Source organism: Pseudomonas sp. NFX5 (assembly GCF_049132125.1).
GTDB classification, from domain to species: Bacteria; Pseudomonadota; Gammaproteobacteria; order Pseudomonadales; family Pseudomonadaceae; genus Aquipseudomonas; species Aquipseudomonas marginalis.
In genome coordinates this window covers 279,457-337,127 of the sequence record NZ_JAFMZG010000032.1, presented here as the reverse complement: position 1 = coordinate 337,127, position 57,671 = coordinate 279,457, and the positions used below count along the sequence as shown (strand labels likewise).

At 56.9% G+C, this 57,671-nt stretch carries 49 protein-coding genes, 2 tRNA genes and 5 pseudogenes (2 of these 56 only partly in view); 26 read left to right on the top strand and 30 right to left on the bottom strand.

Annotated features, from left to right (window positions below; genetic code table 11):
- The 4 genes in view from J1N02_RS24205 to J1N02_RS24190 are tightly spaced (each overlapping or abutting the next) and all read left to right on the top strand, a layout consistent with a single transcriptional unit that may run on beyond the window.
- Positions 1–122, top strand: partial view of a metal ABC transporter substrate-binding protein gene (locus tag J1N02_RS24205; RefSeq protein ID WP_027607123.1) — the final stretch only. Its footprint begins 799 nt before the window's first position; 122 of the gene's 921 nt are visible here — the last part of the coding sequence; its start codon lies beyond the left edge, outside the window; the stop codon is at positions 120–122.
- Positions 119–865: a metal ABC transporter ATP-binding protein gene (locus J1N02_RS24200; protein WP_027607122.1), complete on the top strand. Its 747-nt coding sequence runs from the start codon at positions 119–121 to the stop codon at positions 863–865. The genes J1N02_RS24205 and J1N02_RS24200 overlap by 4 nt, the downstream gene beginning before the upstream one ends.
- On the top strand, positions 862–1,761 hold the full coding sequence (locus J1N02_RS24195) for a metal ABC transporter permease (RefSeq protein ID WP_027607121.1): 900 nt from the start codon (positions 862–864) through the stop codon (positions 1,759–1,761). Before J1N02_RS24200 ends, J1N02_RS24195 begins: the two co-directional genes overlap by 4 nt.
- A complete protein-coding gene (locus J1N02_RS24190) occupies positions 1,761–2,681 on the top strand; it encodes a metal ABC transporter solute-binding protein, Zn/Mn family (RefSeq protein WP_421147899.1) in 921 nt (306 codons plus the stop codon). The genes J1N02_RS24195 and J1N02_RS24190 overlap by 1 nt, the downstream gene beginning before the upstream one ends.
- Positions 2,682–2,700: 19 nt before the next feature.
- Here the strand turns inward: J1N02_RS24190 and J1N02_RS24185 are convergent, their stop codons facing one another.
- Positions 2,701–3,414, bottom strand: a complete 714-nt coding sequence (locus J1N02_RS24185; protein ID WP_027607119.1) for a UTRA domain-containing protein — start codon at positions 3,412–3,414, stop codon at positions 2,701–2,703.
- Between the two features lie 347 nt (positions 3,415–3,761).
- On the opposite strand from J1N02_RS24185, the gene J1N02_RS24180 reads away from it, so the two are divergent.
- The 6 genes from J1N02_RS24180 to J1N02_RS24155 all read left to right on the top strand — a co-directional run bounded on the left by J1N02_RS24180 (position 3,762) and on the right by J1N02_RS24155 (position 9,133).
- Complete coding sequence (locus J1N02_RS24180) at positions 3,762–4,838, top strand: ABC transporter substrate-binding protein (RefSeq protein ID WP_131699191.1); 1,077 nt, start codon at positions 3,762–3,764, stop codon at positions 4,836–4,838.
- Positions 4,839–5,027: 189 nt separating this feature from the next.
- Positions 5,028–5,834: an alkaline phosphatase family protein gene (locus J1N02_RS24175; RefSeq protein WP_065939887.1), complete on the top strand. Its 807-nt coding sequence runs from the start codon at positions 5,028–5,030 to the stop codon at positions 5,832–5,834.
- On the top strand, positions 5,831–6,676 hold the full coding sequence (locus J1N02_RS24170; protein WP_146478035.1) for an ABC transporter permease: 846 nt from the start codon (positions 5,831–5,833) through the stop codon (positions 6,674–6,676). The genes J1N02_RS24175 and J1N02_RS24170 overlap by 4 nt, the downstream gene beginning before the upstream one ends.
- Entirely contained in the window at positions 6,663–7,463 is an 801-nt protein-coding gene (locus tag J1N02_RS24165; RefSeq protein ID WP_027607115.1) for an ABC transporter permease, read from the top strand. Before J1N02_RS24170 ends, J1N02_RS24165 begins: the two co-directional genes overlap by 14 nt.
- Positions 7,460–8,449 carry an ABC transporter ATP-binding protein gene (locus J1N02_RS24160; protein ID WP_092490276.1) on the top strand — a complete coding sequence of 330 codons (990 nt, stop codon included), beginning with the start codon at positions 7,460–7,462 and terminating at the stop codon, positions 8,447–8,449. Before J1N02_RS24165 ends, J1N02_RS24160 begins: the two co-directional genes overlap by 4 nt.
- 30 nt (positions 8,450–8,479) lie before the next feature.
- Positions 8,480–9,133 carry an HAD family hydrolase gene (locus J1N02_RS24155; RefSeq protein ID WP_027607113.1) on the top strand — a complete coding sequence of 218 codons (654 nt, stop codon included), beginning with the start codon at positions 8,480–8,482 and terminating at the stop codon, positions 9,131–9,133.
- A 96-nt stretch (positions 9,134–9,229) separates the two neighbouring features.
- Here the strand turns inward: J1N02_RS24155 and J1N02_RS24150 are convergent, their stop codons facing one another.
- Positions 9,230–10,192 (bottom strand): zinc-binding dehydrogenase, encoded by a 963-nt coding sequence (locus tag J1N02_RS24150; protein ID WP_027607112.1) that lies wholly within the window; start codon positions 10,190–10,192, stop codon positions 9,230–9,232.
- A 138-nt stretch (positions 10,193–10,330) separates the two neighbouring features.
- On the opposite strand from J1N02_RS24150, the gene J1N02_RS24145 reads away from it, so the two are divergent.
- Together J1N02_RS24145 and J1N02_RS24140 are read left to right on the top strand one after the other, a co-directional pair.
- Positions 10,331–12,412 (top strand): carboxy terminal-processing peptidase, encoded by a 2,082-nt coding sequence (locus tag J1N02_RS24145; protein WP_174562728.1) that lies wholly within the window; start codon positions 10,331–10,333, stop codon positions 12,410–12,412.
- Positions 12,413–12,530: 118 nt separating this feature from the next.
- Positions 12,531–14,300, top strand: a complete 1,770-nt coding sequence (locus tag J1N02_RS24140; RefSeq protein WP_043293707.1) for a bifunctional diguanylate cyclase/phosphodiesterase — start codon at positions 12,531–12,533, stop codon at positions 14,298–14,300.
- On the opposite strand, the gene J1N02_RS24135 is transcribed toward J1N02_RS24140, so the two are convergent.
- The 4 genes from J1N02_RS24135 to J1N02_RS24120 all read right to left on the bottom strand — a co-directional run bounded on the left by J1N02_RS24135 (position 14,297) and on the right by J1N02_RS24120 (position 16,598).
- Positions 14,297–14,668, bottom strand: a complete 372-nt coding sequence (locus J1N02_RS24135; RefSeq protein ID WP_005786715.1) for a hypothetical protein — start codon at positions 14,666–14,668, stop codon at positions 14,297–14,299. The two genes, J1N02_RS24140 and J1N02_RS24135, sit on opposite strands and share 4 nt — an antisense overlap.
- Entirely contained in the window at positions 14,665–15,003 is a 339-nt protein-coding gene (locus J1N02_RS24130) for a helix-turn-helix domain-containing protein (protein WP_027607109.1), read from the bottom strand. Before J1N02_RS24130 ends, J1N02_RS24135 begins: the two co-directional genes overlap by 4 nt.
- A gap of 93 nt (positions 15,004–15,096) precedes the next feature.
- Positions 15,097–15,555: a YkvA family protein gene (locus tag J1N02_RS24125; RefSeq protein WP_027607108.1), complete on the bottom strand. Its 459-nt coding sequence runs from the start codon at positions 15,553–15,555 to the stop codon at positions 15,097–15,099.
- Positions 15,556–15,866: 311 nt separating this feature from the next.
- The gene (locus J1N02_RS24120; protein ID WP_012723274.1) at positions 15,867–16,598 is read right to left on the bottom strand and encodes an FKBP-type peptidyl-prolyl cis-trans isomerase; all 732 of its coding nucleotides are present in this window, start codon (positions 16,596–16,598) and stop codon (positions 15,867–15,869) included.
- 258 nt (positions 16,599–16,856) lie between these two features.
- Between J1N02_RS24120 and J1N02_RS24115 the strand changes: the two genes are divergently transcribed.
- Entirely contained in the window at positions 16,857–18,665 is a 1,809-nt protein-coding gene (locus J1N02_RS24115; RefSeq protein ID WP_098480069.1) for a di-heme-cytochrome C peroxidase, read from the top strand.
- Entirely contained in the window at positions 18,662–19,828 is a 1,167-nt protein-coding gene (locus J1N02_RS24110) for a catalase family protein (RefSeq protein ID WP_108574870.1), read from the top strand. Before J1N02_RS24115 ends, J1N02_RS24110 begins: the two co-directional genes overlap by 4 nt.
- Positions 19,829–20,166: 338 nt before the next feature.
- Here J1N02_RS24110 and J1N02_RS24105 read toward each other — a convergent pair.
- Together J1N02_RS24105 and J1N02_RS24100 are read right to left on the bottom strand one after the other, a co-directional pair.
- A tRNA-Asp gene (locus tag J1N02_RS24105) sits at positions 20,167–20,243 on the bottom strand.
- 19 nt (positions 20,244–20,262) lie between these two features.
- A tRNA-Val gene (locus tag J1N02_RS24100) sits at positions 20,263–20,338 on the bottom strand.
- 430 nt (positions 20,339–20,768) lie between these two features.
- Here J1N02_RS24100 and J1N02_RS24095 point away from each other — a divergent pair.
- A pseudogene (locus J1N02_RS24095) lies at positions 20,769–21,432 on the top strand (site-specific integrase); the annotation flags it as partial.
- 590 nt (positions 21,433–22,022) lie between these two features.
- On the opposite strand, the gene J1N02_RS24090 reads toward J1N02_RS24095, so the two are convergent.
- The 11 genes and pseudogenes from J1N02_RS24090 to J1N02_RS24040 form a co-directional block, all read right to left on the bottom strand.
- A complete protein-coding gene (locus J1N02_RS24090; protein WP_421147909.1) occupies positions 22,023–22,736 on the bottom strand; it encodes a methyl-accepting chemotaxis protein in 714 nt (237 codons plus the stop codon).
- Between the two features lie 144 nt (positions 22,737–22,880).
- Positions 22,881–23,213: pseudogene (locus J1N02_RS24085) on the bottom strand (HAMP domain-containing protein); the annotation flags it as partial.
- Between the two features lie 1,030 nt (positions 23,214–24,243).
- The gene (glsB, locus tag J1N02_RS24080; RefSeq protein WP_421147898.1) at positions 24,244–25,152 is read right to left on the bottom strand and encodes a glutaminase B; all 909 of its coding nucleotides are present in this window, start codon (positions 25,150–25,152) and stop codon (positions 24,244–24,246) included.
- 279 nt (positions 25,153–25,431) lie between these two features.
- Positions 25,432–25,794, bottom strand: coding sequence for a RidA family protein (locus tag J1N02_RS24075; protein ID WP_421147897.1), 363 nt, complete (start codon positions 25,792–25,794; stop codon positions 25,432–25,434).
- A 75-nt stretch (positions 25,795–25,869) separates the two neighbouring features.
- Positions 25,870–27,276, bottom strand: coding sequence for an FAD-dependent oxidoreductase (locus J1N02_RS24070; protein ID WP_421147896.1), 1,407 nt, complete (start codon positions 27,274–27,276; stop codon positions 25,870–25,872).
- Positions 27,273–27,584, bottom strand: coding sequence for a (2Fe-2S)-binding protein (locus J1N02_RS24065; protein WP_007979996.1), 312 nt, complete (start codon positions 27,582–27,584; stop codon positions 27,273–27,275). Before J1N02_RS24065 ends, J1N02_RS24070 begins: the two co-directional genes overlap by 4 nt.
- Positions 27,577–28,683, bottom strand: a complete 1,107-nt coding sequence (locus tag J1N02_RS24060) for an NAD(P)/FAD-dependent oxidoreductase (RefSeq protein WP_421147895.1) — start codon at positions 28,681–28,683, stop codon at positions 27,577–27,579. Before J1N02_RS24060 ends, J1N02_RS24065 begins: the two co-directional genes overlap by 8 nt.
- On the bottom strand, positions 28,680–29,477 hold the full coding sequence (locus J1N02_RS24055) for an ABC transporter permease (RefSeq protein ID WP_421147894.1): 798 nt from the start codon (positions 29,475–29,477) through the stop codon (positions 28,680–28,682). The genes J1N02_RS24060 and J1N02_RS24055 overlap by 4 nt, the downstream gene beginning before the upstream one ends.
- Positions 29,474–30,334 (bottom strand): ABC transporter permease, encoded by an 861-nt coding sequence (locus J1N02_RS24050; RefSeq protein WP_218441726.1) that lies wholly within the window; start codon positions 30,332–30,334, stop codon positions 29,474–29,476. Before J1N02_RS24050 ends, J1N02_RS24055 begins: the two co-directional genes overlap by 4 nt.
- The gene (locus J1N02_RS24045; protein ID WP_421147893.1) at positions 30,331–31,377 is read right to left on the bottom strand and encodes an ABC transporter ATP-binding protein; all 1,047 of its coding nucleotides are present in this window, start codon (positions 31,375–31,377) and stop codon (positions 30,331–30,333) included. Before J1N02_RS24045 ends, J1N02_RS24050 begins: the two co-directional genes overlap by 4 nt.
- Positions 31,378–31,424: 47 nt before the next feature.
- Positions 31,425–32,456, bottom strand: a complete 1,032-nt coding sequence (locus J1N02_RS24040) for an ABC transporter substrate-binding protein (protein WP_421147892.1) — start codon at positions 32,454–32,456, stop codon at positions 31,425–31,427.
- A gap of 261 nt (positions 32,457–32,717) precedes the next feature.
- On the opposite strand from J1N02_RS24040, the gene J1N02_RS24035 reads away from it, so the two are divergent.
- Positions 32,718–33,614 carry a LysR substrate-binding domain-containing protein gene (locus J1N02_RS24035; RefSeq protein ID WP_421147891.1) on the top strand — a complete coding sequence of 299 codons (897 nt, stop codon included), beginning with the start codon at positions 32,718–32,720 and terminating at the stop codon, positions 33,612–33,614.
- A 283-nt stretch (positions 33,615–33,897) separates the two neighbouring features.
- On the opposite strand, the gene J1N02_RS24030 is transcribed toward J1N02_RS24035, so the two are convergent.
- The 3 genes from J1N02_RS24030 to J1N02_RS24020 form a co-directional block, all read right to left on the bottom strand.
- On the bottom strand, positions 33,898–34,941 hold the full coding sequence (locus J1N02_RS24030; RefSeq protein ID WP_421147890.1) for an ABC transporter substrate-binding protein: 1,044 nt from the start codon (positions 34,939–34,941) through the stop codon (positions 33,898–33,900).
- 180 nt (positions 34,942–35,121) lie between these two features.
- The gene (locus J1N02_RS24025; protein WP_421147889.1) at positions 35,122–36,831 is read right to left on the bottom strand and encodes a hydantoinase B/oxoprolinase family protein; all 1,710 of its coding nucleotides are present in this window, start codon (positions 36,829–36,831) and stop codon (positions 35,122–35,124) included.
- On the bottom strand, positions 36,828–38,885 hold the full coding sequence (locus J1N02_RS24020; protein WP_421147888.1) for a hydantoinase/oxoprolinase family protein: 2,058 nt from the start codon (positions 38,883–38,885) through the stop codon (positions 36,828–36,830). The genes J1N02_RS24025 and J1N02_RS24020 overlap by 4 nt, the downstream gene beginning before the upstream one ends.
- A gap of 237 nt (positions 38,886–39,122) precedes the next feature.
- On the opposite strand from J1N02_RS24020, the gene J1N02_RS24015 reads away from it, so the two are divergent.
- On the top strand, positions 39,123–40,022 hold the full coding sequence (locus tag J1N02_RS24015) for a LysR family transcriptional regulator (RefSeq protein ID WP_421147887.1): 900 nt from the start codon (positions 39,123–39,125) through the stop codon (positions 40,020–40,022).
- Positions 40,023–40,118: 96 nt separating this feature from the next.
- Here J1N02_RS24015 and J1N02_RS24010 read toward each other — a convergent pair whose 3' ends face one another.
- The gene (locus tag J1N02_RS24010) at positions 40,119–41,399 is read right to left on the bottom strand and encodes an OprD family outer membrane porin (RefSeq protein WP_421147886.1); all 1,281 of its coding nucleotides are present in this window, start codon (positions 41,397–41,399) and stop codon (positions 40,119–40,121) included.
- Positions 41,400–42,103: 704 nt separating this feature from the next.
- Here J1N02_RS24010 and J1N02_RS24005 point away from each other — a divergent pair.
- Positions 42,104–42,571, top strand: coding sequence for an ABC transporter permease subunit (locus J1N02_RS24005; protein WP_421147885.1), 468 nt, complete (start codon positions 42,104–42,106; stop codon positions 42,569–42,571).
- Between the two features lie 132 nt (positions 42,572–42,703).
- Here the strand turns inward: J1N02_RS24005 and J1N02_RS24000 are convergent, their stop codons facing one another.
- Positions 42,704–42,841: a hypothetical protein gene (locus J1N02_RS24000; RefSeq protein ID WP_421147908.1), complete on the bottom strand. Its 138-nt coding sequence runs from the start codon at positions 42,839–42,841 to the stop codon at positions 42,704–42,706.
- 267 nt (positions 42,842–43,108) lie between these two features.
- On the opposite strand from J1N02_RS24000, the gene J1N02_RS23995 reads away from it, so the two are divergent.
- The 8 genes and pseudogenes from J1N02_RS23995 (at position 43,109) to J1N02_RS23960 (ending at position 50,780) form a co-directional block, all read left to right on the top strand.
- Positions 43,109–44,452, top strand: a complete 1,344-nt coding sequence (locus J1N02_RS23995; protein ID WP_421147884.1) for an OprD family outer membrane porin — start codon at positions 43,109–43,111, stop codon at positions 44,450–44,452.
- A gap of 563 nt (positions 44,453–45,015) precedes the next feature.
- The gene (locus J1N02_RS23990) at positions 45,016–45,936 is read left to right on the top strand and encodes a LysR substrate-binding domain-containing protein (RefSeq protein ID WP_421147883.1); all 921 of its coding nucleotides are present in this window, start codon (positions 45,016–45,018) and stop codon (positions 45,934–45,936) included.
- Positions 45,937–47,043: 1,107 nt separating this feature from the next.
- Positions 47,044–47,793 (top strand): hypothetical protein, encoded by a 750-nt coding sequence (locus tag J1N02_RS23985; protein ID WP_421147882.1) that lies wholly within the window; start codon positions 47,044–47,046, stop codon positions 47,791–47,793.
- A 115-nt stretch (positions 47,794–47,908) separates the two neighbouring features.
- A pseudogene (locus tag J1N02_RS23980) lies at positions 47,909–48,137 on the top strand (AlpA family phage regulatory protein).
- A 4-nt stretch (positions 48,138–48,141) separates the two neighbouring features.
- Positions 48,142–48,984: a ParA family protein gene (locus J1N02_RS23975; RefSeq protein WP_421147881.1), complete on the top strand. Its 843-nt coding sequence runs from the start codon at positions 48,142–48,144 to the stop codon at positions 48,982–48,984.
- Positions 48,981–49,574, top strand: a complete 594-nt coding sequence (locus J1N02_RS23970; protein WP_421147880.1) for a zinc-binding dehydrogenase — start codon at positions 48,981–48,983, stop codon at positions 49,572–49,574. The genes J1N02_RS23975 and J1N02_RS23970 overlap by 4 nt, the downstream gene beginning before the upstream one ends.
- 408 nt (positions 49,575–49,982) lie before the next feature.
- On the top strand, positions 49,983–50,282 hold the full coding sequence (locus J1N02_RS23965; RefSeq protein ID WP_421147879.1) for a cupin domain-containing protein: 300 nt from the start codon (positions 49,983–49,985) through the stop codon (positions 50,280–50,282).
- 12 nt (positions 50,283–50,294) lie between these two features.
- The gene (locus tag J1N02_RS23960) at positions 50,295–50,780 is read left to right on the top strand and encodes an NADPH-dependent FMN reductase (protein WP_421147878.1); all 486 of its coding nucleotides are present in this window, start codon (positions 50,295–50,297) and stop codon (positions 50,778–50,780) included.
- A 926-nt stretch (positions 50,781–51,706) separates the two neighbouring features.
- Here J1N02_RS23960 and J1N02_RS23955 read toward each other — a convergent pair.
- The 6 genes and pseudogenes from J1N02_RS23955 to J1N02_RS23930 all read right to left on the bottom strand — a co-directional run.
- Positions 51,707–52,234 (bottom strand): annotated as a pseudogene (locus J1N02_RS23955) (methyl-accepting chemotaxis protein); the annotation flags it as partial.
- A 330-nt stretch (positions 52,235–52,564) separates the two neighbouring features.
- A pseudogene (locus J1N02_RS23950) lies at positions 52,565–53,560 on the bottom strand (HAMP domain-containing protein); the annotation flags it as partial.
- A gap of 610 nt (positions 53,561–54,170) precedes the next feature.
- The gene (locus tag J1N02_RS23945) at positions 54,171–55,595 is read right to left on the bottom strand and encodes a gamma-aminobutyraldehyde dehydrogenase (RefSeq protein ID WP_421147877.1); all 1,425 of its coding nucleotides are present in this window, start codon (positions 55,593–55,595) and stop codon (positions 54,171–54,173) included.
- Between the two features lie 129 nt (positions 55,596–55,724).
- Entirely contained in the window at positions 55,725–56,552 is an 828-nt protein-coding gene (locus J1N02_RS23940; RefSeq protein WP_108574865.1) for an ABC transporter permease, read from the bottom strand.
- Positions 56,542–57,489: an ABC transporter permease gene (locus tag J1N02_RS23935; RefSeq protein WP_108574864.1), complete on the bottom strand. Its 948-nt coding sequence runs from the start codon at positions 57,487–57,489 to the stop codon at positions 56,542–56,544. The genes J1N02_RS23940 and J1N02_RS23935 overlap by 11 nt, the downstream gene beginning before the upstream one ends.
- Before the next feature lies 1 nt (position 57,490).
- A protein-coding gene (locus tag J1N02_RS23930; RefSeq protein ID WP_421147876.1) for an ABC transporter ATP-binding protein crosses the window boundary here: on the bottom strand, positions 57,491–57,671 show its final stretch. It continues 857 nt past the right edge of the window; the window shows 181 of its 1,038 coding nt (coding positions 858–1,038); the start codon falls outside the window, past its right edge; the stop codon is at positions 57,491–57,493.

The window sequence follows — 57,671 nt, the reverse complement described above, 5'->3', positions numbered from 1 at the left end:
GGGTCAAGCTGTACCCGCTGTCGCATATTTCCTACGGCGAATACAGCGCTGAAAAATACGAAGTGGAAATGACCGGCAACCTCAACACCGTGGTACGGGCGATTCAGGAGTCGGGGGCATGACCGCAGCGCAGCAACTTAAGGTCGCGAGCGTCGGCCCGACCCTCGACTTCGACCAGGTGTCCCTCACCCTGGGCCGCACCGTGATCCTCGACGGCGTGAGCTTCCAGGTGCAGCCGGGCAGCATCCATGCGCTGGTGGGGCCGAATGGCGGCGGCAAAAGCTCGCTGATCAAGACCCTGCTGGGGCAAACACCGCACCAGGGGCAACTGAGCCTGCAGTGGCCGGGCACGCCCGGCACCATCGGTTATGTGCCCCAGGCGCTGGAGTTCGACCGGGGCCTGCCGATGACGGTCGACGATTTCATGGCCGCCATGTGCCAGCGGCGCCCGGCGTTCCTGGGGTTGTCCAAACATTACGCCGCCGCGATTGGCGAGGCGCTGGAACGGGTCGGCATGCAGGACAAGCGCAAGCGGCGAATGGGCGCGCTGTCCGGCGGTGAGCGCCAGCGGGTGTTGTTGGCCCAGGGACTGATCCCGGCGCCGCAGTTGCTGGTACTGGATGAACCGATGTCGGCCCTCGATGAAGCGGGTATCCAGGTGTTCGAACGCCTGCTCAATGACTGGCGCCTGGCCGGGATCACCGTGCTGTGGATCGAGCACGACCTGGAAGCCGTGGGCCGCCTGGCCGACCGCGTCACCGGCCTGAACCGCCGCCTGCTGTTCGACGCCACGCCGAAAGAGGCGCTGACCCCGGAGCGCCTGCTGACCCTGTTCTCTACCCACCCTCGGAGCCCGGCGCCATGAGTTATGAAGCGTTTCGCCTGATGGTCCAGGGCTGGGCCTCATCCGGTTACCTGCCGGAGGCACTGGCCTATGGTTTTGTGGTCAACGCCCTGCTCGCCGGTCTGCTGATCGGCCCGGTACTGGGCGGGCTGGGCACGCTGGTGGTGGTCAAGCGCTTTGCGTTTTTCTCCGAAGCGGTCGGCCATGCCGCACTGACCGGCGTGGCCGTGGGCATCCTGCTGGGTGAGCCCTACACCGGGCCCTATGGCAGCCTGTTCGGTTACTGCCTGTTGTTCGGCATCCTGCTCAACTACCTGCGCAACCGTACGGGCCTGGCGCCGGATACCTTGATCGGCGTGTTCCTGTCGGTGTCCCTGGCATTGGGCGCCAGCCTGCTGCTGATCCTGGCGGGCAAGATCAACGTGCACATCCTCGAAAACGTGCTGTTCGGTTCGGTGCTCACGGTCAACGGCAACGACCTGCTGGTACTGGCGATTGTCGGCGCCCTGGTGATGGCCCTGGCGCTGCCGCTGTACAACCGCATCATGCTCGCCAGCTTCAACCCGCAATTGGCAGCGGTGCGTGGTGTGGCGGTGAAGACCCTGGACTACCTGTTCGTGATCCTGGTGACGCTGATCACCGTGGCGGCAGTCAAGGTCATCGGCGCCATCCTGGTGGGCGCGCTGCTGGTGATTCCGGCTGCGGCGGCACGCCTGCTGAGCCAGTCGCTCAAAGGCTTCTTCTGGATCTCGGTGGTGATCGCCACCGTCAGCACCCTGTGCGGGATCCTGTTGCCGATCATCTTCGACCTGCCCATCCCCTCCGGTGCCGCGATCATCCTGATGGCCGGTATCGCCTTCGCCCTTGCCGCCGTCGCGCGGGGCACCGTGCCCAGCCTTAAAGGGAACCTTGGATAATGCGCTCCGTTCTTCAACCTCTGGCCCTGGCCATCACTTGCCTGATCACCACGCCGCTGATGGCGGCCGACGCGGGCAAACCTGCTGCTCACGCGGCAAAACCGGTCAAAGTCCTGGCCTCGCTGCCGATCACCTATGGCCTGGCGCAGGTGCTGCTCAAGGGCACCGATGTGCAGCTCGAGCGCGCGGCGCCGGCCAACCTGCCGGGCTCGCGGCAGGTGTCGTACTTCACCGGCCGTGGCGCGCCGGCACTGAACACCCTGGCCCAGGACGCCGACGCCGCCATTGGCGTGCGCTCGCTGTGGGCCGATGACCCGCTCTACCCCGTGGCACGGCGCAGCAATATCCGCATCGTCGAAATCGATGCGGCACGCCCGGTGGATGGCGGCCTGCCGGGCATCGCCGTGCAACCTGGCGTCGCCGATGGCTTGAACAGCCAGCCGTGGCAATCGAGCAACAACCTGGGGCGCATGGCCGATGTCCTGGCCGCCGACCTGAGCCGCCTGGCACCGGGCGCCAAGGCGAAGATCGACGCCAACCTGGCCGCCCTCAAGCAACGCCTGCTCAAGCTCAGCGCCGACAGCGAGGCGCGACTGGCCAAGGCGGACAACCTGAGTGTGGTCAGTTTGAGCGATCACTTTGCCTATCTGATCAGCAGTTTGAATCTGGAACTGCTCAGTACCGATGCCCGGCCCGACGCCGATTGGACACCTGAGGCGTTACAGAAGCTCAGTGCCGAGCTGAAGGACAACGACGTGGCCGTGGTGCTGCATCATCGCCAGCCAAGTGATGCAGTGAAAGCCGCCATCACGGCAGGCGGTTCAACGCTGCTGGTATTGAACGTAGACGGCGCGGACCCGGTATCGGAGCTGGAGAGCAATGTGGACCAGGTGATCAAGGCACTCACGCCGGATAGCTGAGTGACAGAGCCTTGGTGGGTTAAACCACATCCACGCCGACATGAATCGCATCATGCCGCCAGAATTCCAGGTCGCAGTCGATCAAGCGCTGGTGCTGGTCATAATTGACCCGGGCGATCCGCAAGCCCGGGCTGCCCACCGACACGCGCAATGCCGCCGCCGCTTCCACCGGCAATGAGGTCGGCACGATCTCGAAGCGCACCCGCCCGTAGTGCAAGTCGTACTTGCGCGCATACAACTCGGTCATCGACTGATTCAGGTCGCACTCGAGAATCCCCGGGAAATACTGCGGGTTCAGGTAGTGCTCCACATACAACACCAGCCGCCCGTCAATCCGCCGCCCCCGGCAGATCTGGATCACGCTGGACAACGCCGGCAGCTGCAACCACGCACACACCGCGGCCGAGGCCGGCTGCAGCCGCGCACTGATCACTTCGGTGGATGCCACCCGCCCCTGGTCGTTGACCATCGCGTGAAAGTGGCTGCGCTGCATCAGGTTGTAGGCCAGCCGAGGCGGCGAGACAAACCAGCCACGACGCTCCTCGCGATAAATCTGCCCTTGGGCCTCCAGTTGTAACAAGGCTTCCCGCACCGTAATTCGAGTGGTACCAAACAACTCGCTGAGCTTGCGCTCGGCGGGCAGCTTGCTTGCAGGCGCCAACAGGCCGTGGTCGATCTGCTCTTGCAGCGCCAGGCCGATGGATGTCACCGCCTTGATTGCCTCATCACGCATCAACGTTACCTATCTGGACTAGACCAGCACTGTTCAGGTGCACAAACCGCTGCATAAATGGGCTTGCACGACTGCTTGCCAGCCTAGGCACTCCTGATGACCGACAGATGACAGTCCCTGCCGCGTCCCTGCACCACACCCTGCAATACATCGGCCAAGTCCAGTCTCTGCGGGCACTTGAGCATGGTCTACGCTAAGTCTGCGCCGAGCGACATCAAGGCTATGAAAACGACATCGACATGAAACTGTCATCCATCGCGTCTAGATTGGCTCAGGTATTGCTCTGACCTAGACCAACAACACCGTAGAAAACACCGCCGCGTTGAAAACGCCCAAAGGAGCTTCGGATGAAACAGCTTTTCCTGGCATCACTGTTAGGCTCGACCATTGCCATGTGCACCGCCGCCATGGCCGCTGATACCGATCTAAAAACCTTGGAAGCCGCCGCGAAAGCGGAAGGTGCCGTCAACAGCGTCGGCATGCCCGATGACTGGGCCAACTGGAAAGGCACCTGGGAAGACCTGGCCAAGACCTACGGCCTCAAGCACATCGACACCGACATGAGTTCGGCCCAGGAAATCGCCAAGTTCAAGGCCGAAAAAGACAACGCCAGCGCCGACATCGGCGACGTAGGCGCCGCCTTCGGCCCGATCGCGGTGAAGCAGGAAGTCACCCAGCCGTATAAACCGTCGACCTGGGCTTCGGTGCCGGATTGGGCAAAAGACAAGGACGGTCACTGGGCCCTGGCCTACACCGGCACCATCGCGTTTATCGTCAACAAGAAGCTGCTGCACGGTTCCGAAGTCCCTACCAGTTGGGCTGACCTGCAAACCGGCAAATACAAAGTTTCGGTGGGTGACGTGAGCACTGCGGCCCAGGCCTCCAACGCCGTACTCGCCGCTGCTATCGCCAATAAAGGCGATGAAAAGAACATCGCCCCCGGCCTGCAATTCTTCACCAAGATCGCCCAGCAAGGTCGCCTCGGCCTGTCCAACCCGACCATCGCCACCATGGAAAAAGGTGAAGTCGAAGTGGGGATCGTCTGGGACTTCAACGGCCTGAGCTACAAAGCCAAGATGGCCAACCCGGATGACTACGTGGTGCTGATCCCATCGGACGGCTCGGTGAAATCCGGCTACACCACCATCATCAACAAATACGCCAAACACCCGAACGCCGCCAAGCTGACCCGCGAATACATCTTCAGCGACGCCGGCCAACTCAACCTGGCCCGTGGCAACGCACGTCCGATCCGTGCCGAAACCGACCTGAAGCTGCCGGCCGACATCGCCAAGAACCTGATCCCGGGCGAGCAGTACACCAAGGCCAACCCGCAGCCGATCAAGGATGCCGATGCCTGGGAAGCGACTTCCAAGAAGCTGCCGCAACTGTGGAACGAGCAGGTCATCGTAGAGATGAAGTAAGGGTTTATCCCACATTGGAGCTCCAGTGGAGATCCAATGTGGGAGGGGGCTTGCCCCCGATGACGGTGGATCAGCTAACAAATTCGTTGAATGACACACCGCTATCGGGGGCAAGCCCCCTCCCACATTTTTGACCCCGTTCCTCCAGAGGAATTGAGCCAAGTCAATCATTGCGGAGCGTCGCCCCCCATGAAACACCCCGTCATCCTTGTCGTGCTCGACGGCCTGAACTTCGAGGTTGCAAGGCACGCCATGGGGCACTTGCAGGCCTATGTCGGCGCAGGACGCGCAGCCCTCTACAAGCTGGAATGTGAACTGCCCGCCCTGTCCCGCCCGCTGTACGAATGCATCCTCACCGGCGTGCCACCGATCCACAGCGGTATCGTCCACAACAATGTCTCGCGCCTGTCCAACCAACGCAGCATTTTCCATTACGCCACCGACGCCGGCCTCACCACGGCGGCGGCGGCTTACCATTGGGTCAGCGAGTTGTATAACCGCACGCCCTTTCTCGCCGCCCGTGATCGCCATACCGACGACAAGGCACTGGCGATCCAGCACGGGCATTTCTACTGGAATGACCACTACCCGGATTCCCACCTGTTTGCCGACGCCGAAAGCCTGCGGCTCAAGCACGCGCCGGACTTCATGGTGGTGCACCCGATGAACATCGACGACGCCGGCCACAAGCACGGCCTCGACACGCCGCAGTACCGCAACAGCGCACGCTCGGCCGACATCATCCTGGCCGACTACCTGCAAGCCTGGCTCGATGCCGGTTACCAGGTGCTGGTGACCGCCGACCACGGCATGAACAACGACCGCTCCCACAACGGCCTGCTGCCGGAAGAACGGGAAGTGCCGCTGTTCGTGCTCGGCGATGCCTTCAGCCTGGACACCCACGCCGCACCGAAACAGACCGAGCTGTGCGGCACGGTCTGCGAACTGCTGGGCGTACCCCACGACAAACCTGTGTGCCGGGAGTTACTGAAGTGACTTCAATATCCCGCGGCAAATGGCTGGCCCTCCTGTGCCTGGTGCCTTTCGCACTGTTCTTTATCGTGTTCGAAATCGCCCCGCTGGTGTGGGTGCTGATCAATAGCCTGCAGACCGAAGACACCGGCTGGGGGCTGGACAACTTCACGCGCATCTTCAGTTCGAAGTTCTACCTGCAGGCCATCCAGTTCAGCCTGGAGATCAGCTTCTACTCGAGCATCTTCGGCATCATCATTGCCACGCTGGGCAGTTACTCCCTGCGCCGGGTGGATTCGCCGCTGCGCAACTTCGTCACCGCCTTCGCCAACATGACCAGCAACTTTGCCGGCGTGCCCCTGGCCTTCGCGTTCATCATCCTGCTGGGGTTCAACGGCAGCATCACCATCATGCTCAAGCAAGCCGGGATCATTCAGGACTTCAACCTGTACTCCAAGACCGGCCTGATCATCCTCTACACCTACTTCCAGATCCCCCTCGGCGTGCTGCTGCTCTACCCGGCCTTTGACGCCCTGCGCGAAGACTGGCGCGAGTCCGCTGCGTTACTGGGCGCCAATGGCTGGCAGTTCTGGCGGCACATCGGGCTGCCGGTGCTCACGCCGGCGCTGCTGGGCACGTTCGTGATCCTGCTGGCCAATGCCCTGGGTGCCTACGCGACGGTCTACGCCCTGACCACCGGGAACTTCAACGTGCTGCCGATTCGTATCGCCGGCCTGGTGTCGGGGGATGTGTCCCTCGATCCAAACATGGCCAGCGCCCTGGCCGTGGTGCTGGTGGCGCTGATGACCGTGGTCACCGTGGTCCATCAACTGCTGCTCAAGAGGAGCTACCATGTCTCGCGCTGAAGCCGGCCCGGCCTCCCTCTACCACCGCGTGGTGGTGTACCTGTTGTTCGCGATCCTGGTGCTGCCGCTGATTGGCACCTTCGTCTACTCCATTGCCAGCAGTTGGTCAGCAACCATTCTGCCGGCGGGCTTCACGGTGAAGTGGTATGTGCAGCTGTGGAGCGACCCACGCTTCCTGATGGCCTTCGGGCAATCCTTGCTGGTGTGCGTGGGTGCGTTGATCCTGTCGGTGGTGTTGATTCTGCCGCTGTTGTTCGTGGTGCATTACCACTTTCCCAGGCTCGACGCCTTGATGAACATCCTGATCCTGCTGCCCTTCGCGGTACCGCCGGTGGTGTCGTCGGTGGGCCTGCTGCAACTGTACGGCTCCGGGCCGTTGGCGATGGTGGGCACGCCGTGGATCCTGATCGGCTGCTATTTCACCGTGGCGCTGCCGTTCATGTACCGGGCGATCACCAACAACCTGCAAGCCATCAACCTGCGCGACTTGATGGACGCCTCGCAACTGCTTGGCGCCAGCACCTGGCAGGCCGCGATCTTCGTGGTGCTGCCCAACCTGCGCAAAGGCCTGATGGTGGCGCTGCTGCTGTCGTTCTCGTTCCTGTTCGGTGAGTTCGTGTTCGCCAATATCCTCGTGGGCACCCGCTACGAAACCCTGCAGGTGTACCTGAACAACATGCGCAACAGCAGCGGCCACTTCACCAGCGCCGTCGTGATTTCCTATTTCTTCTTTGTGCTGGTGCTGACCTGGGCCGCCAATATCTTGAACAAGGACAAAAGCCAATGAGCTTCGTCAGCGTCCAACACCTGCAAAAAGGCTACGCCGGCACCCCGGTGTTCAGTGATATCAACTGCGAAATCGCCAAGGGTGAGTTCGTCACCCTGCTCGGCCCATCCGGTTGCGGCAAGTCCACCCTGCTGCGCTGCATCGCCGGCCTGACCGCGGTGGACAGTGGGAAAATCCTGCTGGACGGCCAGGACATCGTTCCGCTGAGCCCACAGAAACGCAACATCGGCATGGTGTTCCAGAGCTATGCGCTGTTCCCCAACATGACCGTGGAACAGAACGTCGCCTTCGGCCTGCGCATGCAAAAGGTCAACGCCGATGACAGCCACAAGCGCGTGCAGGAAGTGCTGCAACTGGTGGAACTCAAGGACCTGGCCGGCCGCTACCCGCACCAGATGTCCGGCGGCCAGTGCCAACGTGTAGCCCTGGCCCGCTCCCTGGTCACCCGCCCGCGCCTGTTGCTGCTGGATGAGCCGCTGTCGGCGCTGGATGCACGGATTCGCAAGCACCTGCGCGAACAGATTCGCCAGATCCAGCGCGAACTGGGGTTGACCACGATTTTCGTAACCCATGACCAGGAAGAAGCCCTGACCATGTCGGACCGGATCTTCCTGATGAACCAGGGCAAGATCGTGCAAAGCGGCGATGCCGAGACCCTCTACACCGCACCGGTGGATGTATTCGCTGCCGGTTTCATCGGCAACTACAACCTGCTGGACGCCGACAAGGCCAGCCAACTGCTGCAACGCCCGATCAGCGGGCGCATCGCGATTCGCCCGGAGGCCATCGAACTGAGCCGCAACGGCGAACTCGACGCGCTGGTGCGCAGCCACAGCCTGCTGGGCAACGTGATCCGCTACCGTATCGAAGCCCGTGGCGTGGAATTGGTGGTGGACGTGCTCAACCGCTCGGCGGACGATCTGCACCCGGACGGCCAGCGCCTGGCACTTTCCATCGACCCCAGTGCGCTGTGTGAAGTAGCCTGAGCAGCAGTGAATCTTGAGAGAGCGTAACGGATGGCATTGGTAATTTTTGATTTGGACGACACCCTGATCCATGGCGACTGCGCCACCCTCTGGAGCGAACAGATGGGCCGCCTGGGCTGGGTCGACCCGGCGTCGTTCATGGGCAGGAACAACGAGCTGATGGACGCCTACAGCCGCGGCGAGCTGGCCATGGAAGACTTCATGGACTTCAGCCTGGAACCGATGATCGGCCGCACCCCGGAGGAAATCGAGCATTTGGTGGAGCCATGGGTCGAGGATGTGATTGAACCGCTGATCTACAGCGACGCCACCAGGACCATCGCCCGCCACCGCGCCAACGGCGACCGGATCCTGGTGATCTCCGCCTCGGGGACTCACCTGGTGAAACCGATCGCGGCGCGTATCGGCATTGATGAGGTGCTGGGGATTGAGCTGGAAGTGAGTCATGGCGTGTACAGCGGCCGTACCGTCGGTGTACTGACCTACCGCGAAGGCAAGATCACACGCTTGCTGGAATGGCTGGAACAGGAAGGTGAATCGCTGGACGGCGCGTATTTCTATTCGGATTCGCGCAATGACTTGCCGTTGTTGCTGAAGGTGGAGCACCCGCAGGTGGTGAACCCCGACCCGGTATTGCGCGCCCACGCCGAAAAATCCGGCTGGCCAATCCACCACTGGGTCTGACACCGCCTATCCCGACTTGAAATCCAATCAAAGGTGGGAGGGGTAAGTCGAAGCGTCGCACCGCCCCTCCCACATCGACCCTATTCCAATCCGGGATCAGGTCAGGCTTTCGTCAATCACCAACACCAGCTTCCCGGCAATCTGGTTAGTCGCCAACTCGGCAAACGCCGCCTCGGCATCCTTGATCGGGAACGTCCTGGCCAATTGCGGGCTCAGGCGACCTTCGGCAAACAACGGCCATACATGCTGGCTCAGCTCGCTGAACAGGTCGGCCTTGAACTGATCGTCACGGCTGCGCAGGGTCGAACCCAGCAGTTGCACACGCTTAGCCAGCACCTGGGCCAGGTCCAGTTGCGCCTCGCGGCCGCCCATCAAGCCGATCAACACCCAGCGACCGTCCAGCGCCAGCAGCTTGAGGTCCAGCGCGGCGTAGTTGCCGCCGACCGGATCGAGGATCACATCGAATGGCCCGAAATCCCGCAGCCCTTCGATACCGTCAGTGCGTACTACGCCGCCCTGGGCGCCCAGGTCTTCACAGTAGGCCAGGCGCTGCGCCGAGCCGACGCTGACCCAGCACGGGCTGCCAAATGCCTTGCACAGCTGGATGGCCGCCGAGCCCACGCCACTGGCGCCGGCGTGCAGCAACACTTTCTCACCGGGCTTGAGGCCCGCCAGTTGGAACAGATTGAGCCACGCGGTGCTGTACACCTCCGGCAGCGCCGCCGCTTCGACCAGCGACAGACCTTCCGGTACCGGCAGCACATGACGTGCATCCACCACCACTTCTTCGGCCATGCCGCCACCGGCCAGCAGTGCACAGACGCGATCGCCCACCTGCCAGGACGAACCCGGGCCCACTTCGCTGATCACCCCGGAACACTCCAGGCCCAGCACAGCACTGGCGCCAGGCGGTGGCGGATAGAGCCCTGCACGCTGCAATAAATCGGCGCGATTAAGGCCCGCAGCCGCCACGCGAATGCGAACTTGGCCTACATCACATGTAGGACTGGGTTCGTCCAACCACGCCACATGACCTTCAACGCCTTGCAATGCTTTCACAGTGCCTCCATAGTGAGTCTGGACTGAGCCCGTAGCAGTAGCGCCGGGCTTTTTGCATTATGCGACCGGCCCCTATGGAACCGGCAACTTCAAAGACGGCCTAATATGCGTTATCAATTGCCCCCGCGTCGAATCAGCATGAAGCATCTGTTCCCCAGCACCGCCCTCGCTCTTTTCATTGGTATCGGCTTCGCGTCGATGTCGACCAATACGTTCGCAGCCAACAGCTGGGACAACCTTCAGCCGGACCGCGATGAGGTGATTGCCAGCCTTAACGTCGTCGAGTTGCTCAAGCGTCATCACTACAGCAAGCCGCCGCTGGACGACGCGCGCTCGGTGATCATCTACGACAGCTACCTCAAGCTGCTGGATCCGTCGCGCAGCTACTTCCTGGCCAGCGATATCGCTGAGTTCGACAAGTGGAAGACGCAGTTCGACGACTTCCTCAAGAGCGGCGACCTGCAGCCCGGCTTCACCATCTACAAGCGCTATCTGGATCGCGTGAAAGCGCGTCTGGACTTCGCCTTGGGTGAGTTGGACAAGGGTGTCGACAAGCTCGACTTCACCCAGAAGGAAACCCTTCTGGTGGACCGCAAGGACGCGCCTTGGCTGACCAGCACCGCCGCCCTCGACGACCTCTGGCGCAAACGCGTCAAGGACGAAGTGCTGCGCCTGAAGATCGCCGGCAAAGAGCCCAAGGCCATCCAGGAGCTGCTGACCAAGCGCTACAAGAATCAACTGGCGCGCCTGGACCAGACCCGTGCCGAAGATATCTTCCAGGCCTACATCAACACCTTTGCGATGTCCTACGATCCGCACACCAATTATCTGTCTCCAGATAACGCGGAAAATTTCGATATCAACATGAGTCTGTCCCTGGAAGGCATCGGTGCCGTCCTGCAAAGCGACAATGACCAGGTGAAGATCGTGCGTCTGGTGCCGGCCGGTCCGGCAGACAAGACCAAGCAGGTGGCGCCTGCCGACAAGATCATCGGTGTGGCCCAGGCCGACAAAGAGATGGTCGATGTGGTCGGCTGGCGCCTGGACGAAGTGGTCAAGCTGATCCGCGGGCCGAAAGGCAGCGTGGTGCGCCTGGAAGTGATTCCGCACACCAATGCACCGAACGACCAGACCAGCAAGATCGTGTCCATCACCCGTGAAGCGGTGAAGCTCGAAGACCAGGCCGTGCAGAAGAAAGTCCTCAACCTCAAGCAGGATGGCAAGGACTACAAGCTGGGCGTGATTGAAATCCCGGCCTTCTACCTGGACTTCAAGGCCTTCCGTGCCGGTGACCCGGACTACAAGTCCACCACCCGCGACGTGAAGAAAATCCTTACCGAGCTGCAGAAGGAAAAAGTCGACGGCGTGGTCATCGACCTGCGCAACAACGGCGGCGGTTCCCTGCAGGAAGCCACCGAGCTGACCAGCCTGTTTATCGACAAGGGCCCGACCGTGTTGGTACGCAACGCTGACGGCCGTGTCGACGTGCTCGAAGACGAGAACCCGGGTGCCTTCTACAAAGGCCCGATGGCGTTGCTGGTCAACCGCCTGTCGGCTTCGGCTTCGGAGATTTTCGCCGGCGCCATGCAGGACTATCACCGTGCATTGATCATCGGCGGCCAGACCTTCGGCAAAGGCACCGTGCAGACCATCCAGCCGCTGAACCATGGCGAGCTCAAGCTGACGCTGGCCAAGTTCTACCGGGTGTCCGGGCAGAGCACCCAGCATCAGGGCGTACTGCCGGACATCGATTTCCCGTCGATCATCGACACCAAGGAAATCGGCGAAAGCGCCCTGCCGGAAGCCATGCCGTGGGACACCATCCGTCCTGCAATCAAGCCGGCCTCGGACCCGTTCAAGCCATTCCTCGCGCAGTTGAAGGCTGACCACGATACCCGCTCCGCCAAGGATGCCGAGTTTGTGTTCATCCGCGACAAGCTGGCCCTGGCCAAGAAGTTGATGGAAGAAAAAACCGTCAGCCTCAATGAAGTGGACCGTCGTGCACAGCACTCCGACATCGAAAACAAGCAACTCGCCTTGGAAAACATCCGCCGCAAGGCCAAGGGCGAAGAACCCCTCAAGGAGCTGAAGAAAGAAGACGAGGATGCGCTGCCGACCGAAGCGGATAAAACCAAGCCGGAAGACGACGCTTACCTGGCCGAGAGCGGCCGGATCCTGCTGGACTACCTGAAAATCACCAAACAGGTGGCCAAGCAGTAAATGATGGCGATTTAATGTGATCGCTCCCTGGAGTGTCATCATATAGACATCATTCTGTCGTGAAATGAAGGACCGTCGGCGTAACGCCCACGGTCCTTTTTTTTCGATCGAGATCGCCATGACCATGACCGAACAGCTGAGTGCATTGGGCTCTATCCTGGCTCAAGGCAGTTTGCACAGCCTGTTCCAACCGATCATCTGTCTGTCGGAACGGCGCATCCTCGGCTACGAGGCCCTCAGCCGCGGCCCGTCGAACAGCCCGCTGCACTCCCCCATCGCGCTGTTCTCGGTGGCGCGCCATGCGGGACGCCTCAGCGAACTGGAAATGGCCTGCCGCGAAAGCGCATGCCGCCGCTTCAGCGAGCAAAAGCTGCCGGGCAAGCTGTTCCTGAATGTCTCGCCCGAATCCTTGATGGAGACCGCTCATCAACCGGGCCGCACCCTGCAATTGCTGCGCGACTTCGGCATTCCGCCGAGCCAGGTGGTGATCGAACTCACCGAGCAGACCCCCACCGACGATTTCGACCTGCTGCAAACCGCCCTGCACCATTACCGCAACATGGGCTTTTCGATTGCCTTGGATGACTTGGGTGCCGGCTATTCCAGCCTGCGCTTGTGGTCGGAGCTGCGCCCGGATTACGTGAAGATCGACCGGCACTTTATCGACGGTATCCATCAGGATGCGCTCAAGCGTGAGTTTGTCGGCTCTATCCTGCAGATCGCCAGGGCCTCACGGGCCCAGGTGATCGCCGAGGGCATCGAATTGCCGGAAGAGCTGGCGGTATTGACCGAGATGGGCGTCGACCTGGTCCAGGGTTACCTGCTCTGCCGTCCACAGGAGCAGCCGCCACAGGAAGCGCGCCAGATGCTGCCCAAGCCCGACCAGGCCAATGTGGCCCTCAGCGAAGAAGCCGGCGACCTCAGCGCCCTGCTCAGCGAACAACCGGCGGTCGATCAGGACACCGCCACCGCCCAGGTGTTGGAGGCGTTCCGCCGCCAGGCCAACCTTAACTCCCTGGCGGTGCTGGATGGACGCGGCCACCCGGTAGGGATCGTGCACCGGCATTCACTCTCCGATGCGCTGCTCAAGCCGTTTGCCACCGACCTGTTTGCGCGCAAGCCCATCAGCCGGCTGATGAGTACGGATTTTCTGGCGGTGGAGTTGAGCCAGTCGCTGCAACAGGTCAGCCGCCTGCTGACCAGCCGCGCACGGCAACGTATCGAAGAAGATTTCATCATCACCCTCAATGGCGATTACCTCGGCCTGGGCCGGGTAATCGATGTACTCAAGCTGATCACCGAACTGAAAATCCAGCAGGCGCGCTATGCCAACCCGCTGACCCTGCTGCCCGGCAACGTGCCGATCCAGCAGTGCCTGACGCGACTGTTGCAGCAACAGCGGGAATCGGTGATCTGCTACGTGGATATCGACAGCTTCAAGCCGTTCAACGACATCTACGGCTACGGACGTGGGGATGAGGTGTTGCTGTGCCTGGCGCAGTGCCTGAACGACCGGGTCGACCCCAGCCGCGACTTTGTCGGGCACATCGGTGGCGATGACTTCCTGCTGGTATTGGGGCCACAGGATTGGCGCAAGCGGCTCAACCAGCTGCTGGACGATTTCCATACCCAGTGCCGGCGCTTCTACCGCGCCGAGCACCTCGACGCCGGCTGCTTCGTGGCGCTGAACCGCCAGGGCGTACGCCAGGAGTTTGCGTTGCTGTCATTGTCGATCGGGGTGGTGCATTTGTATCCACAGGCCTGTGGACAACTCGATGCCAGCCAGTTGGCGGAACTGGCCTCGCAGGCCAAGCACCATGCCAAGGATATGACCGGCTACAGTATCCACGTGATCGACAGCATGGACATGTTGCCCCAGGCACTTTAAGCCTCGGCAGACTCCGGATACTCGTATTCGAACACCCGCACCACTTCCGAGGCATGCCAGGAGGCGGCGGCCACACCATCGGACGGCCCGCTGAAACGCCCCAGGCGCTCCACACATTCAAAGAACCCGGTACGCGGCAGGCGACTGGCGCCCTGGCTGATCACCAGGGAGCTGCGCAACGGTTGCTCGGCCTTGGCGTCCAGCGCCGCCAGGTGCTCCAGGGCAGCGGCCAGGGTTTGCATCGCCGGCGTCGGAAACTGCAGGCGCTCCAACAGTGCCCGGTAGGTCAGCAGATGGCGCTGGCGGCGCGCCTGGTCCAGTTCGTTAAGTAACCCATCCCAATGTTGACGACTGATACGTAGGCTCAAGATTCATCCCTCCACCCTGTAACGCCCAATTCCCAGGCCAGGCTGCGGCGGATTGCGGCATCCGGCTGACGTTCACCACTTTCGATCAATCCGAGATACGAGGGGCTGATGCCCACGGTGCGGGCCAACGCTTCAATCGCCAGGCCCTTGGCTTCACGCAAGCCGCGCAGGTCTGCGAGCGGGCGCAAATCCTGGTCAGGTGCGGCGTGTGCAGTAGGAGAAGGCGTCGGTGAAGGCTGTTGCTGACCGGCGGCTTTTAGCAGCGCCTGGTACTGATCCCATGGCAACACCGCGTACTCGGGTTCGCCATTGCGTGAAATTATCTGAATATCCATGACCGCCCCGTAGGATAACTGCACTTACTGAGTAAGCTCTTTCCTTAGGAGTGTAATCCTAACAGCCACAAAGGTCGCAGGGGGATAGCCACGTCATCCGTTTTTTTGCGGGTTTTCCTTGGCCAGCAAGGCCGGGGTGGCAGGCAAACGCTCAACCACCGCGAGTTTTTCCGGGCGCTGTGCGTCACGCCAGGCGCGAAACGCGCTCAGTTCGCCTTCCAGGGTCTTCATGACCCACGCCAGTACCGCGATGTCGTCGAGCATGCCGAACATGGGGATAAAGTCCGGGATCGCATCAATCGGGCTGAGGAAATACATCAACCCCGCCACCACAGAGATCAGTGCCTTGGGGCTGATGGCCCGGTACTCGCCACGCCAGTAGGCCAGGCACAGGGATTGAAGCAACTTGAGATCATCCTTGAGCTTACCCAGGCGGTTGCCCTGGCTGGAGCCTTTGGCGGCGACAGCGAACAGCAGGGTCGGCAAACGTCCACGGCCCAGCAAGCGTGCAGCCATTGGCAGGAAACGGGTGAAATTGAAGGGTGGTTTCATCTGTCACTCCAGTTCCATCAAACAGAAAGGTTATCCACACAAATTGTGGATAACCTTGTGAACAGAGCCTGTTTTACCGGCTGAAAGCCACGTTCTACAAGGCTTCCAGTCAGATCGGGCGTTTTTTGCGCACATCAAAAAAACCCAAGAATTCATTGACTTGGCGCAGATGTGCCGATACCCGTACTCGAGCCTTACATCAGACTGTTACAGCGTACGGGCGTTCGATCGGATGTCTACAGGTACTGATTTGAAAACCCCGAAAACAACAACGCCCCGTCAAGACGGGGCGTTGTGTGTTCAAGCGCCGATTACTTCTTGGCGGCAGGTGCAGCAGGGGCTTCAGCCTTGGCTGGGTCCTTGATGGCCAGCAGTTCCAGGTCGAATACCAGCACGGAGTTGGCCGGGATTGCCGGGCTCGGGCTCTGGGCGCCATAGGCCAGGTCGGACGGGATGTACAACTCGACCTTCTCGCCTACGTGCATCAGTTGCAGGCCTTCGACCCAGCCAGGAATCACGCCGCTGACCGGCAGGTCAATAGGGCTGCCGCGATCCACGGAGCTGTCAAAGGTGGTGCCGTTGGTGAGCTTGCCGGTGTAGTGAACAGTCACCACGTCAGTCGGCTTAGGCTGTGGGCCGTCGGCTTTCTTGGTGATCTTGTACTGCAGGCCGGAAGCGGTGGTGACTACGCCGTCTTTCTTGGCGTTGTCTTCGAGGAATTTCTTGCCGGCGGCTGCCGACTCTTCGCTCATTTTGGTCATGCGTTCTTCAGCACGCTTCTGCAGTGCGGCAAACGCTTCAACCAGTTCGTCGTCTTTGAGCTTCTGCTCTTTCTTGCCGACGGCATCTTCGATGCCCTGGGCTACCGCTTTGGAATCCAGGTCATCCATGCCTTCCTGGGCAAGGCTTTTGCCCATGTTCAGGCCGATGCCGTAGGAAGCTTTCTGCGCCGGGGTTTTCAGCTCTACGCTGGTCTGCGAATCACAACCCGCAAGTACCAGGCTAACCAGGGCCACCGCCGCCGCCAACCGATGCTGTTTCATGCTATTTCCTTGTTCATGCGCCAAAAGGGCATTCGAATAAAGTCGCGAGCTTATCAGGCGGCCACGACCAATGGCTACCGGCATGTGAGCAGGAAACTTCCGATAAGTTCACGTGTTTAAAAGCATTTTCATTCATTATGGGAGCCCGCGACGGATCGCGGGACCGCCTCTCATCTGACTCATGGCCACTTGCCGCACCCGTGGCGTAGTGGCATAACAACGCGACCACTCGACAAGGCCGAGACAAGGATAGCCATCTTGCGCATTTTTTCCCGTGTTTTACTGCTGATACTCATCGCGCTGGGCCTGATCCTGGCCGTGGTGCTGTACTACACCGTCAACCCCAGGCTGCCCGACTACGTGCCGGTGGAACAGGTGCGCTACCAGGACCAATGGAGCGCCGCCGACCGCCAGACCTATTACTTCACCCCTCAGGGCACCCAAGTAAAAGGCCTGCACTACAACTGGTTCACCGCCCTGGAACTGCCGTTCTCCGAGCGGCGTTTTGCCACGCCGGAGTACCTGGCGCGCTTCGGTTTCCTGGTGGACCCCAAGCAGGTACCCACCACGCAAAACCCCGGCAACCTGCCCGTGGGCTTCGCCCGGCACAAAAACGCCGACAGCAACGTCGAGTACCTGGATATTACCTGTGCCGCCTGCCATACCGGCGAATTGCACTTCAAGGGCCAGGCCCTGCGTATCGACGGCGGCTCGGCCCAACACGTACTGCCTTCCAGCGTACCCACCTTGCGTGGTGGCAGTTTCGGCCAGGCCCTGGTCGCCAGCCTCGCCGCCACCTACTACAACCCCTGGAAATTCGAGCGGTTTGCCCGCCAGGTGCTGGGGGATCGCTACGACGCCGAGCACAGCCAGTTGCGCGAGGACTTCAAACAGTCGCTGAACCAGTTCCTCAAGGTCGCCTGGAACGACACCCACCGCGGCCTCTACCCCACCGAAGAAGGCCCGGGCCGCACCGACGCCTTTGGCCGGATCGCCAATGCCAGCTTTGGCGATGCCATTTCGCCAGACAACTACCGCGTCGCCAATGCGCCGGTGGACTACCCGCAGCTGTGGGACATCTGGACCTTCGACTGGGTGCAATGGAACGGCTCGGCCCAGCAACCCATGGCGCGCAATATCGGTGAAGCCCTCGGTGTAGGCGCGACGTTGAGCTTTTTCGACGCCGCCGGCCAACCGCTTCAGGGCGATGCGCGCTACCCGTCGAGCGTCAGGGTGCGTGACCTCAACCGGATCGAAGAAACCCTGCAACGCCTCAAACCACCGACCTGGCCCGAGGACTTGTTCGGCCCCGTCGACAAGCCCCTCGCCGCCCAGGGCCGCGCGCTGTTCGCCGAGAACTGCGCCGGCTGCCATGTGCCGGCCGTCACCGAGGAAAATGGCCGCCCGGTGCAGCAGCTGAAAATGCTGCCGGTGGCGTACATCGGCACCGACCCCGGTACCGCCAGCAACATTGCCGACCAGCGCTATGACCTCAGCGCCCTGCAGTGGGACCCGGCGGAACTGGCCAAGCTCAATGTCGAACTGCACCCCACCCCCACCGAGCCGCTGGACCTGAAGAAAATGTCCGTGGCCAAGGGCCTGGCCTACGTCACCGCCTTCGTCGAAGACCACGCCTACCGCGCCGCCGGCGTCACCCCGGCCGAGCGCCCGCGCCTGGATGGCTACGGCCTGCCCATTGGCGTGCGCGAGTTGCGTGCCTACAAGGCCCGCCCGCTGGCCGGTGTATGGGCGACCCCGCCGTTCCTGCACAACGGCTCGGTGCCGACGATCTACCAGTTGCTCTCGCCTCAGGATGAACGCAGCACCACCTTCTATAAAGGCACCTTCAACTACGACCCGCGTCACCTGGGCTTTGAGACCGCAGCGTTCAAGAATGCCTTCCTGTTCGATACCAAACTCACCGGCAACCACAACAGCGGCCACGAATTCCGTGCAGGCAAGCGTGGCAATGGCGTTATCGGCCGCAGCTTGCTGCCGCAGGAACGCTGGGCACTGCTGGAATACCTCAAAGTGCTGGGCGGCCCGCTGGAGCAACAACTGCCATGATGATCCGATCTCGATACGACCAACCTTCCCTGCTCGCCCGCCTGTGGCTGCGCCTTGGCCGGTTTCTCGGCAAGACCCTGTTGTGGCTGGTGGGCCTGGGCCTGCTCGGCTGGCTGGCGAGCACGGCGTGGTTTGCCTGGCAGCACAGCGGACCGGTGTCGCCGGACGAGCAGATCCCTGCGGGTGAAGCGGCAATGACCCAGGGAATTATCCAGACCGCCGTGCGCATCGTTGACCAGCATCGCGAAGGCACGCGCTACCTGCGCGATGCCCACGCCAAGGCCCATGGTTGCGTGAAAGCCGAAGTCAGTGTGCTGGCCGATCTCGACCCGGCGTTGCGCCAGGGTGTATTTGCCGAACCAGGCAAGACCTGGCAGGCCATGATGCGCTTGTCCAACGGCAACGCCTACCCGCAGTTCGACAGCATCCGCGATGCCCGGGGCATGGCGCTCAAGTTGCTGGACGTGCCGGGCAAACAATTGCTCGCCGACCAGCAGGCCCGCACGGAACAGGACTTCGTGATGTTCAGCCACCCGAATTTCTTTGTCAGCGATGTGGCGGAGTACGCGCAGAACATCGGCGCCCAGGCGGATGGCAAGAAAGTCCTGGCGTTCTTCCCCAAGGCCGACCCGCGCAGCTGGCAGGTGCGTCACCTGTTTATCGCCCTGGCAACCCTGGCACCCGCACCGGCCAGCCCGACGCAGACCACCTATTTTTCGGTATCGCCCTACAAGTTCGGCGCGGCCAATGCCAAGTTCCGTGTGGCGCCCGACCCACAGGGCTGCCCGGAATACGCCTTGCCCAAGCAGAACCAGGACCTGCCGAACTTCCTGCGCAGCGCCTTGAGCCAGCAGCTGTCCACCGACCGCGTGCCGGCATGTTTCGTGTTGCAGATCCAGCGGCAGAACCCGCAGAAATTCATGCCGATCGAAGACACCAGCATCGAGTGGAAGGAGAGCGATGCGCCCTACGAGAGCGTAGCCAAGGTGCGGATCCCGGCCCAGGATTTCGATACGCCCGAGCAGAACCTGGCGTGCGACAACCAGTCGTTCAACCCATGGTTTGGCGTAGCCGAGCATCGGCCCATCGGTGGCATCAATCGCTTGCGCAAGGCGGTGTATGAAGCGGTCAGCGATTACCGCCACAGCCGCAACGCCCCGTAAAGACTGCGTAACAATGGGCCCGGCGTCGTAAGGATTGCGTCGGGTCTATTGAGGCGCTTTCGTCGTAACTCTACCGTGGACGCCTACTCCATCACGTAGGAAGCCCATCGTGGAAAGCTCAACCCTAGGCATGATCGTCCTGACCATAATCGCCGTGTTCGGCACTGCGTCTTTTTGCTTCGAGCACTTGGCCACGCGCCAGCCACGCAAGAAAAAGGTCAGGTAGCGTCAGCGCAAAGGCAAGGCGTAGAAAGATCAAATCGCAGGCCAAAAAAAGCCCGCTCAATGAGCGGGCTTTCTGTGGTGACCTGGCGTTCAGTGGGCCAGGTGACCGAATATGGCGCAGCGGACGGGACTCGAACCCGCGACCCCCGGCGTGACAGGCCGGTATTCTAACCGACTGAACTACCGCTGCGCGTAACACGTGAAGCGAATGGTGGGTGATGACGGGATCGAACCGCCGACCCTCTGCTTGTAAGGCAGATGCTCTCCCAGCTGAGCTAATCACCCTTCGTTTCGGTGTGGGCGCATCATACACCAAAAAATCGTAATGTCTTGATTTAAATGCAATTTATTCAAAAAAAGTTTAGCGCACGATTTTTTGCCATATTCCGGACAGCAAAAAAAAGCCCGCGATCAGGCGGGCTTTCTGTGGTGACCTGGCGTTCAGCGTTCCAGGCTACCGAATATGGCGCAGCGGACGGGATCATAACTCACCCTCTAAATCATTGAAAGCTTGAGGTTTCCATAGTTTAGCGTGTTGCTGATGGACTTGATTATGTACTTCTAATGTGCAGCTGGCAATCTGCGGACCGGATCATCTTGATGCAATGCCCGAGCGTATCGAGAACCGCAAGCCATCTGAACCATCCGCGCGCACTTTAATCCAGTGTAATCCAAGAGTCTGGACGGACCACATCAGCGGTATGTGCTTTATAGCGTGAAACCTGAGGCCCAACCTGCGCTTTGGATCTGTTTGGGAACGTTATGCCAGATCGGTGAGTTGCTTCAGACCGAATGGAAGAATGTCGATCTGAAGAACCATACCTGGTTCATCCCGAGCGGGAACGTCAAAGGCAGCCGGCGCAAAAAACAAGACCATCATGTTTTCCTCTCACCCATTGCCTTGCACTTCTTTCAGGACCTGAAAACGCTGACTGGACATGGCCAATGGTGCTTTCCGAACAAGCAGAAGGATGGGCATGTGGACGTGAAAGTGGTGAGCAAGCAGGTGGGTGACCGCCAGGCCCGATTCAAAAACCGCAAAGCCCTTTTCACGACGTCGCCATGACGATACGCTGGTGCTTGCCGACGGCCAGAACCGTGACTGGACGCCGCATGACCTGCGCCGCACAGGCGCGACCCTGATGCAGGCCTTGGGGGTCAGCCTGGATGTGATCGATCGCTGTCAAAATCATGTATTGGCCGGCTCCCGGGTAAGGCGCCACTACCTGCATCATAATTATGCCGAGGAGAAAAAAAGCGCTTGGAACTTGTTGGGCGATCGACTCAGCGAAGTGTTGTCCTCGCCCTACGAATATCAACCCTCCCAGATGATGAAGTTTCCGGTGCGCAACGCCACTGGATCCCTACCTCCTTCATAGGGAAGACTCTTCAATACACAAAAATCCAGTGATGCCTGCCTGTTGCCGGTGCTCATGGCAACAGTAGCGCCTCATGGATCTCAATACACGGAGTAACTTGTTCCTTTCGCTTGCTGGTCAGCCAAAGCCTTGTTTTGCCCACATCGAAAATCTGCCCCTGTTCCATCAGTGTTAATACGAGCGCATCTGAAACCCTATAGCGCCCGCAAGCCGGACAGTCTCTCTCCTCCCAAGGACCATGACACTGAATACGCTCAGCAACACCAGCACAAATAAGACAGCTCATGGAATCATCATCATTTTTAAATAACCTCTATCTGATCCGTCATTTTTTCAGCCTCTTCCCATCTGGAATTTGTTGGATGATCGACTCAACGAGGTGTTGTCTTCGACCTACGAATATCAACCCTCCCAGATGATGAGATTTCCAGCGTACACCGCCACTGAATCCCCATCGCCGTCATAGAAAAGATTCTTCAATACTAAATCTCTCCTAGTTTTGTAGATATCGCTGAGCGCTTGCTTCGGGTCGATTCCCGACAGACCTTATTGATTACAATTGTCTGGGTGTCATTGGGCCACCAACTAGCTCACATCTTGAAATTGGCAATGAGCCCGTGTAGGTTCCGCGTCATCTCAGCGACCTCATTGCTGATTTTTACCGTGCTATCGGCCTGGCTCGCGGTGCTTTCACTAAGAGCTTTAATTTCAAAAGTATTTTGCTCAACCCCTTGTACAACATAGGCCTGCTGTTCTGTTGCTGAGGCAATCTGGATGTTGTGATCGATGATTTGATTCATGCCGCAGGTAATGTCGTCAAAGAACCCGGCCGCTCGAGATACTTCCTCAACCGTCGCGGATGCATTCGTATGGCAGCTGCGGATGGTCGCGACAGCGCTGAATACCTGTTGCTGTAGGCGGGTAATATTGCTGTAGATCTCGCCTGTCAGTTTATGCGAGTGAATGGCCAGGCTACGTACTTCATCAGCGACCACGGCAAAGCCTCGGCCTTGATCCCCGGCTCGCGCCGCCTCGATGGCCGCATTCAGAGCTAGCAGATTTGTCTGTTCAGAAACACTTTTAATCAGCCCTACCGCTTTAGAAATTGCCTGGCTTTCAGTTTCCACAGCATTGATGGCATTGAGTGAGTCGTTGAGTTCTTGGAATAAGTCGTTGATTCCCGCCACTGCTCGGCCAACCTGAATGCTTCCGTCGCGACATTTCTGGCCCGCCTGGCTCGCTTTGTCGGCGGTGGTGTTGGAGTTGGTACTGACCTCCTGCACGCTGCTTACCAACTCGCTCATCGAGGTGGCGATTAACTCGAGTTTGGTCGCTTGATGTCCTACGCTTTGCTGGGATGAAAGCGCGTGCTCGCTGACATTCACAGCTTTATCTTGCGTTGAGGACGAGAAATTTTTGACCTCGGTTATTAGTCCACGCATACGTACTTGCATGAGGTTGAAGTCTTCGGCCAGATCACCCAGCTCATCACGGCCCGAGGGCTTTATGGTGCATCGGAGATCTCCATCAGCTAGAAGGCGAGTCGCTTCAGAGATTTCACGAATGGCTCGTCGCACAGACAGGTAAAAACCGATGAACAGGTAGATTATCGTGAAGACCGTCGCAAGCAGAGCAAGAGCCCAGAGCACAAGCTTGCGCTGGTGGCTTGCCAGGCGAGCATGAAGCTGATCACCGGTTTCTGACAAAACTAGTTGCGTGGCATTGTCCAGCTTTTCAACAAAAGGAACGTACTCGTTGAACCTTTCAAGCCACGTATCCATCAACTCTTGGTAGACCGAACCGGATAGCGCGTACGAGTCGATGATGCTGGATTTGTATTTGGACGCTGTTTCTTGAGCAGTATCAGCGATGAGTGCACGTGCTTCGTTGTTGCCTACCCCACTATTACGCGCCTGAACAAACCGATCAAAATTGTTAAGTTGATTCACAACCGTTGGTTTTGTAGTCGAATCAACATAACCATAGGCGGTGACATAACTCGCATAACTCCGAGTCTGCCCGAGGACTTGATACAGGGGCAGAATCTCATCGGTTAGCAACGCCATGTTGCGGTAGACAAGGGAGTCTGCGTCCTGGCTCAGTCGAGCGGATGCGGCAATTTCCTTAATGGCACTCAAACGCATTTGCAGCGCTCGGGCTTGCTCATTATATTGCATGCTCAAAAGCTTCGAACCTTTAGCGTTCGGCGCCTGGGAATCCGTATTGACGAGGTGATCGGAGAACGGGCTGTTCCCCAACCACTCATTTAGCCCCAATGTTTGTTGTTTGAGTGCATCACCTTGGCGGGTTATGACCCCGTAGACATCAGGCTTGTTTCGTGCGTACGCTACCACCTGGAGACCGGCGAGTTCCGTGGCACTCCTGTATTCCGATAAGCTTTTACCAACAGCTTCAAGGCCTAGCAGTTCGAGATGGGTCGCTTGGCGTTCCTGATAAAGACTTTCCAATTTATCAAATGATAGCCAGCAGAATGGAAGCATAAATACCGAGAATATCAGCGTAAATTTCTGCAGGTATCGCGCCCGATTCATTAGAGCTAGAACTGGTCTGAACATCACTACTCCTAAGCATGGACTTCATTAGTTTCAGGAGAGAGCCGTGGGCGGCTTAAAGGCGCCGCTTTGTTACTACTGAATATTGTATTTATGGCTTTGCCATAAACATCGATGCCTGAGTCATTCTTGAAGTCGAAACCTTTGACGTAGCAGGCCATGAAGCTCAAACCTGGAACGCCGTAAGGCGCCATAGTAAAAACCCTACTCACTCTCTGTTAGTGGGCCAGCCCGCTACTCAGAACACGGACCACCCAATCCGCGAACTCAACAACTCCAGCGCAGCCATCCCGGCGAGAGAGTTGCCAGCAGCATTTAACTCCGGCGACCACACGCATACGGTAAATTGACCCGGCACGATTGCCACAATCCCACCGCCCACGCCACTCTTGCCTGGCAACCCCACGCGGTAGGCGAAATTTCCTGCTTCGTCATACAGCCCGCTAGTAGCCATGATCGAGTTCACCTGCTGGGTCTGGCGCCGGGTCAGAATTTGCTCACCGCTGTGCTTGCAGAACCCATCGTTGGCCAGAAAACAAAACGCTCGGGCCAAGTCGAGGCAATTCATTTGCAGCGCGCAGTAACTGAAATAACTGCGCAGCACAGTCTCGACCTCGTTATGGAAGTTACCAAATGACTGCATCAGGTAAGCCATGGCAGCGTTGCGCGCGCGGAATTGATACTCTGAATCAGCCACACGGGTATCCATCGACACTTGGGGATTGCCCGATAGCCGGCGTACGAAATCGCGCATCGACAACGTGGGTGCTGCGAAGCGCGACTGGTTGATATCGCAGATCACCAACGCACCCGCATTGATAAAGGGATTACGTGGGCGCCCGCGCTCGCACTCCAGCTGCACCAGCGAATTGAATGGCTGGCCCGAGGGCTCATGACCAAGCCGTTCCCAAATGGCTTCACCGGAGTGGCCAATCGCCTGAACCAGGCTGAACACTTTGGAAATACTTTGCACCGAAAAACGCACCAGCGCGTCGCCTGCGCAGTGATAGCTACCATCGTTGCCATACACCGCGATGCCCAACTGCTGCGCCGGCACGTCGGCCAGCGCGGGAATGTAGTCAGCCACTTTGCCCTTGCCGATCAAGGGACGTACTTCGTCGAGAATCTCGTTCAACAGCGTTTTCATGGAAGGCCCTGTTATCAGTTCTCCGATGACACAACGCGGTACCATCCTTAACGAAGACTGAGTGGGAGATCACACATTCGGAGTGAAATGGCGGCAGTGATCACGTATGGAACAATGCTCTGAGAGTCGCCAGTATCTCCATCGAGAAGCTTTGAGGGGAGGGTTTGGTTAGATGCAAACAGCTCTATCACACGGGGCCTGTATTGCTAGCCAAAAAAATTAACCCCTCCGCCCACGCTGTCATCCCAAGCGAGGGATAACGTACTTTCTAAGACACAATCAGTCGCATGCGGCGACTACAGACATTTCCACACGTAAGTCAGGGCTAGCCATCAGCGCTTGCACCGTGGCACGGGCTGGCGTGTGCTCGGGGTTGATCCAAGATTCCCATGCCACGTTCATAGCGGCGAAATCCTCCATAGTCTTCAGATAGATTGTTGTGGAGAGAATTCGGGTCTTATCGCTGCCGGCTTCAGCCAGCAGGTTTTCGATTTTCGCCAGGACGGCCTGAGTCTGTTCGGTGATGTTGCCGCTTGCAAACTCTCCTCCGGAGGCGGTTTGCCCGCTCAAATAAACTACCCCGGCGTGGATTACGACTTTGCTCATTCTTGGGCCAGTTTGGATGCGTTGGATCGTAGACATTCAATACTCCTTGGTAAGGAAAGCCACTAAAAAAGTGGCTCGATAAAGGCTTAGGTAATTAGAGATGGGGCGAAGTCAATGCGGCGGCTCGACCGGCCCTGGCTCAGCCAGCATCGCTAGCGACCCCAATGGGACCGGTTTGAGCGGTGAACGTACATGGTATGCACCGACCTCTACTGGGGTAGTTCCAGCACTGCTGGCCAGCAGTTGAGTTACGGTCAGCCCGCACATCCGCCCCTGGCAAGGTCCCATGCCGCAGCGGCTGAAGAACTTGGTTTGGTTCGGCCCTTGGCATCCCAAACGAGCCATCTCGCGGATCTGCCCAGCGGTCACCTCTTCGCAGCGGCATACCACAGTGTCGTCACTCGGTACGGTCAGCCACTTGGGTGGACGGTAAAGCGCATCCAGGAAAGGCCTGATCCGCAGTTGTCGTGCCAATTGGGCGCGTAACGGAGCTGCCTGGGCTTCAGCATTCCTTACGTCGAGCTTGCCCAGCGCGAGCGCTGCGCCTATCGCGGCCAACGCACCAGCTGGCTCAGCCGCCAGCGCACCGCCGATTGCCGCCCCGTCACCGGCAATGCGCAAGCCTGCCAGCGATGTTTGACCCCAGGCATCTAGGCGAGGCCGCCAAGTAAGTTGTTCAACGTCCCAGTCGTGTTCGACTCGCATTAGGCGACTGAGCTGAGTATTGGGCACTACCCCGTGGTGCAGCAGGACAGTCTCGGCTTCGTATTGCCATTCGCGGCCCTCGGCGCGGAACACCAGCGCCTCGGCCTGCTGCTGGCCTTCCACACGTAAATCGTGGGCGGCACTGTGCACCGGCACACCGGCCTTCCGGAGTTTCATCAACATGCGCAAGCCTTTAACCAAGTAAGCCGGTGCCCCCAACGCAGCAGGCAAGTGGCGCAAGGCACGGACCAAGTTGCCATGCGGCGAGGTCTGTACGATAGCGCGCACATCCACCCCGGCGTCGAGCAATTGACATGCAACCAACAGCAGCAATGGTCCAGCACCTGCCAACACCACCCGTCCAGCCGGTACGCTGGAACCGCTTTTTAGCGCAATCTGAGCTGCACCGGCTGTAAGTACCCCTGGAAGAGTCCATCCTGGAATTGGCGAAGGGCGCTCCAAAGCCCCCGTGGCAGCGATCAACTGCGGCGCACGTACTTGGAACGACTTGCCAAACTGCTGAACTGTCAACGTTAGGTCGCGCGCCACATCCCACACCAGCGCGCCATATTTGATGTCTATCGATGCCCGCTCTACACCTGCGGTCAAGCCTTCGCCATGGCGATAGTCTTTGCCCAATAGCTCAGCCACCGCTGGCGGTATCGCGGAGATGTTGCGGTAGATTTGACCGCCAGGCCCTACCTGCTCATCTAACAGCAAGGTGCGAAGCCCCTGTGCTTTAGCAGTCATGGCGGCTGACAGCCCCGCTGGGCCCGCGCCGATCACGATCACATCATGGGTAAAGTCGCTCATGCTCGGGCCTCCGCTTGGCGTGCACCATGCATCCGCCTAACCTGCATACCAGCGCGGACCTGTACCATACAGGCCTGCACGTTGGGCTGGCCGTCCACTTCCACCAGACATTCAAAACAGGCGCCCATTAGGCAAAACGGCATGCGTGGCGAACCCGACACCGCTGAGTGACGGAAAGGTTCGTCGGCATGGGTCAGTAGGGCGGTGGCCAAGGTTTCACCAGCACGCGCCGCCAACGGTTGCCCGTCGACCCAGATCTGCACCTGGGCCGGTTGTTGCGCCACGGGGAGCGTGATTGGCTTAAACATGGAAGCGGTCCGTCTTAAAGGTTTTGATCGATGCCGGTTCGTCTCCACCACGCAGCCAGCGCACCAGATCTGTCGTATGGGCCGAAGCCAGAGTAATGCCGCTATGGCAGGTCACCAGGAACGCACCAGGATATTGGGTGGACTGTTGGTAAATTGGCAGGCCATCAGGTGTCATCACCCGCAATGCGCCCCAGGTGCGTACCACGTTGGCGTTTTCCAGCAGGGGATAAATCTGCCGCGCACGATCGGCGATACGCGCCAACTGCTCCAAGGAAGTACTGTCGTCTAGCCCTACGTCTTCCTTGGAGTCTCCGATCTGCACCACACCTTCGCCAGTTTGGCGGATCACCCCGGAAGGAAACTTGAGGAACGGTTTCATCCGTTCGGTCACCAGGATCTGCCCCCGGTTCGGCTCGATAGGAGCATCGATACCGACCATCGGCGCTAGATGACGGTTACCAAGGCCCGCAGTCAGCACTATGCGGTCGGCCACATGCTCCACCCCCGCTGCCCATACATGAAAGCCATCGGAGAGCTTCTGGATGCGCTCGCAGCGCGCGGGATTGATTAGCTCCCCACCCAACCCACGAAAGGCGGCGAACAGAGCCCGCAGCAAACGAAGCGGGCTAACATGGCCATCCAGGTTGCCAAACGTAGCCCCCACCACTTTGGGGCCGATGTGCGGCGTCAGAGCCCGAAGCGCAGCGTGGTCTAGCACCTCGTAGGGGTAGGGTTCTCCCAACGCCAACCGTAATGACTCCATGCTGGCGACTCGCTGCTCCAACTCCTGCTCGCTTAAGCAAAAATTCAGTCCACCGTTTTGTTCAAGTTCCAGTGAAATGCCGGTGCGGTCAGTCAGATCCTGCGCGAAAGCCTGCCAGCCCTTCGCTGAATGCATTGTCCAGCGCGCATAGTTCGGGCTGCTTACACCCTTTCCCTGTACCCACACCAAGCCGAAATTCCCGCGGGCAGCACGGAAGGCATCGTCTCCCTCATCCAACACCCGAACGCGCTCCCCTGCCAATGCCAGGCCGTAAGCGATAGACATCCCTACCACGCCGCCGCCAATAACCAGGGTATCGATGCTCGTTTTGTTCATGAGGTCTTACCTGCCAATACCCGATCCAGCCCATAGAAGCGGTCTAGCAGGATCATCAACGCCAGGGTCAGCACGATCAGCACCGTCGACACGGATGCCAGCAGTGGGTCGATGGTGTTGGCGATGTAGTTGTACATCTTCACCGGCAGGGTTTCGGTGCTAGCCGAAGCTACGAAAATTGACATCGTCAGCTCGTCAAAGCTGTTGATAAATGCAATCAGCCAACCGCCCGCCACACCGGGGATAATCAGCGGCAGCTCAATGCGCCAGAATACCGTCCAGGCCGAAGCACCTAGCGACTGAGCCGCTTGCGAAGTGCTGCGATCAAAGCCCGTAGCCGCAGCCACTACCAAGCGCAGCACGTAAGGCAGCACCACGACCGTGTGGGCAGCAGTAAGCCCCCAGAAGGTGCTGGAGCCGCCGATCGCCGTCAGAAAGCGCAATAGGGCGATACCCAGCACGACATGGGGCACCATCAGCGGTGACATTAGCGCGCCAAGCACCACTTCACGCCCTGGGAAGCGATGCCAAGCGATGGCCATACCGGCTGGTACTGCTAGTAGAGTGGCTAAGGTAGCGGCTATCGCGCCCAGCCCTAGGCTGCGATAAAACGGCGTGATGAAACTGTCATCGCTGAGCATGGCCGTGTACCAGCGCCACGACGCTCCGTCAAAGGGCATGGCGATGTAACCCTTGTCGGTGAACGACACCAGTACCACTACCACCAGGGGAGCGAGCATGAAGGTGATGAACAGGCCATGGAATACCAGTAGCCATCGAGAGGTTCTGTTCATTGGAATACCTGCTTGTAACGACGCTCGACCAGACGGTTGATACCCATCGATACCCCCATTACCAGCACCAACAGCACCACTGCCAGAGTGGCACCCAGCGGCCAGTTAAGGTTGCCAAGGAACTCGTCATATATAGTGGTGGGTACCACCTTGAGTCGACGGCCACCGATGATGGCGGGCGTAGCGAAGGCACTGGTGGCCAATGCGAAAACGATCAACCCTCCGGATAGAACACCCGGAATCACTTGGGGAAAGACGATACGGCGCATAATGGTAAGCAGACCCGCTCCAAGCGACTCGGCTGCCTGTTCGGTGGCCGGATCAAGCTTCTGTATCGAAGCCCATACTGCCAGTACCATGAACGGCACCAGTACATGCACCATGGCGACCACTACCCCGCCAAAGGTAAACATCATCTTGATTGGCGAATCGATCAGGCCCAGTTCCATCAGGACCTTGTTGATCACACCTTCGTTGCCGAGCAGGATCGCCCAACCCAATGTGCGCACCACTACCGAAACCAGCAACGGACCCAACACGATCACAATAGAGATCGCCCGCCAGCGCGGTGACAACCGGCTCAACAGGTAGGCCTCCGGCACCCCAATAACAATGCATAAGGCTGTTACCAGTATTGCCATACCGAAAGTACGGGCGAAGATGGAGTAGTAGTAGCTGTCGCTGAGCACGTCGGCGTAGTTGCCCAGAGTCACCTGGGTACTCACCGCGCCGCCGGGTAGGTAGCTATAGAAGCTCAATGACAGCATGATCATCAGAGGCAAGGCCACGAAGGCCAGCGCCATCAGCATGCCAGGACTTGCCAGCCAATAAGGCAAGGCGCTGCGGGAGCAGCTCATACCTTGCCTCCTGCCCGCGGAGCCAGCCGGGCATGTTCGGCCTGCCAGCTCAGGCCGACATCGTCGCCCTCAGCCACTTGCGGGAGACCGTTGTTAGGCAGAGTAACCTGCATCATGCCCAGCGTCGTTTGCACTTGGTACAGCCAGTGGTTGCCAAGGAACACCCTTGCGCTAACTTGACCCCGCAGCAGAGCGCTTTGATCGGTAAAATTAATTTTCTCCGGACGCACGATATAGGACAGCTCACCAATACCTTGGTCGTTTGAGGGCAGCTTATGACCCTGTGTTTCAAACATCGCGCCAGCCTGTGCGCGCGTGCCGTCGAATACGTTGGCTTTGCCCAGGAAGGTCGAAGAAAAGCGGCCGCTGGGGCGTTCGTACATGTCCAGCGGGCGGTCAACCTGTTCGATCTCACCTTTGTTCATCAGCACGACGCGGTCAGACAGGGTCATTGCCTCTGCCTGATCGTGTGTAACCATGATCGTGGTCACTCCAACGCTGTGTTGCAGGGCACGTAACTCGATCTGCATCTCTTCGCGCAGCTTTGCATCCAGTGCGCCCATCGGCTCATCGAGTAGCAGCACAGGTGGTTGGATGGCCAAGGCGCGAGCTAACGCGACGCGCTGACGTTGGCCACCAGACAGCTCGCGCGGGTAACGCTCGGCCAGGGCCTCAAGGTGTACCAGTTTCAAGGTAGTTTTAACCCGCTGGCGACGCTCGGCGGCAGGTAGGTTCTGCATCTCAAGGCCGAAAGAGACGTTGTCTGCCACAGTCATATGCGGGAATAGCGCGTAGCTCTGGAAAACGATGCCCAGCCCGCGTTGGCTGGGTTTGACCTGGGTGATATCTCGCCCGTCAAGGATGATCCGCCCACGGGTTGGCTGCGCGAACCCCGCTACCATCTGCAAGGTGGTGGTTTTGCCGCAGCCGGAAGGACCGAGCAAGCTGACGAATTCTCCCTTTTCAATGTGCAGGGTGGTATCTACGACTGCGGCGAAATCACCGTAGTGCTTGGAAATGCCTTCTAACTTTAAGAAGCTCATGCGAATTGCCTCACTACAGCTGTGTTCTAATTATTTTGGAGTACATCTCACTGCTCAACCGCGCGACTCCAGCGGGTGGTCCACTCGCTGCGCTTAGCGTTGATCACGTTGTAGTCTGGAGCGATGAGTGCGTTGACTTTTTCAGGGCCATACACCACACGAGCGGCCACCTCAGGGGAAAGCTTCGAGTTTTTGTTCACAGGCCCCCAGCTGTTGTCTTCGGCGAGGATTTTTTGCGATTCCGCCGAGGTCACATGGCGCAAGAATTGTTGCGCCAGGTCTGGCTCTGGCGCACCTGCGACCGGGCATCCAGCGCTGAGCAATGCAACAGCACCTTCCTTTGGATATACGAACTCCACCGGTGCGCCTTGGGCGATCACCGTTTGCACACGGCCGTTGCCCCACACCGCCAGCGCCGATTCGCCGGTTTGCAGCATCTGAGCCATCTTGCCGGGAGATGGCTCCCACGCGAGTACGTTGGGCCCGACCTTTTTGGTCATTACCGAGAAACCGGGCTCGATGTTGGTTTCGCCGCCGCCATTAAGCTTGGCCATCATCAGCAGGGTCAGAAGCCCGTAGCCGTTAGTGACAGGAGGGATAACCACTTTCTGTTCGTATTTAGGATCTTCTAGATCGTGCCAGGAGGTAGGAGCGGCCCAGCCATTTTTGGCGAACACGGCTTTGTTGTATGCCAAGCCCACAGCGATGTAGCCGATGCCTAGCGATTTGCCACCTGGCATTCTTGCCCCCGGGTACAAGTTCTCTAGCTCGGGATTGGCTTCGATGTCAGCACATAGGCCCTGGTTGACGGCTTGGTACATGGGGCCGTCATCAATCATTGCCACGGATAGTTCCTGCTGGCCCTTCTGCGCTTGAAGTTTGGCCAGAATGTCCGTCGAGTTGCCGGGCACATACACCACTTTCGTGCCGGTTTTCGCTTCGAACGGCGGAATGATCTTTTCCTTGAATATGTTTTCCGTCGAGCCGCCATAACCCCCGACATAGAGCGTCGTTGCGGCATGGGCATTGACTGAGACGGTGAAAACCAAAGTGCTCATTAAGGCAATTTTCTTATTCATTTAGGGTTCCTACATCGTTGGCACGGTCGAATATCTGGACGGCTAGGAATGCGCGGCGCCAGGCATGTAGTCATCTTAGGCACTGATCAGAGGTGCTGAAAATGCACATTTTGACGCGTGCTTATGCATGAATGTTATGTATGATGATCTAAGCGCTCTAGCGCGGCCCCCCCCCCGGGTTTGTTTGAAACCAATCAATGGGGCAGCATCGGTCTCCGGACAGGCGATGCCCTTTTGAACAGCCCAACATGAGTCATCCACATGAAGCCCGCTGTAAACCTACGCCAGATAGAAGCTTTCTACTCCGTGGTGCGCTCCGGCACCGTGGTTGGAGCGGCACAGATGATGAGTGTGACGCAGCCCGCCATCAGCCGCTCAATCGCCTTGCTGGAACTCAGAATTGGCTACAAGCTATTTGAACGGCGTGGACGTAGATTGATACCGACGCCTGAAGGTGAAGCATTTTTTCGCGAAATCGAACCTATCTACGGTAGCCTTGATCGCATTGCTCAGACAGCGCAAGACATCGGTCAGCTTCGCGCGGGAGAGTTGCGCATAGCCACATTGCCATCATTGTCATTAGGTGTAGTGCCGCGCGCTGTTGCGGAATTCTTGAAAGACCGTCCAAAGGTCAAGGTTTTCATTCAAGTCTTACCCAGCCGCCAAATTGCCGATCAAATCGCCACTCGCCAGTTCGATGTAGCACTGGTTGAACTTCCTCTATCCAAAGCCTCTATCTCCATCGAGCCTTTAGACCCGGTTCCGATCTGTGCTGTAATTCCGAAAGACCATGCACTGGCTGAAAAAAATCGTATCTCATTAGCTGATCTGGATGGAGAGCGGATGATTCTTCTTTCTCAGCACAGTTATATTCGATATCAAATCGAGGAAGCTTTTACGAAACTGCACATCTCGCCCAACGTGGTGCTAGAAACACCTAATTCGTTGGTAGCCTGCGCACTTGTAGCAGCCGGAGCAGGGATTAGTCTCATCTCCAAGGTTACGGCACTGCCGTTCCAGTCGAGTGAAGTAGTGGTAATCCCAATACGAGAACAACTTGCGTCTCGATGTGCGGTGATATTTCCTTATCCTGGGGATCGAATGAAGCTGGCTGAAGCATTCGCCGCTCAGTTGCGAGCCACGATGCAGAATTTCTGAACTTTATAATCGTGAAAATGACATATTAGCCATCCCACATACACCAGCCTGGCAGCTAGCGTATTCCTACAATGGCATCCTAACTAGGCTGTGGCATGCCAACGGAGTATGGCCGTTTAGTGGAATGGGATTTTTTGATACACCCCCACGTCGCCCCCTCGCCAAGATTGGGCCATTGCACTATCTCGGCGGCGAGGGGGCTTATGCTGGATGGCAACCTATGCCTTACCCGATCAGGGCGTACTACGGTTGCGCCTTTAGCCAGAACGAAATCTCAGTGACATTAGTGCTCTACAGACCGATTCCAGCGGGTTGTCCACTCTGCCCGCTTTGTATTAACCAATTCAGCATCAGTGGAAAGAAGAGCATCGACCTGATCAGCTCCATAAATCACGCGCTTAGCAACGTCTTCCGGGAGTTTTACATCTTTATTCACGGGGCCCCATCCCTCACCAGAGGCCAGCGCCAACTGGGACTCAGCGGATAGGATGTGTCGCAGGAACTGCTGACCCAGCTTGGGTGACGGACCACCCTCGACTACACAACCCGAGTTGATAATCGCAAAGGCACCTTCCTTGGGATAAACGAATTCGACTGGCGCGCCTTGGTTTTTAACTGCTTGGACCCGGCTATTTCCCCACACGACCATTGCAGCCTCACCGGTTTGTAACATCTCGGCCATTTTTCCAGGAGATGGCTCCCAAGAAACGACGTTGGGGGAAACCTTATTAACCATTACGTCGAAGCCAGGCTCAATTTTATTTTCACTCCCCCCATTAAGCTTTGCCATCATCAGGAGTGTCGCCAAACCATAGCCATTAGTTATGGGAGGGATCGCAATACGTTGTTTGTACTTGCCATCTACCAGATCCATCCACGATGTTGGTGCGCTCCAGCCATTTTTAGCAAACACTTCCGTGTTATAGCCTAGTCCTGTAGCCAGAAAACCTATCCCTACAAATGATCCATCTTTCGTCAACGCCTTAGAGTAAAGCTTATGATAGATTTCGCTGTCATCAAGCTTTGAGCAAAGCCCTTGACTGGCTGCCTGGTACATTGGCAAGTGGTCAAACATCACAAAGGACATCTGCTGATTTCCTTTCTGCGCTTGAATTTTGGCGAGAGTATCAGTGGAGTTGCCAGGGACGTAAACTACTTTGGCGCCAGTTTTCGCTTCAAAGGAAGGGATGATTTTCTCTTTAAATATTTGCTCAATCGAGCCACCCCCGCCACCTACATATAGGGTTTCAGCTTGAGCGGCATTGACGCCAAGGCATAGAGCCGCAGAGGCGGACAAGGTGATCACAGAAATGTATTTACGCATCATGCTCGGATCCCTCAAAAAATTGGACTGTATAGCCAGGTATGCTTAAAACGATGAAAGAGCACTTAGTGCTCTGTGCGTCGGCAGTGAAGAAAACCTAGGCCATGCTGTTGTTTTTATACCTGCTCAAAATTTTTCATAACGCAAAAAACGCGGGGCCTTATTCAGGCACCCGCGCGATGCTTAGAGGCTAAAACCGTAGTCCTCGCTTGCGCATTCAGCAGAGACAAGGCCATCAAGGACGTCCTGCCGCAGCTTATTGGCCTCACGCTTGGACGGCTCACCATAACCGCCCCCGCCTGGGGTTTCGATCCTGATGCTCTCGCCAGCCTGGAGCGTGATGTTCGAGGTTTTTGAAAACATCACCTCTTCATTCTGGCCGCCAGGATTTCGAAGCAGTCGCGCTCGGCGACCGTCATGGCCACCATCTACGCCCGTTGGAACACCCACGGTATGGCTGTCTGAGCGAGCCGAGAAGACGATGCCAGATTCCAGCACCTTGATCTGCCGAGCGACCCCCATCCCGCCGCGTGTACGGCCTGCACCACCTGAGTTAGGGATAAGTGCATATTCCTCAACGCGCAATGGGTACTCGTTTTCCATTGCCTCGACAGGCAGGTTGGAGGAGTTGGTCATGTGCACGTGGACCGCATCCATCCCGTCCAGGTCGAAGCGTGCACCGCTGCCGCCCGCAATGGTTTCGAGATAGATGAACTCACCAGCGCGTTGATGCAATGGACCAGAGAACACAATGGCTGGGCACAGATCGTTGCCGGATGCCATGACCTTTTCCTTGGGCAGCAACCCACGGAACGCACCGAAGATTGCGCCCGCAACTTTTTGCGCGGTAATGGATCGAGCGCCGACAGCAGCAGGCATCTCAGGATTGGTGATGGTCCCTTTGGGGGCACTTACACGGATCGCTGCGAACAGACCTGCATTGGGTGGGAGTTCAGGATCCAGCAGCGCTATAACAGCGTAGTAAACAGTCGCGTTCAGCGCGTTGATAGGGAGGTTCATCGCACCGCGTGCCTGCGGGCCTGAACCGGTAAAATCGAACGTGAGGATGCCGTCAGCAACGGTGAGAGTCACAGTGATTGGAACCGGGTCGCCGCCACCCATGCCGTCGTCATCGAGCATGCTGGTGAATTGGTAACTGCCCTTTTTGAGTTCGGCGATTCGGTTAGCCAAGCGAGTACGGGTGTAGGTCAGAACGTCCTCAACCGACTGTAGGACTTTCGGCAAGCCCATGTGGCGGATGAGTTCCCTGACGGCTTCGGACCCGCGCTCGTTGGTCGCAATCTGCACTCGAAGGTCAAGACCACGCTCTTCGGGATCGCGGCAGTTTGAGCAGATCAACCGGAGCAGATCGTCCTCAATGACCCCATTGCGGGCGATGCGGCTTACGGGGATACGAATCCCTTCCTGGAAAATGCTCGTGAGTCCACCGGCAATCGAGCCTGGAACCGCGCCGCCAACGTCCGAGTGGTGGGCGATGTTCGCTGCGAAGAAGCGCAGGGTACCCTCCCAGAACACTGGAGTGACGATGTTGATGTCAGGCAAGTGACTGCCATTAGCCAGATACGGATCGTTGCAGATGAAGGTATCGCCGTCTTTGATCGTATCCACTGGATACTGCGCTAGGATTGCTTCAACGGCACCATTGAGCGAACCCAGATGAAGAGGGATCTGCGTGCCTTGAGAGACCAGCCGCCCGGCGCGGTCAAAAAGCGCTACCGAACAGTCTTTACGCTCTTTGATATTGGTAGAGAACGAAGAGCGTACGAGCGTGTTGTTCATGTCCTCGGTGATGGAGAGCAGTCGGTTGACGAACACTTCCATCTCGATGGGATCAGCAATGGTTGCGGTGTTGGTAATTTGTTGGGTACTCATGCTTGTGCTCCCAGGTGCAGAGTGACGATCAGGTTACCGTGCGGGTCAACAAGGGCCTCGTGATTTGGGCCGAGCACAGTCGTGGAACTCATCTCTTCGATGATCGCGGGGCCTTCAACGACGATGCCAACTGACAGCAAATCGCGGTCGTAGATTGGGCTCTCGCACCAACCGTACGCCTTGCCAGCGTATACCTGACGCTGCCCGACTTTCGCGTCGGCGAGCGTGGTGTCTGCGCGTGCAGCAGCAAGCGGCGCCTTCAGCACACGTCCTACCGCCTGAACACGGCAGTTGATGATCTGAATGGCCCGACCTTCTACTTGGTAGCTGTACTCACGCTCATGGGCAACATGGAACGCCGCCTCGAACGAATCCAGATCATCTGGCCCTACCGCTTCCATCGGCACCAGAACCTCAAAGTTCTGGCCGTTATAGCGCGCATCGATGGCACATACCAATTGCCGCATTTCAGTGTCTACGCGCTCTTGATCCAGCCACTTGGTGGCATCGCCCTTCAACTGGTTGAAGAGTTCCACAATGCCTTTCCAGTTCTGTGCGCTGGCTGTGGTGATAGCGCTGCGGACGAAGTCGAAGGAAATGTCAGTCAGGAGGATTCCGCGAGCACACATGGTCCCTGGCTCTCGCGGTACGACCACGGTCGAAATGCCACACTCTTCCGCAACGTCCATGGCATGCAGACCACCCGCCCCGCCGTAGGCGTAGAGCGCGAACTCAGCAAGGTTATGACCCTTCTCAGTCGATACCGCTCGGATGGCACGGCTCATGTTTGCGTTCGCAATGCGCAGGATGCCCTCTGCTGCATCTTCCAAGCTCAGGCCGAGGGGTTTGGCGACCTTGTCCTCGATGACCCTACGTGCGGCCGCAGCATCCACCCGCATACGGCCTTTCAAAAGCACTTCCGGGTTGAGGCGCTGCAACACGATTTCAGCGTCAGTAATCGTCGGTTCAGTGCCGCCGCGAGCGTACCCAACAGGGCCAGGGACAGCACCAGCGCTATGCGGGCCAACCTTCAGTGAACCGGCATCATCCAGCCAGGCGATACTGCCGCCACCGGCGCCAATAACGTGAATGTCCACCATTGGGGTTTTCACTGGATATCCCGCAACCTGACGGCTGGAGGTGAACAACGGCTTGCCACCACTGATGAGCGAAACGTCGGTGCTCGTACCACCCACGTCAAACGTCACGAGATTGAGTTGGCCGATGTGGCGTCCAACAGCTGCTGCCCCCACCACGCCTGCCGCAGGCCCAGACAAGCACGTTCTTACCGGAAACTCACGGACCGCATCCGGTGACATCAGACCACCGTTGGAATGTACCGTCAGTGGTTGGCCAGCCACGCCCATCGCTCTGGCACGCTCCAGGAAACGATCAAGGTAACGAGCCATGCGAGGCCCGACACTTGCGTTGAGGGCGGTAGTGGAGAGGCGCTCGTACTCGCGGAATTCCGGTAGCACTTCGCTGGAGATACTGATGTACGTGGAAGGCAAAATCTCCTGAACAATCGCCTTGGCACGCTGCTCGTGAACAGGATTGCGATAGGAGTGGAGGAAGCAGATGGCGACGGCTTCCAAACCTTCTTTAGCAAACATCATGGCCGCTTGGCGAACAGCTTCTTCGTCAAGGCTTTCGACAACCATGCCTTGCGCATCCAGTCGCTCGCCGACTTCAACACGGTGCATGCGCTTAACCAGGCTTGGAGGCTTACCTACGCTGTAGTCGCAGAGGTTAGGTCGAATTTGGCGCCCGATCTCCATGACATCGCGGAAGCCGCGCGTGGTGATGAGGCCGAGCGACGCGCCTTTTCGTTCGATGATGAGGTTGGTTGCAACGGTAGTGCCATGGCCAATATGAGACACCTGATCGGCACTGACTTTGTGGTTTCGGAGAAGATCGGAGATACCGTTCTCAATTGCCTCGGACGGATCATGAGGAGTGGACGGCACCTTATGGTATTCAACTTGACCGTTATCTTCGTTAATCATGGTGAAATCGGTGAAGGTTCCACCTACATCTATGCCTATACGATACATGACCAGCTCCACGTGTTGGGTGTGACTGATCCTACGAGGTGTGCCTAACCCAATCCATATGCTAATGTCTATGTAAATATAATTAGGGCAAATACCTCTTTGGCTCGAAAAGTGTGGGCATACGGGAGATGATGAACCAGCGCTGGCATTGGGCTAAGTCGAGGATCCGCTCGCGATTTGGGAAGGCTGCGTCAATGCCCGCAACCTGATGGATGGCTCATAGATGAATGTGACGAGATGAAAAATGCTGACCTGAACCTCCTTGTCCACTTCGATGCGCTTATGGCGACTCGAAGCGTGTCCCGTGCTGCGGAGCAGATGGGTATCAGTCAGCCAGCAATGAGCGCGGCTCTGAGTCGGCTGCGAAGGATATTCAACGATCCGTTGTTCGTCCGAGAGGCGGGAGCCTGGGGACCTACTGCGAAAGCTCATGAGTTAAATCAAGCGTTTCGCCCATTGCTGGATCGGTGGCGCTTGGAGTCACAGCCTAAAAGTGAGTTCGACCCATCCAGTACGCGAAGGGTAATTTCGATCTACGCCTCGGATTACTTGCAGTATGCGGTAATGCCGAAAATTATCTCTATTTTCAGCGAGCATGCTCCAGGTCTGGTAGTCAGGGTTGTTCCAGCGAAGCTTTTTCATGGACTGAACATGGTTGAGACCAATCATGTCGAGCTGGTTTTAGGCCATTTCCCTCATCCTACCCCTTCCTTGCGAGCGAGGTTTTTGTTTGAAGAGCGTTCAGTATGTATTGTACGCACAGGGCACCCTTGCCTGAAGCAGCGTTGGGGGCTGGATACTTTCCTTGCATATCCTCATATTGATTTGGCTGCACATACCAGAAATTTCAGCCAGCAAATTGACGACACCTTGGCTGCAATGGACCGTACTCGCCTAATCGGCACGACATTGGCTAGCTACCTAGCGTGCCCGTTCGTAGTCGGATCTTCGGATCTCATTGCCACCTTGCCATTCAGCGTAGCGGATGGTTTCAAAAAGATAAGTGGTACTACCTTGTTAGAGGTGCCGCTTGCACTTCCCCTATTCAACGTTTCAGTATACTGGCATGAGCGCCATCAAAAAGATCAGGGGCATGCATGGGTACGACAACTGATTGGCGAAACACTTGCTCGCTGAAGCCCCCACGCTTTCGCCATCAACCAAAAGGCCCAACATATAGCTGGGCCCGTTGTGAATGCTCTTACATAATCCTTAAATGCTAACTGATAGCGATTATAGAATCCTAAAAGGATAGCTGAAAATAAGTCGATCCTGTTCTTGGTTTCGCGCATAGTTGCTATGATACACAGCATGGCGCCACAGCGTGGATAGCGATTTCAATGGTCCGCTTTGGATGGTGTAGCCTAAGTCCATGTCAGTTTCCCATTCTTTGCCTTCACTTGCGAAATTGTGGACTTCAGCGTTATCGCCCCTCACATGCTTGACCGAAGCAACCAGCCCTGGAAACCCCAGCGGCGCAAAGTCCTGATCAAAGCGAAGCATCAAGGCGCGCTCGTTCTGCTTGTTCATGTTAGCGATCAGAGATTCTGAGAAAAGGTAGGTCGACGTGCCATCAAGGTAAGTGAATGCAGTCGATCCCATCATTTTTTGATAGCCAACACGGAATGTTGAACCACTCAGTTGGTAACCAATTTGACCACTGAAGGCTTTGTTATCTATGTCCCCAGCATGGGCCGCGCCATCGGAAGTGGAGCGAAACGTACGGATATCACCCAAGATGGAACCAGGCCCCACGGGAATATTGATAAGGGCGCCTAAAAAGTGTTGTTTATAGACGTCCTCAAGCTGTCCACCGCTGTACCCGAAACTCAACTGCTTCGACGGCTTGTAAGTGAGGTTAACGAGGTTCATTTCCCCCTCATTCGTTACCCTATATTGGCCGCTTTGAGTAGCAATTCTGAGCGGCTGGTAGTCAGTCGAGTCGCGTTCACGCACCCTCTGAAACTGCCCGCCGCCCAACTGTATTTCATCAGAAAACTTATGGTTGATCCAAGCACCCTCGAAGGTCTGAAGAAACAGCCTGCTGGTATTGGGCTGGACAAGCGGGCCCGACTCATCAATCGCTCCCAGCCTGAGAAGGGTATCGTCCAGAATGCGAACTTTGGCGGTTAGATTGAGTTTGGAGTACTCATCACCTGGTTCTTTCGTGTTTGCCTTCGTTGGATCAGATGCGTCATGTTGCGGTAAGAGCCCAGTACCCGTACGACCTGGCCCTGAGTCCAACTTCAAACCAAGCATAGCTACAGCATCCAGTCCAAAACCTACGTTACCAGAGGTAAATCCTGAGCTGAAGTTGGCCGTAAATCCTTGAGCCCACTCTGCCTTTTGGTTTTGGCCAGTGCCGTCGCGAAAATCGTTTCGATAGTAATAGTTCTGAGTTTTAAACGTCAACTTGCTGTCTTCTAAGAAGTCAGCCTTTGCCTGAGGGGACAAGCAAAAAATCAGGTTGGACGTACATACAGAAATCGCCGTAACAAGACGTATTTTCTTCACAGAGTTACCTCGCAATTATATTTATCTATTTTGGGGGGCAGTATGTGAGCGTGGGCATAATCCTAAATTGATTATGTCTAGTCGAAGCGGAGTGCCTTATTTGGTATGGCGCTGCATTAATAGGCATTAGTATTTATTTTTTTAAGATTTGTAATAGCCCATTTGATGTTGTTATTGCAGTGCGTTGACCATACGGGTTAAGCCCCGAGAGAGCTATGCCCTGTAATTTATAGGGGTATAAGCGATATGAATGAACAACCTGAATCAGTAGGACATCGCGCGATATGGCTAATCTTTACTGCCCGAGCAGCGCTCTTTGCGCAACGCCTAACCTTTCCCGTCGCCCCCCCCTTCCCGCGTTAACCATCAAGCAGAGGGGATGCGGGAGGGGCAGGTGGCATTGGCACGAAGCTCGGAATTGGTACTTTAGAACGGGGAGTTGAAAAGTAAGGGGTAGCCCCTAGGTGGCTACGTCCTTCTCTAGTGATCCGTGGTTGTTTTCGAGTGTGCCATTCATCTCTCTGGCAGTTCACGCCAAAGGCGCGCTTCCGGAATAGGATGTTTGGCAGCAGTTAGCTGGTGAGGGACAGTTCAGGGAACAGCAAAAAATCGACATTCTGCCTGGCTAGGTCGAATGCAAACGACTGGTCAGCAGCAATGCAAATCCGTGGTCAAAAGCGCCTTGCCAGACCGTGGAGTCGTTGATGATGGATTGGGATTTTCTGATTGATATCTTCCAGCAACTGCTGGGCGGCGTACCGCTCACTCTCCAACTTGCGCTGATGGCACTCGCTGCGGGTTTTATTCTGGCTGTCGTGATCGCATCCGCCGCCAGCAGCCGTTATCGGTTGTTTCGCTGGATAGCCAGCGCGCACATTGAGACTTTTCGCGGAACACCGCTTCTCGTGCAGATATTCCTCATCTATTACGGACTGGGGCAAATTCCGGGATTGCGTCAGTCGGTGCTGTGGCCGTTTCTACGCGAGCCCTACTGGTGCGCAATCCTTGCACTGGCCTTGAATACGTCAGCGTACACAGCGGAAATCATCAGAGGTGCGATCCAGGCCGTACCGGCCAGTGAGATCGAAGCTGGCCGAGCTTGCGGGATGTCCGGCTTGTTGCTGCGCCGCAGGGTGTGCATTGAAACCACTGCATCCGGTGCTCAGGCGTAAAGCTCGCTATCGCCCGAGGCAGAAAGGACAGTGCCATGCTGGGGGCTGCGGCAATTTCCAGATAGCCCATCTTTAAAGCTTTGATATTGGATGCCGCGTTAGCTATGCGCTCAATGCCGATCAATGACTGCTCTACATCTTTGAGCAGTAAGGCTGCTTCGTTCGTGGGCAGAAGCCGACCTTTGGTGCGCGTGAAGAGATAAGTCGTGTTACCACGGGCTGAGTAATCTCGAGCATTTCAGCGGCGCCAGTAACGATCTTGCGCACCATGATGGCTCGAAATGCTTCGAGGTGGCGCAAAGTGATTCGATTCTCCACAGCTCTACTCCAAATCAATAGTATTTAAGCATGTGATGATATTTAAACACTATTAATAATCGTTGATTTAAATTATATAACCTTTAAAAACAACAACTTATATATCAATGGCACTACTATTGCTAAATAGCATTGCACTGGTGAGATTCTGGATTGCGCATCAATCCACTTTCACCATGCGATGCAACTCAACACCATAAAAACATAGGAGCATTTTCAGTGATCAAGTCTACGCTGGCACTCGCCATTGCCTTAGGCGTTACAGTTCAACAGGCTAATGCCGCCGGATTGATTGAAGACAGCAAGGCGTCCATTAGCTCTCGTACGTTGTACTATGAAAATGATCAGCGCGGTCCCAACGGTGTTGATCAGCGCCAAACCGTAACGGGTCTGAGGTTCGACTATTTGTCGGGCTATACGCAAGGTGTCGTCGGTTTTGGATTGGATGTTCAGGGGTTGCTGGGTCTAAATCTGGGTGGCGGTATCTCTCCGCACAGCACTACTACGAGCAATACGATTTCCCCGACGAAAACCGATGGATCGCCGGTAGATGACTGGAGTCGTCTGGGGGCAAACGGCAAGATCATGTTCTCTAAAACCGAACTGAAAGCGGGTAACGCTTTAGCGCCGAACCTGCCCATTCTGATGTCAAATGACAGTCGATTGCTCCCTGCGAGCTACCAGGGCGCCATTTTGACTTCGAAGGAGGTAGATGATTTTACTTTCACTGCCGGCAACCTGAATCGTGAGATAGGTCGCGCCTCCAGCAACTGGGCAGGTATCGCCGCAGGCGGTCGCAAGGGTTCCGATGGTTTTCGGTTCGGCGGTGTGGACTGGAAAGTCAATAAAGACCTGACTCTTCAGTATTACTATGCCAATCTTGAAGATTACTACCGTCAAAATTTCCTAGGGTTGGTGCATGTCTACCAGATTGCGCCTGACCAGTCGTTCAAGACAGACCTGCGATATTTCAATAGCAAGTCTGATGGCAAAAATGGAAGTGACTCAAATTACGCTTACAGGAATGGATTTAACGAAGGCAATACTGGTGCAGTCGACAACAATACCTGGTCTGCTGCATTCACTTATACCCTCGGTGGGCATGCGCTGACCATGGGTCATCAGCGTGTCAGCGACAGCGGTGGGATGGTCTTTATTAACAACGCTAATGTCGTCGATGGGAGGGGGCGCGCTGAAGGCGAAGGCGGCGCGAGCGTTTATCTCAATACCGATATCATGATCAACAGTTTCACTCGCGCGGGTGAAAATTCGACGTTTGGTATGTACAACTACGATTTTGCCGCGCTGGGCGTGCCGGGCCTTAAAGCTGGGTTGACCTACATTAGCGGTCGCGACATACGTGGATCTGGCGGCGTTACGACTGAAAGGTATAGCGAGTGGGAGCGCGATGTTCGTCTGGACTACGTCCTTCAGTCCGGTGCTCTTAAAGGATTGGGTTTCTCTCTGCGCCGAGCAAACTTTCGCACTGAGTTGCCTACTGCAACTCTTCAGGATCAGGATCAGACCCGATTCTACGTCAACTACACTTATGCCCTATGGTAGGAGCAGAGTTGATAGGCATCGTTTAAAACAAATGTATTTTAATCAAACTCAAGCATTTTAAATGCTTTAACCTTAGAGCAATCCCTATATTGCTAGGTAAGTCTGTGGCTTCCCCTTTTTAATGCGCGAGGTTGGCCGCGCTGTGCACAAGTAGTGTGCAGCGCGGCGCTGCCCTGCAAAGTTCCCCGACCAGCGTCAACCCTGAACTACCCAAGAAAGGCTTAAAATGCCGTTTGACAGTCTTTACGACCGTATTTACCTTCACTATCGCGGCCGCTAGCCAGCGGGCACAGTCTCTGGATTGCCAATGATCTGTAACCGCATCTATAAAGCATAAGCAGGCGGCTTATGAATTTGATAGGGAAGTAAAGGCGAAGGATCGCACTAGCGGCTAGACCGGTACCGATCTCGTCACCAAATTTCTGTAGGATACCATTTAGCAATAGGAGCAAAAAACCTACACAAGCCATTGATTTTAATCAATATTCATGAATTAAAATTAGACAATTTTTAGTGCTAAAATCTACCTTCATACTGTAAAACTATTAGCCAGCGAGGATGCTTTGGAAAATCGAATCACTTTGCGCCACCTCGAAGCGTTCCGCGCCATCATGGTGCGCAAGACTGTTACTGGCGCCGCTGAAATGCTCGAGATTACTCAACCTGTAGTAACACGCCTAATCTCTGACCTGGAGGAACGCATCGCTATTCCTCTTTTTACACGTACGAAAGGTCGTCTATTGCCCACAGCAGAGGCCGCGTTATTATTTAAAGACGTTGAGCAGTCGTTGATCGGCATTGAGCGCATAGCTAACGCGGCATCCAATATCAAAGCTTTAAAGATGGGCTATCTGGAAATTGCCGCAGCCCCCAGCATGGCATTGACCTTTCTGCCTCGGGCAATAGCGAGCTTTACGCGTGAGCACCCGGATGCAGTGGTTTCAATGCACATGCATAGCTCGTCGACAGTGCTCGATATGGTTCAGCGCGACCGCTGCGACTTAGGATTTGCGATGTTTCCCATGCAAGCGACTCGCTACAGCAACAGCGAGATTTTGGTATCGGCCAAGATGGCCGGAGTCGTACCGGTAGACCATCGCTTAGCGAGTCGGGAAGTTTTGCATCCAGAGGATTTTGAAGGTGAGAGTTTTATTTCTTACATGCTATTGATGGAGTCGCGTAAGAAAATCGATTCACTGATGCATGGCATCAACAGACGTATGAGTGCTGAAACTCAGGTTTCTTCAGCAATCCTCAAGCTAGCTGAGGCGGGCTTGGGAGTTTCCATTATTGATGCTTTGACGGCGAGCGCCTATACGGGAAACATGCTCAAGTTCATCCCTTTTGAGCCCGCAATCATAGACGACTTTTCTATCGTCATATCGCAACGCAACTCATCCACACTCATCCTCAAGCCGTTCATTGACCATGCCCGGCGAGAGATACGAAAGATGGTGCCTGCGAATCTTATTGTCCGAGGATAGCGCCACCTCCGATACCCAGAACGACGTAATTGGTTGATCACTTGGTCGTGTGCGCATTCAAAGTCATACTCGTTGCCACCCTCGCACCAGAGAGAGCACAAAGTCCCGCTCTCCACAGGAGTCGAGACTTCGTTGCCCTGCATATCGCCTTGCCACTGAAATGGACTGCAGCATGCTGCCTCACGCTGACCCTGACTGTGTTACTCACTAACTCTTCTCGATGCTGCTCAACAAAGGGGGGGCACGCAACGTATCAGAGACGGTCTTGCTGACTAACGACAGTGTATCCACGGCGAGCCAGCCATCGGCCAATCCGGCTAAACTCAGATACAGCCGTTGCGGGAATTGCGTTGCACGTGCTTGGGCGCCACAGTGGCTTTAGCCCACCTCAGTTCTTGCGCAACCGATGTCCAGTTTTCCCGCGTTTAGCGCCCGTACTACACCGGCATGTTCGTACTGGCCCACAGGCGGCATCTAGCCATGGGAACAGATACTAGGACTAACAAGCGAGCGTGGGCAGGTATCGACCAGTGAACAAGCCACCTATACACATCGGCAATAGGCCCTACTACTTGCGTTAAATCAAGCTATCAAGTATCCGCGGAAAAGTGGTGCCCTTGGCTGCAGCCAACTTCAAAGCCATGTTTTGGCGCCTGAGCTGGCAACTCCATACAGATTACAAAGTCCTTCCTTCCACCCAATCGGACAGGCCATTTAACAATAAGCATATTAAAACAACATCAAACGATAGGAAAATGGAATGACTCGCCTAGTTTGAAATCAACATTACCAAAAAAGAAGGAAATAGGCTTACTCCCTGAACCTAACCAAAAATTAACTGTCTGCAAAAATGGTCTACATTGCTTCACCTAAATATCCAGATCGCTGGCATCTGAATTGACAAACCAATACAGGCTACAAGAGTCCATTCTCAACCCAAAAAAACTGGCTCTTGAGCAAATACATGTCGAAACAACATCGAGTAATAGGTAAATGGAATGACCTCGCAAAGCTAAAACCCGAGTAAACAGCCACTGCCATCAGCTGGTTGGTATACAGGTATTCGGCGAGAGGCCTATCCAATAGAAATGGAGGTCCATCGCTATTATGTCCTTTTATGCTTTTAATCCGCATTCCAAAACCTTCTACCGCCCAATCGATGCAGCATTGCGTTGGTGCAATCTCATCCGTTACGAAGCACAGATTGTCCAAGCAACATGGTCTCGTCCCGAGGAACTTGACTCCCTATTTCCGCAATGGCCCTGCTTGCACGCAGCTATCGAAAAAATCTACGACGCAGTACGTAATGGGGAACTGACTTATGGCTGTCTCGGTATTTCGGTTCCCAAGGGAAGTGACATGGAGCCCTTTCAACTGACGATACGCCACTCCGATTTACGCCACTGGATGCAGATTTACTATCCCGATCAGAAGCCTGGCTTTCTGTTTGAATCAGACAGAGAGACTCATGAAAAAGTCAGTATCGGAACCTTCCTTGCGCTACAGGCGGATCGGGATACTCTCCTGCGAGAGCTGAATACGCTACAGCATCACCTCCAAGAGATTTTGGTAGATTTCCGGGCTATCGGACTTGAACGGGACGACCTCAAAGCAATGGTCAAAACGCATGGACAGCTTAGCGAGCGTAGCGAACTCACCTATCAGAATATTATCGGTGCTTTGCTCAATCTCTTCCTAGACCAATCACCTGCTGGTCACCCTCTCTCCGTGTTCAAGAGCCAATCTGCAATCGTCGATGCCGTTATCGCACGCTACAGCGAGGTACCAGGCCTGAGCAAACGAACGCTGGATGAGAAGTTCGCCGCAGCCAATCGCAACCTCAAAAAGAGCAAATAGACCAAGACATTGCATTGCAACACACCCGATTGCAGTGCAATGACGCCCTCCTCTTTCTGTTATTCAATTCAGGTCACTTCCCACCAAGCGCCAATCGGCGCCGGGAGTGGCCAACATGTCCAGCCAATCCTCACCCATCGTTGAAGCACCTCAACTGCAGAGAACGTCACATCATGCGGCGTGACGAGGTGGAGCGTAAAACCGGCTTCAAGCGTGCGCATATTTACAACCTGATGAAGGAAGGGAAATTTCCTCAGGCTAAACGCATTGGATTGCGCGCTGTGGGCTGGGACTCGCTGGAAATCGAGCGTTGGGTCAGCGAGCGCTTGGCGCAGCAGGACTGACGTCATGCGTGTGGTATCGATGGTTTCCACCAAGGGTGGCGTGGGCAAAACAACGGTGACCGCGAATCTCGGCGGTCTTCTGGCAGATGCGGGTCTACGCGTCCTGCTACTGGATCTGGATAGCCAACCCACCCTCTCCAACTATTACGCCTTGAGCCAGAAGGCTGATGCCGGTGCGTACGAGTTCATCGCACTCAACCTAGCTATGCCTGCGCAGATTATTTACAGGACAGTGATTGCAGTGCTTGATCTGATCCTCTCCAACGACGATCAAGGCCGGCTGAGCACCTTGCTGCTGCATGCCCCAGATGGGCGACTGCGGCTGCGCAATCTGCTGGATACCTTTCGCGCCAGGCACGACCTGCTTTTGATCGACACCCAAGGCGCACGCAGCGTGCTGCTGGAGATGGCCATCCTGGCCTCCGATCTCGCCCTCTCTCCCATCCCGCCGGAAATGCTCGTCGCTCGCGAACTGCGCCGCGGCACCTTGAAGCTGCTCAGTGAACTCGAACCGTTCCGCCACCTGGGCATTCCACCACCCCCCTTACGACTGCTACTGAACCAGGTGAATGCCATTCGAGTGGACACCCGGATGATCATCCATAGCCTGCGCGAAACCTTTGCTGGGACTACCAATATCTCGGTTCTAGACACCGTAGTTCCAGACCGGGCGGTGTATCTCAACGCCACCTCACTCGGCCTTCCGGCCCACCGAATCGAGACGCGCCAGTCACGGGAACGACGCTCGCCATCAGCGCTGGAAACCATGCAAGCGCTGGCCATCGAGTTGTTCCCGGAATGGCGCGAAGCGATCTCTTCGGTGAGCCGATGCGTGGAGGTTCAATGAGACGAATCACCAAGCCGGGGCGCGGGCCCGGCAATACCGTATTGTTCAACGGCATCAGCGGTACGCTCGGCGTGGGCGCCGTAGCGCTGGAGCTGGCCATGGGGGTGCGCAAGATTCTCGGGACCGCCAGAAACCAGGAACTGTTCCAGAAAGTCAAAGACCTGGCAGCTCCCGGCAGGATTGAGATCCATACCCTCGGCACCGTGCCGACCCAGCAATGGATCAGCGAGGTCACCCAGGGCGAGGATGTCGACATCGTCATCGACGCGCTGGCCCCTGGTGCGCCGCACGAGAGCCCGACCCAAGCGCTCAAATCCCTGCATCGCGGCGGGCATCTGGTGAACATCGGCGCCATTGCCGGCGACGTGCCCATCGACGTGCACTGGATCATGGACAACGACATCCAGCTCAGCGGTTCGGCGTGTTTCACCACCGGGCAAGGCCAGGCCATGGCCGATATGGTTGAATCCGGCGTGTTGGATCTTTCCTTCTTCGAGCACACCACCTTCAACCTCGCAGACGTCAGCCGCGCGATCTCCGGTATCGAAAACCGCCACGGCGGTTTCAGCAACTATGTGATCTGCCCTTGATTTCTCGCAGCGGGAGGCGCACCTGCTCGCGCTCCCTGCTGCCCTATTGACGCGCTGAGTATTGCTCATGAAGATAAAAAGACTGGTCACCGGACACGAAGAACAGGGTCACTCCGTATTTGTCTCCGACGATTTCGCACCACGCGCTCAGGCCTTTGCCTCGATACCCGGGCACGGCATGGCTCAGCTCTGGACGACACCGGCGATGCCGACCCTCCTCGCCCTGGCAAGCGACCCAACACTGGCGCTGGCGTCACTGATTCCGGCACAGGGCGGCACCAGCATTGCGCTGTTTGACTTCCCACCGGACAGCGTCTGCAGAACCCCATCGACGGTGTCCAGGCCTATGGGGAACTCAGTGCTGCGCTGTCAGGCTTGATCGAAAGCTTCGAACCTGACCATCCCGGCATGCACACCACCGCCACGATAGATTACGGAGTCATTCTGGAAGGTGAGATGTGGCTGGAGTTGGACAACGGCGAAAGTCGCCTCGTAAAAGCCGGTGACATCGTCGTTCAAAACGGCACACGGTACGCCTGGCGCAATAAAAGCGACCGGGTTCTCCGGGCATTATTCGTGATGATCGGTGTTTTACGCCAAAGTGACAGGCCACGTGCATTTCATCTTTCACCTTCTGCCCCAAGGAGTTTTATGGCGACCGCCGTATATCACCTACTCGGTATTTCCGGCAGCTTGCGGTCACAGTAAACCAACACCGTAGTGCTCAAGACCCTTTCCAAACGACTGGGGGAACAAGTGCATATGAGCCTCTTCGCGCTGAATGACATCCCTGCGTACAACTCCGATCTTGAAGCCGATGCACTGCCTGCATCGGTGGATGCACAGAAAGTGGCCATCGCACAGGCCGATGGTCTAATCATCTGCTCGCCCGAATATAACTACGGTATGTCTGGCGTGCTTAAAAACGCGCTGGATTGGGCCTCTCGCCCAGGATTCAATTCACCTCTGAAAAAAACGGTGCTGACAATGACCTCCTCACCCGGGGTGCTCGGCGGAGTGCGTGCCCAGTCCCAACTGCGTGAGACGCTGACAGCCACGCTCTCGCGAGTGATCGACTGCCCGCAGATCGTCATTCCGGGCATCAATCAGAAAATCCGGGAGGGCGAGTTCGAGGATGAGACAACAACTGCGTTTATGATTGCGGCGGTCGAGGATTTGATACGCGAAATCAACCTCTTGGAATAGCGATGCGGAGCAGCAGACATAACGTCGATGAAAAAGGCAATGAAGCAGCGTGGGTGCTCTTGACGTTACTGAAAAACTGCAAATCGTGTTTGGGCTAGACTGCTGCTGTAAATGACCTGCCAAGTTACCCCTAAGAATGAAAAACTTGGGGGGGGGGGGGGGCGATCACGTTAGTGGAACGAGATCACTGAGTATTTCGTCTTGAAGGGGACCTACGTTTTCTGAGATGTTTACGCGTAAAAAACAACTCGTTTAACTGGAAATGAATGACCTCACCGAGTTGGTCAACCGAGGAAATAGCTAGCGTGAATAGATAATTTTGATATAAACAATCGGTGAGAGACCTGCCCATTAGGAATGGAGGTCCGCTACAGATGAGCGTTTATGTTTTCAATCCGAATACGAAAACCTTCTATCGCCCTATAGATACAGCATTGCGCTGGTGCAATCTCATTCGCTACGAAGCCCAAATTAGCCAAGCGGACTGGTCTCGCCCCGAGAACCTTGCAGTCCTATTTCCCCAATGGCCCAATCTTCACATCGCTTTCGAAAGGACTTTAGACGCCATACGCAATGGAGAACTGCCTTATGGATGCCTCAAAACATCAGCGCAGAAAAGCTGAACGCTCTTTTGCAGTCTTAGCACTCTAAGCAGCCAGCGCTTTTTCAGCGGTCTCAATAGTGTGGCGAGTTTCAAACGCCCCCATCTTGGGATAGTACCAATGATTTCATCCGTGACAGGGTTGTGCATCTTGATGGTCTATCCGCTATCTGCAGCGATTCACTCTCCGTCAACGTACGCCTCATCGCGGAGCAACGAAGTCGCTTTAAGCTGCATTTTTGTTCCCCTTGTTTGCTCCAATGATATTCTGAACCAATCGCTCTCTAGGCATATGAAAAAAACTATCGACAACGAACGCATCAGCTCAAACTCGGAACTGATCGATCAACTTCATTTGTTGTGACGACAGGGCGTTGAGCTGACTGCTCACCTGGGCCGACTCGGCTGCTTGGCCTGTCAGGGTTTCAGTGACGCTACGGATTGCTGAGACATTGCGGTTGACCTCCTCGGCCACTGCGCTTTGTTGTTCGGCGGCACTGGCGATCTGCAGGTTCATGTCACTAATTACCGTGATCGCGTCGCTGATGCGGTCCAGAGCCTGCACGGCATGATTGATCTGCCCAGCATTTTCCTGCGCCTTGCCGTGACTGGAATGCATCGTCGCAACCACGCCACGGGTATTGCTCTGTATGCAGTCGATGACTTGGCGAATTTCCTCAACTGAGTCCTGGGTACGTCGGGCGAGGTTGCGTACTTCGTCTGCCACCACCGCGAAACCGCGACCACTTTCGCCGGCACGGGCCGCTTCGATGGCGGCGTTAAGGGCTAACAGATTGGTCTGTTCGGCAATGCTTCGGATCACTTCCAACACCGAACCAATCTGCTCGCTGTTGACCGCTAGAGCTTCGACTTCGCCAACTGCCTTACTCACCTCTTCAGCTAGCGAGTTGATGTCTCGAGTACTGCGCTGAATGATGGCCATTCCGTCCCTGGCCGACTGGCCGGCACCACGGGCTGCACTTGCGGCGCTCGACGCATTGTTGGCAACATCGTGGGCCGTGGCGCTCATTTCGTTAGACGCCGTGGCGACCTGATCGATTTCGCGGAACTGGATCTGCATACCCTCACTGGTCTGGCGGGCGATTGCCGAGGACTGGTCGGCAGTAGCCCGTGCTTCAGTGATGCTTTGTTTGATCTGAGCGATAATTGGCTGCAGCTTGTCTAGAAAGCGGTTAAACCAACTGACCAGTTCGCCAAGCTCATCCTGCTTGTGGTACTTCAGGCGCTGGGTCAAGTCGCCATCGCCACTCGCGATATCCTTGAGCATGGCGGCAACCTGGTTGATCGGGCGAGTGACGCTAGAGGCCGCCAACCACATCAAAAGCAGCCCACCCAGCCCAGCAAGGCTTGCGACTAGAAGGGCCTTGAGGGCTCCAGTGTTCTTCGCGTCATCCAGAATGACCTGCAGTTTTTCAGAGTCGGCCAGCAGTACCTGCTCCGGCAAGTCGATGATCACTGCCCAAGGTTTAGCATCGGGAATCGGTGCGACAGGAAAGACCGCGCGTATTATGTGCCCTTGTTGGAGCACCTGCGATTCTCCGGTGGCAAGCTGCTGTTGCACCTGGCGAGCATCGTCGCCTAAGGCTTCATCCAGGTTTTTGCCAATCATGGCAGCGTCATTGCTGTGGGCCGCAAGTAAGCCAGCATGGGAGGCGATTAGCATGTGGCCGGCGCCCTTGAACAGCTCGCGCTGGGAAACTGCTGCCGAAGCTTGCAATGAGTCCAGCGCGACGTCGATGCCCAGCACACCAAGCACCTTGCCCTCGACCGTGACTGGAACGGTAACAGTAGTCATCATCACCATCTCTTTGCTGGTACCCACAGTGTCGGAATACGGCTCTAGCAAACAGGTGCGTCCACTGTCTTTCGTACAGGTATACCAAATGTTGTTCGGCGTCCCGCTGAGGTTAAGATCAGTTCTCTTCAACGATTTTTCAGCAATGAGGGTGTGTACCGCCGGCCCATTGGCGCGACTCCAATAGCTTGAGAATCGTCCACTGTCATTACCACCACGTGCTAGATCGTTAACGAAGTCGCTATCCCTGCCGTCCAGCGCATTGGGCTCGAAGGATAGCCAAATGCCGAACGCATTAATGTTGCGATCAAAGGTCGTTTTCAGAGCCCGGTCGATTTCTTCACGTATGCTAGCGGCATTCATAGAGCGTACCTGGCCCATGCTCCGTAGATCCCGAACCTGGTCGTTCAATGCATTGAGCACCAATAAGCTTTCGCCAAAGTTCTTCTGTATTGATTCTGCTTTTTCGACGGCAATGGCCCGCAGCAGGTTTTGCACGCTCTGAGTCAGCATGCGTGAGCTGGCATCGCCGACCACCTGATTATTCTGGCGCGATTGATACAGGTTCATGCCAACAACTATCGCCACTACAGCGAGCAGGCACAGCCCGGACAACAGGACAATTTTCAGACGAATTGAAAGCTTGTCGAACATGAGGATTCTCGCGAAAGATGACAAATATTGGACACCCAGGGACATCACACGTAGAGGGAGGACTAAAGATCTTCCAGATAACGACTCAACTCACGTGAGGCTTGATTGCGCCGCCGATTGAGGTCGATAAGCAGCAGAGACTCACTGGTACCTGCTAGGCCTAGCAGGTCACCACAAGCCTCATCGCCCACATCTGTTGCGCAATGTCATTCAGTGCCTCATCCCATGAAATGGCTGCTGCCCTTTTTGGGTTCGTCCGACACATAAGCTGACAAGTCGGCCCGGGTGATCGACCAGTTCTGCGACCACCTTCAATAGCTTAGTGTTTGAACATCACATGCCGAACGACGGTGTAGTCCTCCAGCCCGTACATGGACATGTCCTTGCCATACCCGGACAGTTTCAGACCTCCGTGGGGCATTTCGCTGACCAGCATGAAGTGCGTATTCACCCACGTGCAGCCGTACTGCAAACGTGCGGACAAGCGATGCGCGCGACCGACGTCCGACGTCCAGACCGAAGAGGCCAGGCCGTAGTCCGAATCGTTGGCCCAACCCAGCACCTGCGCTTCATCGGTGAATTTGGTCACCGAGACCACCGGCCCGAACACCTCACGACGAACAATCTCGTCGTCCTGCTGAGCGTCGGCCAACACCGTTGGTTCGAAGAAGAAGCCATTGCCTTCCACGGCCTTGCCGCCAGTGATCAAACGGATGTGCGATTGCGCCACGGCACGCTCGACTAACCCGGCCACGCGGTCGCGGTGTTGCGCGGTGATCAACGGACCGAGCTCGGTCGACGGATCATCCTGCAAGCCGTATTTGATGCTGCTGACCGCTTTGCCGAGTTTCTCGACGAACCTGTCGTAGATGCCTTCCTGCGCGTAGATGCGACATGCGGCAGTGCAATCTTGCCCGGCGTTGTAGAAGCCGAACGTGCGAATGCCTTCCACGGCGGCGTCGATGTCGGCGTCATCGAAGATGATCACCGGGGCCTTGCCGCCCAGTTCCATGTGCATGCGTTTGACGCTGTCGGCGGTGCTGGAAATGATGTTCGAACCGGTGGCGATCGAACCAGTCAACGAAACCATGCGCACTTTCGGGTGCGTGACCAGCGGGCTGCCGACGCTAGGACCACGGCCGAATACCAGGTTGAGCACACCAGCCGGGAATATCTCCGACGCCAACTCAGCCAGACGCAGCGCGGTCAGCGGAGTTTGTTCCGACGGCTTGAGCACCACGGTATTACCGGCAGCCAATGCTGGGGCGATTTTCCAGGCGACCATCATTAGCGGGTAGTTCCACGGCGCGATGGAGGCGATCACGCCGACCGGGTCGCGCCGGATCATCGAGGTGTGGCCGTGCAGGTATTCACCCCCCGCCGAGCCGCTCATGCAACGGCTGGCGCCGGCGAAGAAACGGAACACGTCGGCAATCGCCGGGATCTCATCGTTCAGCGCAGCGTTGTAAGGCTTGCCGCAGTTGTCCGACTCCAGTTTGGCCAGCTCTTCGCCATGGGCTTCGATGGCGTCGGCGAGTTTGAGCAGCAGCAGCGAGCGTTCTTTCGGGGTGGTTTGCGACCAGCTTTCAAAGGCGCTATCTGCGGCGCGCACCGCCGCATCTACCTGGGCTTCGCTGGCTTCGTTTATTTCCGTTAAGACACGTCCCAGCGCAGGGTTGAACACTGGTTGGGCGGGGCCTTCGCCGTCGACCAATTGGCCGTTGATCAAGAGTTTGGTTTGCATGGCTTTATCCTCATCGACGCAATTCTTGTTTTCCGCGCGGGCGTGCTTGCCCGCGATGGCGTCTCTGAAAACGCCAAACGCATCGCAAGCAAGCTCGCACAAAGGGGATAGTTGTTATCAGTTACTGTTCTATTTACCGCCACTACCCGCAACACTTTCGCCGCCACGGGTCAGGTAATAGGCGCCGAGAATCGGCAACATGGTCACCATCATCACCAGCATCGCGACGACGTTGGTCACCGGCACGTCGCGTGGGCGGCTGAGCTGGTTGAGCAGCCACAGTGGCAGGGTACGTTCGTGGCCGGCGGTGAAGGTGGTGACGATGATCTCGTCGAAGGAAAGCGCAAACGCCAGCATGCCGCCGGCCAGCAAGGCCGAACCAAGACTCGGCAGGACGATGTAGCGGAAAGTCTGCCAACCGTCGGCACCGAGGTCCATCGAGGCTTCGATCAAACTGTGCGAGGTGCGACGCAACCGGGCGATGACGTTGTTGTAAACGATCACCACACAAAAGGTCGCGTGGCCGACGATGATGGTGAACATCCCGGGCTCGATCCCCAGTGTCTTAAAGGTCGCCAGCAACGCGATCCCGGTAATGATCCCCGGCAGGGCAATTGGCAAAATCAGCATCAGCGAGATGCCTTGCTTGCCGAAGAACTCCCGACGGTACAACGCCGCCGATGCGAGTGTGCCGAGGACCATCGCAATCAATGTCGCAATGGCGGCGATTTGCGCCGAGAGCTTGATCGCCTCCAGTACGTCGGGGCGCGAAAACGCCACGCTGAACCAGTGCAGGGTGAAGCCCTTGGGCGGAAAGCTGAACGCCGCTTCTTCGGTGTTGAAGGCGTAGAGGAAGATGATCAGGATCGGGAAGTGCAGAAACACCAACCCGCCCCACGCGGCGATTTTTAGGCCCAGGGAGGCCTGGTCGCCCTGTTTGATTGGCTTAGAGCGCATCGAAGGCCCCCATGCGTTTAACGATGGTCAGGTAAATGGCGATCAGCACAATCGGCACCAGCGTGAACGCGGCGGCCATCGGCATGTTGCCGATCGCGCCTTGCTGGGCGTAGACCATGCTGCCGACGAAGTAGCCCGGCGGGCCCACCAGTTGCGGCACGATGAAGTCGCCCAAGGTCAGCGAGAACGTGAAGATCGAACCGGCCGCAATGCCCGGTATCGACAGCGGCAAAATCACCTGCATAAACGTCTGGCGCGGCTTGGCGCCCAAGTCGGCCGAGGCTTGCAACAGTGACGGCGGCAGACGTTCCAGCGAGGCCTGGATCGGCAGGATCATGAACGGAAGCCAGATGTAGACGAACACCATGAACCTGCCCAGGTGCGAGGTCGACAAGGTGCTACCACCCACGCCGGGAATGCCAAGGACAAATTGCAGCACAGGCTCCAGTCCCAAGTGCTGAACGAACCACTGCGCCACGCCACCCTTGGCCAGCAGTAAGGTCCAGGCATACGCCTTGACGATGTAACTGGCCCACATCGGCATCATCACCGCGATGTAGAAAAAAGCCTTGGTCTTGCCAGTGGTGTAACGCGCCATGTAGTAGGCAATCGGGAACGCGACGATGGCGCTGGCGATCGACACGACAATCGCCATGCTAAGCGTGCGCAGGATGATGTCGAAGTTCGAAGGCTGAAACAGTGCGGCGAAGTTCGCCAGGGTCAGGTCAGGGGTGACCGCCATGGTGAAGTCATCGAAGGTGTAGAAACCTTGCCACAACAATACCAACAACGAGCCGAGGTAGATCGCGCCGAACCACAACAGCGGCGGCACCAGCAGCAGCGACAAATAGAAGTTGGGCCGGCGATACAGCAGGTTGGAAAACCGGCGCAACGGCGAGCCGATGGCTGACGATTGAGAGATAGCCAAGGTGTTCATGTCACACCCCGCCTGCAACATTGTCGTGCAGCGGGATCATCGCCTCGCGCGCCCAGCGTGCGCTGATGCGCTGCCCGGTCTGATGCCGGGCGCTGGTGTCCAACCACTGACTGTTAGCCTGGCTGATGCTCAGGGTCTGGCCGTTTTCCAGTTTCACTTCATAGCGCGTGGCGCTGCCTTGG

Coding starts and splice junctions, on each gene's coding strand:
- J1N02_RS23935 (WP_108574864.1), bottom strand. CDS start 57,489: ATGAACACCTTGGCTATCTCTCAATCGTCAGCCATCGGCTCGCCGTTG.
- J1N02_RS24025 (WP_421147889.1), bottom strand. CDS start 36,831: ATGAGTACCCAACAAATTACCAACACCGCAACCATTGCTGATCCCATC.
- J1N02_RS24015 (WP_421147887.1), top strand. CDS start 39,123: ATGAAAAATGCTGACCTGAACCTCCTTGTCCACTTCGATGCGCTTATG.
- J1N02_RS24190 (WP_421147899.1), top strand. CDS start 1,761: ATGCGCTCCGTTCTTCAACCTCTGGCCCTGGCCATCACTTGCCTGATC.
- J1N02_RS24195 (WP_027607121.1), top strand. CDS start 862: ATGAGTTATGAAGCGTTTCGCCTGATGGTCCAGGGCTGGGCCTCATCC.
- J1N02_RS23945 (WP_421147877.1), bottom strand. CDS start 55,595: ATGCAAACCAAACTCTTGATCAACGGCCAATTGGTCGACGGCGAAGGC.
- J1N02_RS24000 (WP_421147908.1), bottom strand. CDS start 42,841: ATGGTGCGCAAGATCGTTACTGGCGCCGCTGAAATGCTCGAGATTACT.
- J1N02_RS24070 (WP_421147896.1), bottom strand. CDS start 27,276: ATGAGCGACTTTACCCATGATGTGATCGTGATCGGCGCGGGCCCAGCG.
- J1N02_RS24045 (WP_421147893.1), bottom strand. CDS start 31,377: ATGAGCTTCTTAAAGTTAGAAGGCATTTCCAAGCACTACGGTGATTTC.
- J1N02_RS24130 (WP_027607109.1), bottom strand. CDS start 15,003: ATGGATATTCAGATAATTTCACGCAATGGCGAACCCGAGTACGCGGTG.
- J1N02_RS23940 (WP_108574865.1), bottom strand. CDS start 56,552: ATGCGCTCTAAGCCAATCAAACAGGGCGACCAGGCCTCCCTGGGCCTA.
- J1N02_RS24125 (WP_027607108.1), bottom strand. CDS start 15,555: ATGAAACCACCCTTCAATTTCACCCGTTTCCTGCCAATGGCTGCACGC.
- J1N02_RS24075 (WP_421147897.1), bottom strand. CDS start 25,794: ATGTCTACGATCCAACGCATCCAAACTGGCCCAAGAATGAGCAAAGTC.
- J1N02_RS24155 (WP_027607113.1), top strand. CDS start 8,480: ATGGCATTGGTAATTTTTGATTTGGACGACACCCTGATCCATGGCGAC.
- J1N02_RS23965 (WP_421147879.1), top strand. CDS start 49,983: ATGCACACCACCGCCACGATAGATTACGGAGTCATTCTGGAAGGTGAG.
- J1N02_RS24090 (WP_421147909.1), bottom strand. CDS start 22,736: ATGAGCGAGTTGGTAAGCAGCGTGCAGGAGGTCAGTACCAACTCCAAC.
- J1N02_RS24120 (WP_012723274.1), bottom strand. CDS start 16,598: ATGAAACAGCATCGGTTGGCGGCGGCGGTGGCCCTGGTTAGCCTGGTA.
- J1N02_RS24050 (WP_218441726.1), bottom strand. CDS start 30,334: ATGAGCTGCTCCCGCAGCGCCTTGCCTTATTGGCTGGCAAGTCCTGGC.
- J1N02_RS24040 (WP_421147892.1), bottom strand. CDS start 32,456: ATGAATAAGAAAATTGCCTTAATGAGCACTTTGGTTTTCACCGTCTCA.
- J1N02_RS24185 (WP_027607119.1), bottom strand. CDS start 3,414: ATGCGTGATGAGGCAATCAAGGCGGTGACATCCATCGGCCTGGCGCTG.
- J1N02_RS23975 (WP_421147881.1), top strand. CDS start 48,142: ATGCGTGTGGTATCGATGGTTTCCACCAAGGGTGGCGTGGGCAAAACA.
- J1N02_RS24140 (WP_043293707.1), top strand. CDS start 12,531: ATGACCATGACCGAACAGCTGAGTGCATTGGGCTCTATCCTGGCTCAA.
- J1N02_RS24200 (WP_027607122.1), top strand. CDS start 119: ATGACCGCAGCGCAGCAACTTAAGGTCGCGAGCGTCGGCCCGACCCTC.
- J1N02_RS24005 (WP_421147885.1), top strand. CDS start 42,104: ATGATGGATTGGGATTTTCTGATTGATATCTTCCAGCAACTGCTGGGC.
- J1N02_RS24035 (WP_421147891.1), top strand. CDS start 32,718: ATGAAGCCCGCTGTAAACCTACGCCAGATAGAAGCTTTCTACTCCGTG.
- J1N02_RS24175 (WP_065939887.1), top strand. CDS start 5,028: ATGAAACACCCCGTCATCCTTGTCGTGCTCGACGGCCTGAACTTCGAG.
- J1N02_RS24060 (WP_421147895.1), bottom strand. CDS start 28,683: ATGAACAAAACGAGCATCGATACCCTGGTTATTGGCGGCGGCGTGGTA.
- J1N02_RS24145 (WP_174562728.1), top strand. CDS start 10,331: ATGAAGCATCTGTTCCCCAGCACCGCCCTCGCTCTTTTCATTGGTATC.
- J1N02_RS24165 (WP_027607115.1), top strand. CDS start 6,663: ATGTCTCGCGCTGAAGCCGGCCCGGCCTCCCTCTACCACCGCGTGGTG.
- J1N02_RS24055 (WP_421147894.1), bottom strand. CDS start 29,477: ATGAACAGAACCTCTCGATGGCTACTGGTATTCCATGGCCTGTTCATC.
- J1N02_RS24180 (WP_131699191.1), top strand. CDS start 3,762: ATGAAACAGCTTTTCCTGGCATCACTGTTAGGCTCGACCATTGCCATG.
- glsB (WP_421147898.1), bottom strand. CDS start 25,152: ATGAAAACGCTGTTGAACGAGATTCTCGACGAAGTACGTCCCTTGATC.
- J1N02_RS24160 (WP_092490276.1), top strand. CDS start 7,460: ATGAGCTTCGTCAGCGTCCAACACCTGCAAAAAGGCTACGCCGGCACC.
- J1N02_RS24065 (WP_007979996.1), bottom strand. CDS start 27,584: ATGTTTAAGCCAATCACGCTCCCCGTGGCGCAACAACCGGCCCAGGTG.
- J1N02_RS24020 (WP_421147888.1), bottom strand. CDS start 38,885: ATGTATCGTATAGGCATAGATGTAGGTGGAACCTTCACCGATTTCACC.
- J1N02_RS23970 (WP_421147880.1), top strand. CDS start 48,981: ATGAGACGAATCACCAAGCCGGGGCGCGGGCCCGGCAATACCGTATTG.
- J1N02_RS23985 (WP_421147882.1), top strand. CDS start 47,044: ATGTCCTTTTATGCTTTTAATCCGCATTCCAAAACCTTCTACCGCCCA.
- J1N02_RS24110 (WP_108574870.1), top strand. CDS start 18,662: ATGATGATCCGATCTCGATACGACCAACCTTCCCTGCTCGCCCGCCTG.
- J1N02_RS24030 (WP_421147890.1), bottom strand. CDS start 34,941: ATGATGCGTAAATACATTTCTGTGATCACCTTGTCCGCCTCTGCGGCT.